This window comes from Plasticicumulans acidivorans, assembly GCF_003182095.1.
Classification (GTDB): Bacteria; Pseudomonadota; Gammaproteobacteria; order Competibacterales; family Competibacteraceae; genus Plasticicumulans; species Plasticicumulans acidivorans.
Map to the genome: position 1 here is coordinate 401,879 of NZ_QGTJ01000003.1, position 41,503 is coordinate 443,381.

The 41,503-nt window shown below is 62.2% G+C and carries 38 protein-coding genes, 6 pseudogenes and 1 other annotated feature (1 of these 45 only partly in view); of the genes and pseudogenes, 12 read left to right on the plus strand and 32 right to left on the minus strand.

Annotation, left to right across the window (positions count from 1 at the left end):
* From trbL to C7443_RS07265, 6 genes are all read right to left on the minus strand, one after another.
* On the minus strand, positions 1–387 hold the beginning of the coding sequence (trbL, locus tag C7443_RS07245; RefSeq protein ID WP_342774215.1) for a P-type conjugative transfer protein TrbL. The gene continues 1,206 nt to the left of window position 1, outside the view; the window shows 387 of its 1,593 coding nt (coding positions 1–387); it begins with the start codon at positions 385–387; the stop codon falls past the left edge of the window.
* A complete protein-coding gene (locus tag C7443_RS20090) occupies positions 359–517 on the minus strand; it encodes a hypothetical protein (RefSeq protein WP_170123532.1) in 159 nt (52 codons plus the stop codon). The genes trbL and C7443_RS20090 overlap by 29 nt, the downstream gene beginning before the upstream one ends.
* 1 nt (position 518) lies before the next feature.
* Positions 519–1,286 (minus strand): P-type conjugative transfer protein TrbJ, encoded by a 768-nt coding sequence (gene trbJ, locus C7443_RS07250; protein ID WP_110017918.1) that lies wholly within the window; start codon positions 1,284–1,286, stop codon positions 519–521.
* A 34-nt stretch (positions 1,287–1,320) separates the two neighbouring features.
* On the minus strand, positions 1,321–1,689 hold the full coding sequence (gene traJ, locus C7443_RS07255; RefSeq protein WP_110017919.1) for a conjugal transfer transcriptional regulator TraJ: 369 nt from the start codon (positions 1,687–1,689) through the stop codon (positions 1,321–1,323).
* A 319-nt stretch (positions 1,690–2,008) separates the two neighbouring features.
* Positions 2,009–2,407, minus strand: a complete 399-nt coding sequence (locus tag C7443_RS07260) for a TraK family protein (protein ID WP_170123533.1) — start codon at positions 2,405–2,407, stop codon at positions 2,009–2,011.
* Positions 2,404–2,637, minus strand: a complete 234-nt coding sequence (locus tag C7443_RS07265) for a hypothetical protein (RefSeq protein WP_110017920.1) — start codon at positions 2,635–2,637, stop codon at positions 2,404–2,406. The genes C7443_RS07260 and C7443_RS07265 overlap by 4 nt, the downstream gene beginning before the upstream one ends.
* Positions 2,638–2,760: 123 nt before the next feature.
* On the opposite strand from C7443_RS07265, the gene C7443_RS07270 reads away from it, so the two are divergent.
* The 3 genes from C7443_RS07270 (at position 2,761) to C7443_RS07280 (ending at position 7,281) form a co-directional block, all read left to right on the plus strand.
* On the plus strand, positions 2,761–3,411 hold the full coding sequence (locus C7443_RS07270; RefSeq protein ID WP_211346164.1) for a hypothetical protein: 651 nt from the start codon (positions 2,761–2,763) through the stop codon (positions 3,409–3,411).
* 296 nt (positions 3,412–3,707) lie between these two features.
* Complete coding sequence (locus C7443_RS07275; RefSeq protein ID WP_110017922.1) at positions 3,708–5,507, plus strand: ATP-dependent nuclease; 1,800 nt, start codon at positions 3,708–3,710, stop codon at positions 5,505–5,507.
* Positions 5,482–7,281 carry an ATP-dependent helicase gene (locus C7443_RS07280; RefSeq protein WP_110017923.1) on the plus strand — a complete coding sequence of 600 codons (1,800 nt, stop codon included), beginning with the start codon at positions 5,482–5,484 and terminating at the stop codon, positions 7,279–7,281. The genes C7443_RS07275 and C7443_RS07280 overlap by 26 nt, the downstream gene beginning before the upstream one ends.
* Positions 7,282–7,613: 332 nt before the next feature.
* Here C7443_RS07280 and repC read toward each other — a convergent pair whose 3' ends face one another.
* From repC to C7443_RS07295, 3 genes and pseudogenes are all read right to left on the minus strand, one after another.
* A complete protein-coding gene (repC, locus tag C7443_RS07285; protein WP_211346175.1) occupies positions 7,614–8,501 on the minus strand; it encodes a replication protein C, IncQ-type in 888 nt (295 codons plus the stop codon).
* Positions 8,473–9,351: a helicase RepA family protein gene (locus tag C7443_RS07290; protein WP_110017924.1), complete on the minus strand. Its 879-nt coding sequence runs from the start codon at positions 9,349–9,351 to the stop codon at positions 8,473–8,475. The genes repC and C7443_RS07290 overlap by 29 nt, the downstream gene beginning before the upstream one ends.
* A 51-nt stretch (positions 9,352–9,402) precedes the next feature.
* Positions 9,403–9,589, minus strand: a pseudogene (locus C7443_RS07295) (DNA-binding protein).
* Between the two features lie 81 nt (positions 9,590–9,670).
* On the opposite strand from C7443_RS07295, the gene C7443_RS07300 reads away from it, so the two are divergent.
* Positions 9,671–10,717 (plus strand): LuxR family transcriptional regulator, encoded by a 1,047-nt coding sequence (locus C7443_RS07300; RefSeq protein ID WP_170123542.1) that lies wholly within the window; start codon positions 9,671–9,673, stop codon positions 10,715–10,717.
* 103 nt (positions 10,718–10,820) lie between these two features.
* Positions 10,821–11,068: pseudogene (locus tag C7443_RS07305) on the plus strand (helix-turn-helix transcriptional regulator).
* 98 nt (positions 11,069–11,166) lie between these two features.
* Here C7443_RS07305 and C7443_RS07310 read toward each other — a convergent pair.
* From C7443_RS07310 to guaB, 4 genes are all read right to left on the minus strand, one after another.
* A complete protein-coding gene (locus C7443_RS07310; protein WP_110017926.1) occupies positions 11,167–11,646 on the minus strand; it encodes a GIY-YIG nuclease family protein in 480 nt (159 codons plus the stop codon).
* Positions 11,647–11,682: 36 nt separating this feature from the next.
* The gene (locus C7443_RS07315) at positions 11,683–12,894 is read right to left on the minus strand and encodes a tyrosine-type recombinase/integrase (RefSeq protein WP_110017927.1); all 1,212 of its coding nucleotides are present in this window, start codon (positions 12,892–12,894) and stop codon (positions 11,683–11,685) included.
* A gap of 306 nt (positions 12,895–13,200) precedes the next feature.
* A complete protein-coding gene (guaA, locus tag C7443_RS07325; protein WP_110017928.1) occupies positions 13,201–14,781 on the minus strand; it encodes a glutamine-hydrolyzing GMP synthase in 1,581 nt (526 codons plus the stop codon).
* Between the two features lie 83 nt (positions 14,782–14,864).
* Positions 14,865–16,328: an IMP dehydrogenase gene (guaB, locus tag C7443_RS07330; RefSeq protein ID WP_110018043.1), complete on the minus strand. Its 1,464-nt coding sequence runs from the start codon at positions 16,326–16,328 to the stop codon at positions 14,865–14,867.
* A gap of 115 nt (positions 16,329–16,443) precedes the next feature.
* Here guaB and xseA point away from each other — a divergent pair, with 115 nt between their 5' ends.
* The 3 genes from xseA (at position 16,444) to C7443_RS07345 (ending at position 20,218) form a co-directional block, all read left to right on the plus strand.
* Positions 16,444–17,970, plus strand: a complete 1,527-nt coding sequence (gene xseA / locus C7443_RS07335) for an exodeoxyribonuclease VII large subunit (RefSeq protein ID WP_110018044.1) — start codon at positions 16,444–16,446, stop codon at positions 17,968–17,970.
* 94 nt (positions 17,971–18,064) lie between these two features.
* On the plus strand, positions 18,065–18,307 hold the full coding sequence (locus tag C7443_RS07340; protein WP_110017929.1) for a hypothetical protein: 243 nt from the start codon (positions 18,065–18,067) through the stop codon (positions 18,305–18,307).
* A 141-nt stretch (positions 18,308–18,448) separates the two neighbouring features.
* Positions 18,449–20,218, plus strand: a complete 1,770-nt coding sequence (locus C7443_RS07345; protein ID WP_170123534.1) for an ABC transporter ATP-binding protein/permease — start codon at positions 18,449–18,451, stop codon at positions 20,216–20,218.
* Here the strand turns inward: C7443_RS07345 and C7443_RS07350 are convergent.
* The 16 genes and pseudogenes from C7443_RS07350 to C7443_RS07420 all read right to left on the minus strand — a co-directional run.
* The gene (locus C7443_RS07350; protein WP_110017931.1) at positions 20,196–21,530 is read right to left on the minus strand and encodes a GH1 family beta-glucosidase; all 1,335 of its coding nucleotides are present in this window, start codon (positions 21,528–21,530) and stop codon (positions 20,196–20,198) included. The genes C7443_RS07345 and C7443_RS07350 overlap by 23 nt on opposite strands.
* Positions 21,531–21,680: 150 nt before the next feature.
* Positions 21,681–23,477 carry a PHA/PHB synthase family protein gene (locus C7443_RS07355; protein WP_110017932.1) on the minus strand — a complete coding sequence of 599 codons (1,797 nt, stop codon included), beginning with the start codon at positions 23,475–23,477 and terminating at the stop codon, positions 21,681–21,683.
* A gap of 211 nt (positions 23,478–23,688) precedes the next feature.
* Positions 23,689–24,138 carry a phasin family protein gene (locus C7443_RS07360; protein WP_110017933.1) on the minus strand — a complete coding sequence of 150 codons (450 nt, stop codon included), beginning with the start codon at positions 24,136–24,138 and terminating at the stop codon, positions 23,689–23,691.
* A 184-nt stretch (positions 24,139–24,322) separates the two neighbouring features.
* Entirely contained in the window at positions 24,323–26,950 is a 2,628-nt protein-coding gene (gene pepN, locus C7443_RS07365; RefSeq protein WP_110017934.1) for an aminopeptidase N, read from the minus strand.
* 111 nt (positions 26,951–27,061) lie between these two features.
* Positions 27,062–28,006 (minus strand): phosphatidate cytidylyltransferase, encoded by a 945-nt coding sequence (locus C7443_RS07370; protein ID WP_110017935.1) that lies wholly within the window; start codon positions 28,004–28,006, stop codon positions 27,062–27,064.
* The gene (locus tag C7443_RS07375) at positions 28,003–28,626 is read right to left on the minus strand and encodes a lysophospholipid acyltransferase family protein (RefSeq protein WP_110017936.1); all 624 of its coding nucleotides are present in this window, start codon (positions 28,624–28,626) and stop codon (positions 28,003–28,005) included. Before C7443_RS07375 ends, C7443_RS07370 begins: the two co-directional genes overlap by 4 nt.
* Positions 28,623–29,261 carry a CDP-alcohol phosphatidyltransferase family protein gene (locus C7443_RS07380; protein ID WP_110017937.1) on the minus strand — a complete coding sequence of 213 codons (639 nt, stop codon included), beginning with the start codon at positions 29,259–29,261 and terminating at the stop codon, positions 28,623–28,625. The genes C7443_RS07375 and C7443_RS07380 overlap by 4 nt, the downstream gene beginning before the upstream one ends.
* An 18-nt stretch (positions 29,262–29,279) precedes the next feature.
* Positions 29,280–29,690 (minus strand): hypothetical protein, encoded by a 411-nt coding sequence (locus C7443_RS07385; RefSeq protein ID WP_146213256.1) that lies wholly within the window; start codon positions 29,688–29,690, stop codon positions 29,280–29,282.
* Entirely contained in the window at positions 29,666–30,256 is a 591-nt protein-coding gene (locus C7443_RS07390; protein ID WP_110017939.1) for an acyl carrier protein phosphodiesterase, read from the minus strand. The genes C7443_RS07385 and C7443_RS07390 overlap by 25 nt, the downstream gene beginning before the upstream one ends.
* Positions 30,253–32,229 carry a transglutaminase TgpA family protein gene (locus tag C7443_RS07395; protein ID WP_170123535.1) on the minus strand — a complete coding sequence of 659 codons (1,977 nt, stop codon included), beginning with the start codon at positions 32,227–32,229 and terminating at the stop codon, positions 30,253–30,255. The genes C7443_RS07390 and C7443_RS07395 overlap by 4 nt, the downstream gene beginning before the upstream one ends.
* Positions 32,216–33,175, minus strand: coding sequence for a DUF58 domain-containing protein (locus C7443_RS07400; protein ID WP_110017941.1), 960 nt, complete (start codon positions 33,173–33,175; stop codon positions 32,216–32,218). Before C7443_RS07400 ends, C7443_RS07395 begins: the two co-directional genes overlap by 14 nt.
* Before the next feature lie 10 nt (positions 33,176–33,185).
* On the minus strand, positions 33,186–34,151 hold the full coding sequence (locus C7443_RS07405) for an AAA family ATPase (RefSeq protein ID WP_110017942.1): 966 nt from the start codon (positions 34,149–34,151) through the stop codon (positions 33,186–33,188).
* 10 nt (positions 34,152–34,161) lie between these two features.
* Positions 34,162–34,686: a gamma carbonic anhydrase family protein gene (locus C7443_RS07410; protein ID WP_110017943.1), complete on the minus strand. Its 525-nt coding sequence runs from the start codon at positions 34,684–34,686 to the stop codon at positions 34,162–34,164.
* 5 nt (positions 34,687–34,691) lie between these two features.
* A complete protein-coding gene (locus tag C7443_RS07415; RefSeq protein ID WP_170123536.1) occupies positions 34,692–35,459 on the minus strand; it encodes an alpha/beta fold hydrolase in 768 nt (255 codons plus the stop codon).
* A gap of 275 nt (positions 35,460–35,734) precedes the next feature.
* A pseudogene (locus tag C7443_RS20375) lies at positions 35,735–35,908 on the minus strand (IS3 family transposase); the annotation flags it as partial.
* Positions 35,741–35,857: a sequence feature (AL1L pseudoknot), on the minus strand. (Overlaps the previous pseudogene by 117 nt.)
* A gap of 108 nt (positions 35,909–36,016) precedes the next feature.
* Positions 36,017–36,523: pseudogene (locus C7443_RS07420) on the minus strand (LysE family translocator); the annotation flags it as partial.
* Positions 36,524–36,594: 71 nt separating this feature from the next.
* On the opposite strand from C7443_RS07420, the gene C7443_RS07425 reads away from it, so the two are divergent.
* Positions 36,595–37,689: an IS3 family transposase gene (locus tag C7443_RS07425; protein ID WP_246004585.1), complete on the plus strand. Its 1,095-nt coding sequence runs from the start codon at positions 36,595–36,597 to the stop codon at positions 37,687–37,689.
* Between the two features lie 464 nt (positions 37,690–38,153).
* Here the strand turns inward: C7443_RS07425 and C7443_RS19845 are convergent, their stop codons facing one another.
* The 3 genes from C7443_RS19845 to C7443_RS19855 form a co-directional block, all read right to left on the minus strand.
* Positions 38,154–38,573, minus strand: a complete 420-nt coding sequence (locus tag C7443_RS19845; RefSeq protein WP_146213258.1) for a hypothetical protein — start codon at positions 38,571–38,573, stop codon at positions 38,154–38,156.
* A 108-nt stretch (positions 38,574–38,681) separates the two neighbouring features.
* Positions 38,682–39,107, minus strand: coding sequence for a hypothetical protein (locus C7443_RS19850; protein ID WP_146213259.1), 426 nt, complete (start codon positions 39,105–39,107; stop codon positions 38,682–38,684).
* A gap of 29 nt (positions 39,108–39,136) precedes the next feature.
* Entirely contained in the window at positions 39,137–39,535 is a 399-nt protein-coding gene (locus C7443_RS19855; protein ID WP_146213260.1) for a hypothetical protein, read from the minus strand.
* 132 nt (positions 39,536–39,667) lie between these two features.
* Here C7443_RS19855 and C7443_RS07430 point away from each other — a divergent pair.
* The 3 genes and pseudogenes from C7443_RS07430 to C7443_RS07440 all read left to right on the plus strand — a co-directional run.
* Positions 39,668–40,077 (plus strand): annotated as a pseudogene (locus C7443_RS07430) (recombinase family protein); the annotation flags it as partial.
* Positions 40,078–40,079: 2 nt separating this feature from the next.
* A pseudogene (locus C7443_RS07435) lies at positions 40,080–40,295 on the plus strand (DUF4158 domain-containing protein); the annotation flags it as partial.
* Positions 40,296–40,369: 74 nt separating this feature from the next.
* The gene (locus C7443_RS07440; protein WP_246004586.1) at positions 40,370–41,464 is read left to right on the plus strand and encodes an IS3 family transposase; all 1,095 of its coding nucleotides are present in this window, start codon (positions 40,370–40,372) and stop codon (positions 41,462–41,464) included.
* The last annotated feature ends 39 nt before the right edge of the window (positions 41,465–41,503 follow it).

Here is a 41,503-nt window from a genome sequence, read left to right on the forward strand (position 1 = left end):
CAACGAGTTGATGATGTCCATTGCGAAGTGCGGGCCATTCTCAAGCAGCCACCAGAAGAAGCCAGTGAAGATCGTGAAGCGCACCAGCTCGGCAAAGAACTCGCCGATGTCGGCCTTGCGCAAGGCCATCATGCCGAATGTCCAGACCATCGAAATGAGAACCAAGGTCCAGAACAGCCAGGATGCATAGCCGGTGATTGTCGTGCCCCACGTCGCGCTCTCCGTCAGGAAGCGATCCGCAACCGTATCGAGCACGCCGCTTCTATTGCCGCCGACGCTGTTTGAGACATCAGCAACACCGACAGCATGACCAACAAACGCAGCAAAGAGGATCTCATGGTCAGTACCCCTTGCTCTTCTAGCGATCGGTCGGCCCGCCCATGTCATAGAGCTTGTTCGCCTGCTGCTGCTGTTCCGGCGTTCTCTTGTTTTGCGCCTCGTCCTCGGATTTCCCGCAGCCGGCGACCAGGGCGGACATCAGAGCGACCAGGGCAGCGACACGAATCATGTTTTTCATGTCAGTACCCCTTGGCTTTGCTACGGTTGGTGGGAGCGCCCATGTCGAACATCGCTTGTCCAGCCGCCTGCTGCCGAGCCTGACGGTCAGCGTCGGCCTGCATCTTGGAGGCGACCGCGTTTTGCTGCGCGATCAACAGGGCACGAATCTGCAGGAGCTGGTTCGCCTGGTTGCTGGCGAGCTGGTTGGCATAGCCGAGAGCCTGCATTTGGCCGCTCGCGCCTTGTGCCGACGACTGCAAGCGTTGCAGCGTCGCCGCGTCCGCTTGCAGGTTGTCTTGCTGCTGATTCAGCCCCTTGAACAGCGCGTCATTGGCCTTCTTCTGCGACTCCGAGGCCAGCGCCTGGTTTTGCTTCATGGCCGCCCACTCGGCGGCCGTGCAGCCGGTGGCCGAGAAGCACGGCGACGACTTGTAGTAGGCGACGTCCTGGAACTTGCCCAGGTAGGCGTCGATGCTGCCGAGCTGGTTCCTGTAGTAGTTCAGGGTGTTCGTCGCATTCATCAGGCCGTTGATGGTCGACTGCGCCTGATCCCAGATGTAGGCCGCCGGCGCGGCCGTGTTTTGCAGCATGTTTTCGTACTGCTGCAATTGGGTCTGGTACTGCTCGATCTGCTTGGCGGTTTGGGCAACCTCTTCGATTGCCGTCATGATGTTTTGCGTCAGGTTCCCCGCGTCGATAACGGGAATACCCGCGTGCGCCGGCATGGAAGCGCCGCCGGCAAGGGTAAGCATCAGGGCGACGATCGCGGCTACGTTGGTCCTTTTCATGTCGATCTCCTTTCGGTTTTAGCGGCTAAAAAATTCAGTCCTCGGCCTTGGGGCGAACGATTGCCCGCATAACTCCGGCCATCTGGTCTTGGGTTGTTTCGATGCGCTCCAGCAGCGCCCGAACGGTCGCCTCGCCAAACCTGGCGGTGCGCACGTCATCGGTGAGCCACAGCTTCAGGAGGCCGCCCAGGCGGCCAAGATCGCCATTGATCCGCGCCAGCTCGCGGACTTGCTCGAAGTCCACGATGCCCCGCACGCGGTAGCCCTGGCCCACCTCGCGCAGGAAACGGGCGACGCTCATGCCGGCATCCCTGGCATTGGCCTCGATGCGCTCGCGTTCGTCAGGGCGGCAATACACTTTGAGTGGCGAGCAGTCCTTGCGCGTGGGTAGCGTTTCGCTCATGGCGTACCCCACTCGCGGCAGCAGCCACCGGCCCCGCAGGGCAGGATTCCCGTTGAGCGCCTACGGCGCGAATAAGGGACAGTGAAGAAGGAACGCCCGCTTGCGGGTGGGCCTACTTCACACATCCTGCCCGCACTTCAGAGGCCACTTTCACGCGGATGAAACAGCAATTCTTTCGCAGCGCGCGCGCTATCGAAATGCAACAGAGCGCCAACACGGCAGTAACGGCAGGAAACGGCAGAAAGCGGTGCAGTTGAGGCGTTCCGGTAGCGCATCAGCAGCGCAACAGACACGCGGTTGCAGCGAGTGAGCGCGGCAATCACAGCAGTTCCTCTTTATTGGGCGTCGGATCGAAGTTGAATCGCCCCACCGACGGGACCCCACTCTTCTTCGGTTCAGGAATCTCCTTCGATTTGGACTCGTCGATTCCCCTGGCCTGTACCTCCGACTTCACTGGGCCGGGCAACTTGGGACGCTCTGACGGCGCATTCGTGATGTGCCGCCGAACATGCCGAAGGAAGGTCTCGTAGCGGAACGACACCCGGCCGGTTTCGTGCATGTGCTCCCAAATGGTCTTGAGGGCATAGCCGGCAGCAATGGCCTCCTTCACGTCCTCGCGCACAGCCAGGAAAGCCGCCAAGGTTTCCTTGCGCCTTGGTTTGGTGGTCTGGCTCGCTCCCGTTGCCCACTTTGCCAGCTCTTCGAGGAACGTACTCATTCGCCCGGCCTCTTCTCGCCAACCAAGAGATCAGCAACAGCTTCAGCGGGAAAATGAACACGGCGGCCGACGTAGACCTTGCGGTTGTTCAGCTCAATGGCCCACGCCTCGGAGCGCATCGACAAAGCTGCTCGAACGCCACCAGGTTTGCGCTTCAGGGCCTCGGCCAACTCATCAAGGGTTAGCGTCGGGCCGTATTTTTGCAGCAAGAAGCGGAGTGTCGAACTCACTTCAGTTTCACCTCAACTGGATATAAATAGTGCTTACTGAGGTGAATTTTTCGCTGTGCTAATGCGGAATGACAGGTAAATCAGAGAAGAATTTTTTACCCGGACAACATGCCCTAGCAAGCGATGAAGACAACAGCGGAACGTCAACGAGAAATCACACGCAGCAAGGCGCTGGTGCACATGCTGCGCGACCGTATCGGGGAAACCTCGGTTTATGGGTTTGCCGGTCGCTACGATGGATTGATGCAGGGGACCTCGAACACTCAGGAGTCAAAGAAATGGCGGCCTGTTTTCAGTGGCAAGCAGCCGTTGTCCACCCGCGCTTTGGCGTCGCTGTCGGAGCTGTTCCCCGACGCGCCCCAGCTCCACCAGGATGGACCGGCCAACCTATGGCGGGCAATGTGGGGCACCTTGGAAGAATCGCGCGTGGTCGTTGCCGACGATTTGAACGCTTGGCAATCCTTTGATGTTGCCCTTGCCGAGTTCGAGGCCGATTTGCTCTTGGCCGAGAGCTACGGTGCCCCCCTCACCCTGCAACACTTGGCGAAGGCAGTAGCCCTGCATCGGCTGCATCATGATCTGCTCGGATTGGGTGGCGCAGGAACGTGTCGCTGCGTCCGGCGCTGCGTCGATGACGAAAATGTGCAGGCGGCATTGCGCCGGATTGCGGTCCTCGATGACGTGCGGGCCAACCTCGCGGCCATCGCCAGCAATCCCCTTGCCGGCGTTCCCGCCGATCAGCGTTGGGATGTGCTGGAAACGAAACTCGGCTAGATCAGTTGAACGCCAAGGAAGAAGAACGCCAAGGAAGAAATAATTTCAGCCGCTAAAACGGCGCCCTATTGACTGATGAGGGACGGAACGGCGAAATCCATATGCCCAATAATCGTCAGTTGACAGCGGAATCCCATGAACTTGATCGGCTCGAATCGACCCGTTGCGGTCCTTCGAAGGGTCCCATTGGACTCCTCGGCAGCGGACGCCCAACGGTTGAGGTCAGCCGCAGCCGGAGGAGGTGCTTCGAAGCGGCAATAATGTTAGTAAATACAAGTTGAGCAGGAGAGGGGAAAATGCGAATTAGTCGAATCGCGGTCGAGAACTACGCTAACTTCGAGAACGTCGACTTCGCCACGGACGACAGCCTGGTGATTGTCGGCGAGAACAAGGCAGGCAAGAGCAACCTGCTCAGGGCTTTGCGCCTAGTGCTCGACCCTATGCTCCCTGACCGTGACCGGCAACTGGGCCTCGAGCACTTTTGGGACGGCTTAGGCGATGCGAAGCTAGGTGCTACCGTCAAAGTGGTCGTTGAGTTCACAGACTTCGAGGACAACAATAACCTGCTCACCGTCCTGGGCGGCAGCCTGGTAGACACCGAGCCCCCAGTTGTTGCTCGGCTGACCTACTTGTATCGCCCCAAAGCGGCGCTCGAGGGCACGGCGCCGCAAACCTTGGCGGACTACGAATTTCTAGTGTTCGGCGGCACCAACGAAGACAACATTTTTACGGCTACCCGCAGGCGCGAGCTGCCGATGGATTACCTGTTTGCGTTGCGTGATGCTGAAAGCGACCTGCTGAACTGGAGGCGTTCACCTCTTCGGCCCATCATCGAGGAGTTGACTTCTAGTCTGGATGAGAAGACCCGCGAGGAACTCCAGCAGCTTGTCAGCGATGCCCAAAGCACCCTCGCGCAGCGTCCTGAGGTCTCTGCTGCCGCAGACAAGGTGTACGACCGGCTTGTGGAAATGGTCGGCGCGGAACACGCCGTGTCCTTGACGCTAGGCGCGACCCCGACCAATGTGGACGTACTGCTGCGGAGCTTGCGGCTTCTAATCGACGGGGGCGCCCGCGGCATTGGCGACGCAAGTCTGGGAACGGCGAACCTGCTCTTCTTGACCCTCAAAGGGCTGGAGCTCGAACGAGCAGTCGAGGCAGGCGAGCGTAGTCACTCGTTTCTAGCAATCGAGGAGCCTGAGGCGCACCTGCATCCGCACGTTCAGCGGCTGGTGTACAGGCACTACCTGGGTGAAAAGGACGATGCACAAGAAAACATCACCACTATCTTGACGACTCATTCGCCGCACATCGCGAGCGTCGCGCCCCTGCGCTCCATCATCCTGCTGCGTGAGGACGCTGAAGGTGGGGCGACTTCGATTACGTCCGCTGCCGAGGTGGACCTGCTGCCTGACGATGAGGACGACCTACAGCGGTATATCGACGTCACCCGTGGCGAGCTCTTTTTCGCGCGCGGCATCATATTCGTCGAAGGCGACGCCGAGCGATTCCTCATCCCCGAGTTTGCAGCCTCGCTCGGCATCGACCTTGACGCACTTGGGGTCACGGTATGCTCCGTGGCAAGCGCAAACTTCCTGCCCTACGTGAAGCTGGTGGGACCGGACGCCTTGGGCATCCCCTTTGTCATCTTGACAGACCTGGATCCCCAGGACGACGGAGGAGCACCACTTGCCTTTTTCAGAGTCCGCGACATCTTGGCCCTGTGGATGGATCAAGAAGACATCGACCAGTACGAGAAGTTCGACGACATCTGGAAAGATGGCGAGTTGAATGGCATTTTCGTCAACGACAAGACATTAGAGGTCGAGCTGTTCCAGGCCGGAATGGGCCCTGCGATGGAGCCCATCCTGCAGAAGCACGCGAAAACGTGGGGCGCCCAGCGCAAAGTCATGATGAAAGGCTGGATTGACAACCCGACGACGCTGGATGAGGACAAGCTCTTGGGCTGGGTCGGTGAGGTTAGCAAAGGACGTTTCGCGCAGGCGCTGGCCGGGTCGGCCACCGCTGCGGTCTGCCCTGGGTACATCAAGAACGCACTGACTTTCGTGAAGAATGGCTTCTCCCCAATCGAGCCCTAAGTACCTGGAAGCTGCGCAGCAGCTGCGGGGCAACCCCGGACAGTGGGCAGCTTACGAGTCCACCGGGAACTGCTGCATGCTGGCCGGTCCGGGCAGCGGCAAGACCAAGACGCTCGTCACAAAGCTGGCGCGTGTCATGGCGGAAGACGTGCGGTCGCCTAGAGGCGTCGCCTGCATCACTTTCAGCAACGAAGCGGCGCGTGAGCTCATTCGGCGCCTTCGGCAACTTGGACTTGAGCAGTCGCCGCGGCTGTTCGTCGGCACCGTTCACTCGTTCTGCCTGCTGCATCTGCTGTTGCCCTTTGCACAGTTGGCCGGCCTAAAGCTGCCGTACCCACTGAAGGTCGCCACGGAATCCGAGGCTGCGAGCATCTACCGGGCTGTGGCGGACAAGCTCCGGGGCATCGGCCAACCGGTGAGCAAATTTGAGGTCGACCGCCATCGCCGCGTGAACCTGGACCGCGACAGTAAGGCATGGTCGAAAAACGAGGAGATGACTGGCCTGGCCGAGGCGTATGAGCAGGAGTTGCGCAAGCGGGGGCTTATCGACTTCGAGGACATCGTGCACTACGGCCAGCGGCTCGTGAACGAACACGACTGGGTCTTGAAAGTCATTCGAGCGAAGTTTCCAGTGCTGGCCGTGGACGAGTATCAAGACCTGGGCGTTGCGCTGGACCGCATCGTGCGCCGGCTTACCTTCGAAGGAGGCGTGCGTCTCATTGCGGTAGGCGATGTGGACCAGTCCGTATATGGTTTCACGGGAGCAAACAGCGAGCTGCTGGAAGAGCTTTCTAAGGCGAATGACATCGAGACTATTCCACTGAAAATCAACTACAGAAGCGGCACGGGCATCATCGAGGTCGCTCAGCGGGCCTTGGGAAAAGACAGGGGCTACGAGTCTTCGGAACCCGAAAGGCAAGCCTCTGTCCATGCGCACAAGTGCGACAAGGGCTTGCAGCACCAGGCTGAGTACGCCATACAGACACTAGTCCCCGCAGCACTGGCTGCCAAGAAGGGACGGCAGCTCGGTGACATCGCAGTGCTCTACCGGAACCGCAATGTGGGCGACGCGGCGGCAATCGAAGCCGTCAAGGCCAAGTACCCGTTCGTGCGCATCGACAACGCCGCACCTTACCGCAAGGTGCCACTCACGAGCTGGGTGGAAGATTGCGCCATCTGGTGTGCAGGAGGCTGGAAGGTTTCGTCACCACCGCTGCACGATTTGCAAGGCAGATGGATTTCGTTGCATGGCGGGTTGTCGGACAAGGCGGCGCGTGACGCTGCGGCGCGGCTCACACGTTTTCTGTGGGACCACCGAGGCGATGGCGCAGCGCTGGATTTTGTCACGGCTCTGCGCGCCGAACTGCTCGACGAGTTGATTAGCGACAGAACAGAGCTTGCCGACCAGAGCGCGCACGTGGACGGCATGCACAAGGCACTCGAGAAGGGCGGTGTACTTATCGGCACGACAAAGGCTCAGCTCGGTCGGCGTGACGGCGCGCCCGAACAGCTCAATCTGCTTACGCTCCACTCCGCGAAGGGCACGGAGTACGACGTCGCCATCATTCTGGGTCTGGACCAGGGCGAGTTCCCCTCGCCGAATTGGGCTGACAACACTCCGGAGAGGATGGAGGAAGCGCGTCGCTTGTTCTACGTCGGCATCACGAGAGCGCGCGACAAGGTTCACCTGATGTACAGCGGTTTCAGGCAGGGCCGCTTCGGCAGAACATGGCGCGAAGGGCCGTCGCAGTTCTTGGATGGTCTGCTGCCGTAGCTCTACACCGCAGGAAGCATCGCAAAGCGATGCTGGTGCATCGGATGGTCCTATCGAAAGCGGCCCTTCACTGAGGTCCGCTCCTAGCCGCTTGCTTTCAGTCCTAAAAGTCTTATGGCGTTGATGTTGTGGCATGTTGCGGCCGGAGGCAACAACCCTTCTGGCGTACAACCCAACGGCCGAAGGCCGAGGCAAGGGCTTGGCGTCGCCCTACGGGGCGGCGGCAAGTGCCGCGCCTAGTGGATGATCTTGGAAGATCATGGATGGAATTTGAGAACCCACCGCAAGCCCGCGCCGTTGCTGTGTTTTCCGGTTGGAGGTGGGGAACGTTGCTACGGGTGAAGGGGAACGTTGCTACGGAGCTTGGGAAACGTTACTACGGGCTTCGGCCTGCCAATTTCCCACTTCCCTGCCGCATACTCGCAGACCTTCCAGCCCACGGCGGCAAGCTCGGCCAGAGCCTTGCGGGCCTTCTGGCGGCGCTTCTTCATGGCCTCGGCGTTCGCCTCGTCCGGCCAGACGTAACCGGAAAGAGTATCCAGTTCCACGCGCCCGGCTTTGCCCGGATCGATCCAGCCGCATAGCCGTTGGTGAATAAGGCGGGCCGGGTCGGTCTGTAGCGCCCGAACCTCTGCCATCTCGATGCGGGTATAGGGGCGCCGCCCAAGAATCGCCTCTGCAATCTGGGGATTCAGCGCGACGAAGAGCCGTCCGTCCTCCTCGTCGAAGGCGTAGCTCATCAGGTGAAAAGACCTTTGCCTACTCCCCTTGGTGACTACCACCGTCACGTTTGCCATGCGCAGCAAACTCGCCTTGATCGCCCTGATATTGTCACCGCCATCGGTCAAGCCGATTTCGGCTAGCAGGCTTGTCATGCTCTCTCGCACGACAAGTGCGTCCAGCCCAACCGCCTCGAATTTCGGCTCAAGGAATAGACGCAGTTGTTTCGGCAAGTCGGCTGTTGGCTCTGGCGTCAGGATGATGCCCTTTGGCCCTCCAAGAGCCACAAGACCTTGCAGCAGCCGCATGTCATCAGCGCCAAGCGGCTCGAAGCCGACGAACCGCGCTTGTTCATTCTCGGCGTAGTGATACGTCACATCGAGCTTGAGCTTCTTCCGTTCACCGCGCTTGAGACTGCGGAACAAGCCGGGGACCAAGCAGTGCATTGGGTCGTGCCTGGCATGGGTGAGGTCAAAAGCCATCGCCGCGCCTCCGGCCATCACGTCCGTTTTCTTCGGCCCGGCTGACCTCATGCAGGTCCACCGGCACCAGAACACCGCCCGCGTGCCGCAAGTACCAGCAATCAAGTTGCGTAGCGTCGTAGTTCTGCTTGCTGACGCCGAAACGCACGAAGTAGCTGCGACGTTCGTTGCCGATGGGCTGCCGGTCATGGGTGCGGTCGCTAAGGCGCTTTGCCTCGTCCTCGGTCATGCGGGCGACGTAGCCACACCACCTGGCGTTGTCGATCAGTGCGGACGCGCCACGCGCGGCCTGCTGCTGGTCGGTCTGACCTTCGCGGGCGCTTCCCTTGCTGACATGGTGCAGGTAGAGCACGGATGCGCCCGTGGTGGCTGCAACGTGCTCCAGCACGGCCACGAGCTGAGCCATGTTTCCGTTGCTGTTCTCATCGAGGGCGTGAATGCGGCTTAGGGTGTCCAGCACGATCAGCCGCGCCCCGGCGCTGTACTCAACGACGCGGCGCAAGTGCGCATCGTCCATGATGTTCAGGCGCTTGCCCATGATCGACTCAAGCGCGAGGTTCTCCGCAATCGCTTGGCGGGCTGTGTGCCCAAGATGCTGGCCTATGGCGTGAATGCGCCGCACAAGCGCAGGCGCTGGATCTTCCCCGGCTAGATAGACCACGCGCCCGGCGTGTGCGGGGGCAAGACCCACGAGGTCGCCGCCAGCGACACTGCACGCGATGCTCATAGCCGCTTCCAACGCCCAGAAGCTCTTACCCGTGGCTCCTGGAGCGACGAGCGCGCCGACAGTCCCTGCAAGGAAGCCGGGCCATATGAAATCCAGGACCGGCGGCTCTTGCTCGAACGCCGCCAGTACATCAATCGCCATTCCTCAGTTCCCCGTTTCGTACAGGGATTCGTCGCTCAAAACGTCGGCGATCTACGAGGTTCGGAAGTAGACCCGCCGGCCGATCTTCAAACGGGCCTTGTTGATCCGCCGCGTCCATTGGTTCGTCGCATGCAAGCTGCATCCTCAATCCATCAGGCGAACGATCCAGGACAGTGGCGAGCTGAGCCATGCTCAGCAGCGGGCCGAAGCGTTGCAACAGCGTGTCTTCTATCGTCATTGCGTAAACCTCCGTTATCAACTGAATTGCAACGAAGGTTACGCAGCGCCATGCTTGATGGGAGCCTATTTGTTGTCGATAATGGTTGACATGGAAAGTGAAGAAGACGCGCAAAAACGCCTTGGCCCTTACTACATTGCCATCTGGCAAGGATGTGCTCCTGGCGTTTCTCAGGCCATCAGAGACTTTCGCGAACGCTGGAAGCCATACTCCATATCCTCGAGACGCTACCCCATCTGGCGACTGATCCACGAAGTGGTCGACCCCGCCGTGAGCGCGTACTTGGCAACTCTACCGGCACGTTATTCTGGTTACGTCCCCGGCGCGGGAACAGGAATCGGCTTCAGCGCAATCATTCGGCTGGTCGGGTTTGATGCGATGGTTCGTGTGCAACGGCAGTTGTTACGCCAGTTCATCAAAACCGAAGACAAGCAAACAGCCAGAGATCAACGCTTTGTTGCCGCGTTCGAATCATTAATCGACTTGGTTAGTGACTGCGGCCGAAAGCGTCCAAAAACCTCGACCGCCGTCAGGGGCGTCAGTCTCAATGCAGAACGCAAACACGGCTTTTGCGATTTCTGCGGAAATCTTTCGGAGTTTTCAGCCTTCATGGCCAACATCGCCGAAGAGAAGGTCAATGATGTGGAGCTTGAAAACCGCAAGAAGCTTGAACTCAGTCATCAGTATTGCAACAGGCATCGCCCCAAACTCCCGAATGGCGAGTGGAACCCTGTATACAGACAAGCGAAGCGGTCGCTCAGCCAGTTTGAAGTCGAGGTGGCGAGGCTCAGTCGCCAATGCGCCAGGCCATCCTCACCACAGGCAGCGGCGTCGGGAGATCCGCTGGTAGATAGCTATTACTACCGCTATTTGCTGCACAAGGGAGTGCAGCCGGCAGACAAAGCCGCCCTGCGCAATCTGGCCAGGTTGATGGTGGACAAAAAGCTGTCGGACACCAAGAAAAAAATGCTGGTTCTTCTACATTCCGGGTTCAACCAATCAGTGATCGCAAGCAAGTTGCAAGGCCATGGGCAAAAACCGCTGACTCGCCAAGCGGTATCTAAAGCACTGGCATCGATTTCCGAAGTATTCGACCTGAGGAAACCCAATAGGCATTTCGTTTTTTGATGCCCATCTTGTCAACCATAATCGCCAACATTTGAACCAAATCAAACGACTTCACCAGGCACCATCAGGCACATGTTCGCAAGTGACTGAAAGAGGCCAGGAGATGCAGGCAACGACAAGCAAGACGCTCATCAGCTGCTGGCAATGATTCCGTTGTCTGAACGCACGATTTTCAACATGGAGCAGCGCGGGGAGTTCCCGCGCCGGATCGCACTCACCAGCCGAAACGTCGCCTGGGATTTGGCCGAAGTCGAGGAATGGATCGAGGCGCGCAAGTCGTCAGGTGCTCAGGCCATGCGTCCTGGCTTCAGCCCGCCCATCAATGCCAGCGGCTCTACGGGACATTTTTAGCGGCTAAAAAGCTCGATACATCCAATATCGATGATATTGCGGGCGACGCGCGCGGTGCCATCTCTCCTGCAAAGCACCTTTGACATAACGGCGACGTGTTAGGCGCCTCTCAACAGGATGCCCGCAATGTCCGCACCACATGCGCTTCTAGCGTCCTCCAATGGGTCGCGCCCCCTCCTAATGGGCAATTGAACTCTCAGAAATTCGAAATCATGTCGATGCATCATGATTTCAAACTCTGACCCTACGAAGTCCGGCATCTCCAGAAGGTCTTCATAGGTAAAGCCGGCAGCGTTGATCCTCGAAAGCACCGCGTCAAGCGTTTCAAAGAAGCTCGTGGTTCCCTCATACCATTCGGCACGAAGGCGCGCTGGCTCCAGAAGCTTGTGTAGTAGCTTCTCTAGCCCTTTCACCTCTTCGCGGTACTCAGAACGCACAACGAAGGCGTGCGCGATCGGATGTGGGCAACCGGTCTGAATATTGGACAGACGGCGTTGAATGCTTGAGGTCAGCCCGATCTTTACGTAGGTCTTGGTCTCACCTTTGCAGGCGATTAAATAGACATAGTCCCTGTCCATATTGGTGCAGCCTCCCCGGCGTTCCAGCGGCTCACTTCAACTTGTCGAGTCCGTGGACCGTCTCAGTGTCCATTCGTCGATCATGTCCGCCCAGTCCTGCAACATCGCCGTGCGCTGCTCACGGTACTCGGCCTTGTTGTAGACGGCCCTGACGCCTCGCTGCTCGTGCGCCAGGCACTTCTCGATCCAATCCGTGTTGTAGCCAGCCTCATGCAGCAACGTACTGGCCGTGCGCCTCAAGTCATGTGGCCCGAACTTGGTGAGCGACTTCCCTTCCTTCTGCGCCAGTCGATATGTCAGCGTCAGCACCTGGTTGAGCGTGGCGCTGCTCATGGGCAAGTCCGAGTCATACCGTGACGGCAGCACGTAGTCCGATCCGCCGGCGAAGGTTTTGAGGGCAATGAAGATGTCCAGCGCCTGCCGGGACAGGAACACCAGGTGCGGATTGCGCCGCTTCATCCGCTCCTTCGGGATCGTCCAAAGTGCGTCGCTGAAATTGATCTCGCTCCAGGTCGCGTTGGTCAGCTCGCTCTTGCGCACCATCGTCAACAGCAGCAGCTTGGCCGCGGCCCGGACGGATGGTGCTGTGCCGATACGCTCCATGTACTGGTACATCAGGCCGATCTCGTCGGGCGTTAGCGCACGGTCGCGCGGCTCGAACCTGGCGATGGTCGTCGGGCGCACCAGCACGGCCGGGTTCTCGACCTTCTGGCCGCGCTCTATGGCCCAGCGATAGACCTGCAACACCACCTCGCGCGCATGCACTGCAGTGGCCGGCGCGCCTCGCTCCACTATGGCATCGGTCAGTGCGCGCAAGTCCTCGTGGGTGATCTCCACCAGCTTCTGATTGCCGAATTTCGGTTTCAGCTCGCGCTCGTAGATGGAGCGGCGCATGTCACGGGTGGAATCGGCCATCTGGTAGCCCCGCAGCCACTTTTCCGCCCAGGCCCCGAACGTCTCCGCGTCCTTGACGCGGGCCTTATCCCGCGCCTTTTCCTTGGCCGGTGACTTCCCGGCCGCGACCATCTTCTTGGCCTCGCCCAACCGCTCGCGGGCTTCCGCCAGGGTGATGCCGCCGACGCCGTAGCGGCCGAAGGTGATGGTCTCCTGCCTACCGTGGATCGAGTAGTTGTAGCGGAACGAGATCGCTCCGGCGGCCGTGACGGCTACATAGAGACCGTCACGGTCATTCACCTTGTAGAGCTTGTCCTTCGGCTTGAGGTTGCGCAGCTTGGTATCGGTCAGCATGGTTCTCGCCCTGATTCAGCTCAAATACCATGATCCGAAAAGCGGCCAATCCTGGCGTAAAACAACAACAAAATCATTGTGTTACGCAAATTCAATACCATGAACATCCGTAAGGTTGTTGCATGGTATCGGCGACTTTTCATGGCATAGAAGCATTCGATGCCATCCATCATGCTATGAAAAAACGGTGCTTGGCGATGCCAAATGTTGCCAGGCGGTGCAGAACGAAATCAAAAAAATCCCGTATTGACGCGGGCTTAGGTGTGTTTTCGTGCCACTAGGTGCCAGCCAGTGCCAGACGCCGAATCACTCCCACTCGATCGTCGCCGGTGGTTTGCCTGAGACGTCGTACACGACCCGCGAAATGCCGTCGATTTCGTTGATGATTCGCCGCGAGACGAGGTCGAGGAAGTCGTAGGGCAGGTGTGCCCAGCGGGCGGTCATGAAGTCGATGGTTTCGACGGCGCGCAGGGCGATGACCCAGTCGTATTTGCGGCCGTCGCCCATGACGCCGACCGATTTGACCGGCAGGAAGACGGCGAAGGCCTGTGAGGTCTGGTCGTAGAGGCCGGCGCGGCGCAGTTCGCTGATGAAGATGTCGTCGGCGCGACGCAGCAGGTCGGCGAAGTCCTTGCGCACTTCACCGAGGATGCGCACGCCCAACCCCGGACCGGGGAACGGGTGGCGGTAGACCATCTCCGAGGGCAGGCCGAGTTCGACGCCAAGCCGGCGCACTTCGTCCTTGAACAGTTCGCGCAGCGGTTCGAGCAGTTTCAGGCGCATGTGCGCCGGCAGGCCGCCGACGTTGTGGTGCGATTTGATGACGTGGGCCTTGCCGGTCTTCGAGCCGGCGGACTCGATGACGTCGGGGTAGATGGTGCCCTGCGCCAGCCATTTGGCGGCGGTCAGCTTGTTGGATTCTTCCTCGAAGATCTCGACGAACAGGCGACCGATGATCTTGCGCTTGGCCTCGGGATCGGTGACGCCGGTGAGTTCGCGCAGGAAGCGCTCTTCGGCGTCGACACGAATCACGCGCACGCCCATGTGCTGGGTGAAGGTCGACATCACCTGATCGCCTTCGTGCAGGCGCAGCAGGCCGGTGTCGACGAAGACGCAGGTCAGCTGTGTGCCGATCGCGCGATGCAGCAGCGCGGCGACGACGGAGGAATCGACACCGCCGGACAGGCCGAGGATGACTTCGTCATCACCGACCTGGTCACGGATGTTGGAGATGCTGTCCTCGATGATGTTGCCGGTGTTCCACAGCGCTTCGCAGCCGCAGATCTCCAGCACGAAGCGCGAAAGAATGCGCGCGCCCTGGCGGGTGTGCGTGACTTCGGGGTGGAACTGCAGCGCGTAGAAGCCGCGATCCTCGTCGGCCATGCCGGCAAACGGTGCCGATTCGGTGCTGGCGATGCACTTGAAGCCGGCCGGCAGCGTGCTGACGCGATCGCCGTGGCTCATCCATACGTCGAGGATGCCGTAGCCTTCGGCCGTGGTGTGGTCCTCGATGTCCTTGAGCAGCGGGGAATGGCCGCGGGCGCGCACCTGTGCATAGCCGAACTCGCGATGATCCGAACATTCGACCTGGCCGCCGAGCTGCTGCGCCATCGTCTGCATGCCGTAGCAGATGCCGAGCACCGGCACGCCGAGCGTGAACACCGCCTGCGGTGCACGCGGGCCGTCGTCGACGGTCACCGACTCGGGGCCACCGGAGAGGATGATGCCGCTCGGCAGGAAGTCGCGCACGTCGGCATCGTCGACGTCCCACGGGTGGATCTCGCAGTAGACGCCGATCTCGCGCACGCGGCGGGCGATCAGCTGCGTGTACTGCGAACCGAAGTCGAGAATCAGGATGCGGCTGGAATGGATGTCGCGGGTGGTCATGGCACAGCCTCGAAGGCACGGAGTGCGGAAATGCAAAGGGCGGACACCTCGGCCCGCCCTTGCGCTGCTTCGACGGGCGTCGTTCAGTTGACGCGGTAGTTCGGCGCTTCTTTGGTGATGGTCACGTCATGGACGTGGGATTCGTGCATGCCGGCGCCGGTGATGCGCACGAACTGCGGACGGGTGCGCATTTCGTCGAGCGTCGCGCAGCCGACGTAACCCATGCTCGAACGCAGGCCGCCCATCAGCTGATGGATGATCGCCGAGATGGTGCCCTTGTACGGCACGCGACCTTCGATGCCTTCCGGCACCAGCTTCTCGACGGCGCTGGCGTCCTGGAAGTAGCGGTCGGCCGAGCCCTGCGCACCGGACATCGCGCCAAGCGACCCCATGCCGCGATAGGACTTGTAGGAGCGGCCCTGGAACAGCTCAACCTCGCCGGGGGCCTCTTCGGTGCCGGCGAGCAGGCTGCCGACCATCACCGAGTAGGCGCCGGCGGCGATGGCCTTGGCCAGATCGCCCGAGTAACGGATGCCACCGTCGGCGATCAGCGGGATGCCGGAGTTCTTCAGTGCTGCGGCGACGTTGGCAACGGCGCTGATCTGCGGCACGCCGACACCGGCGACGATACGCGTGGTGCAGATCGAGCCCGGGCCGATGCCGACCTTGACCGCATCGGCGCCGGCTTCGGCCAGCGCCAGGGCAGCCTCGGAGGTGGCAATGTTGCCGCCGATCACCTGCACCTGCGGGAAGTTCTGCTTGACCCAGCGCACGCGTTCGAGCACGCCGCGGGAGTGACCGTGCGCGGTATCGACGACGACGACATCGACGCCCGCGGCGACCAGCGCGGCGACCCGCTCATCGGTACCGGCACCGGTACCGACGGCAGCTCCGACGCGCAGGCGACCGTGCTCGTCCTTGCAGGCCCGCGGGAAGTCGGAGGACTTCTGGATGTCCTTGACGGTGATCATGCCGCGCAGCTGGAAGTGATCGTTGACCACCAGCACCTTCTCGATGCGGTGCTTGTGCAGCAGCGCCTGCACTTCCTCGCGCGAAGCGCCTTCGCGCACCGTCACCAGGCGCTCCTTCGGCGTCATGCTGCGACTGACCGGTGCGTCGTAGTTGGTTTCGAAACGCAGGTCGCGGCTGGTGATGATGCCGACCAGTCCTTCGCCATCGACCACCGGCACGCCGGAGATGCCATGCCCGCGCGTCAGCTCCAGCACTTCGCGGATCGTCGCATCCGGACGCACGGTGATCGGGTCGGAGATGACACCGGACTCGAACTTCTTGACCCGACGCACCTGCGCCGCCTGCTGCTCGGCGGTCATGTTCTTGTGAATGATGCCGATGCCGCCTTCCTGCGCCATCGCGATCGCCAGTCGCGACTCGGTTACGGTATCCATTGCCGCCGAGACCAGCGGCATGTTCAGCGTGATGTCACGGGTGAGACGGGTGGCGAGATTGACGTCCTTGGGCAGCACTTCGGAGTGCGCGGGGAGAAGGAGGACGTCGTCGAAGGTGAGCGCTTCTTGCACGATACGCAGCATGGCGTGAAATACCTGGCCGGGCGAAAAGAAGCACTTAAGTATATCGATTTGACCCTGCCGGTGGAAACGCAATAGCGTGCATGCCGCCTTCCACGCCCACCGTGAACCGCCGATGCCCGCCCCCGTCACGCCCGCGCCCAGCCGTGAGATCTACAGCGTATCGCGCCTCAGCCAGGCCGTGCGCACGCTGCTGGAGGGGCATTTTCCGCCGCTGTGGGTGGAGGGTGAGATCTCCAATCTGTCGCGCCCGACCTCCGGTCACTGCTACTTCACGCTGAAAGACGGTGGCGCCCAGGTGCGCTGCGCGATGTTTCGCAACCGAGTGCTGCTGCTGCGCGAGGCTCCGGCCAACGGCATGCAGGTGCTGCTGCGCGCCCGTGTCTCGTTCTATGAAGCGCGCGGCGACTTTCAGCTGATCGTCGAGAGCATCGAGGCCGCCGGTGAAGGCCGTCTGCGCCGCGAGTACGAAGCGCTGCGCGCCCGCCTGGCGACCGAGGGCCTGTTCGACGAAGCGCGCAAGCGCCCGCTGCCGGCCCTGCCGGCCCGCATCGGCGTCATCACCTCGCCGAGCGGTGCCGCCATCCGCGACGTGCTGAGCACCCTCGCCCGCCGCGCCCCGGGCATTCCGGTACGCCTTTACCCGAGCGCCGTTCAGGGCGAAGGCGCCAGCGCCCAGCTGGTCGCAGCACTGCGCCGCGCGGGCGAACGCGGCGATTGCTCGGTGCTGCTGCTGGTGCGCGGTGGTGGCTCGCTCGAAGACCTGTGGGCCTTCAACGATGAGACGCTCGCCCGGGCGATCCGTGCCTGTCCGCTGCCGGTGATCAGCGGCGTCGGCCACGAAACCGATTTCACCATCGCCGACTTCGCTGCCGACCTGCGCGCTCCGACGCCGACCGCCGCCGCCGAACTGGCCAGTCCCGATATGCGCCAGTGGGCAACGCTGCTGGAGCGCATCGATCGCCGGCTGCGCGGTACCGCCCTGCGCCAGCTCTCGGGCCTGCGCCAGCGCCTGCTGCTGCTGCGTACCCGCCTCGATCGGCAGACGCCGCTGCGCCGCCTGCAGAGCCATGCACAGCGACTCGATGAACTCGACCAGCGCCTGCGTCGCGCCCTGCGCAACCGACTCGCTGGCGAGCGCATGCGGCTCGCCCAGCTGGAGCAGCGCATCGCGGCGCAGTCGCCGCGGCGGCGGCTGGCGCTGCAGAGTGAACGCTGGCGCCCGCTGCCGGCCCGCCTGCAGGCGGCGCTGCTACGCCGCATCGTCATGCTGCGCACGCTCGCACAGCAGACGCGCCAGCGACTGAACGCACAGGCACCGCAGCGCCGCAGCGCCGCAGCCGATGCACGCCGTGCGCAGCTGGAACGCCGCCTGTGCGCAGCCCTGCAGCACATGCTCGAAGCCCGTCGGCAACGGCTCGCCGCCGCTGCCCGCCAGCTCGATGCGGTCAGCCCGCTGGCTACGCTGGGACGCGGTTATGCGATCGTCACCGATGCGCACGGGCAGGTGCTGCGTGACGCTGCGCATATCGCTGTCGGCGACATGCTGCAGGCGCGACTGGCACACGGGCAGCTGCTGTGCCGGGTACTGCAACACATGGAGCCGTCCCAGGCGGCATGCCCCGCAGCCGACGAGACATAAGCCCGGCCCCGTGAGCCCTGCGGCTCACGGAAGTGGGTACACTGCGCCCCTGATGGAGTGCCGCTAGCCGGCGTTTTTCTCAGGAGAGTTGCCAATGAGTGGGCGCGTCATGCTGCTGCGAAGCGAAGTCGACAGCAGCCATTGCCACGTCGTATCCATCCCCGACCCTGTCGATGAAAAAGAAGCCGTCGGCCGCGTCAAGGCGCTGCTCGCTCAGGTGCAGGCGGAGAATCCGGATTTCTCCTGGGAACAAGATGTTGCTCCCCTGCTCGCGGCCAACGGTTTCGCGCCGCTGCCGCAGGTGCTGGGCCCCGTCTGGGACAGTCCAGCCGCCTAGTCCGGCAACCGCAACGATTCGCCACCGATCGGCAGCACGCCGCGTTCTATGCTGCACACAACAGCCGACGGGCGGGCAGCCGAACAGAGCCGGAACGACATCATGGGAGCTTCAGCGGAACCGCCCGCTGGCGGAGTACGCATGCGTAGCTGGAAGGCGTTCCTGCAGGCTTTCATCACCCTGGCAGGCGCCTATTACAGCCATGAAGAAACCCGCTGGCATGCGCGTGCACTGACCCTGGTCCTGGTGTTACTGACGGTCGCTCAGGCCGCCGTCCCGATCAGTGTCAACGGGTGGTCCGAATACCTGTTCGATGCGCTTGAACGGCGTGACCTGTTCACCTTCCTGCATGCACTCGGCTACCTGCTGCTGATCGTCGGCGGCAGCGTTGTCGTGATGACCGCACACCTGTACATCAAGCGGCGGCTGCAGATCGGCTGGCGAGCCTGGCTGACGTCGCGCCTGCTCAACGAATGGCTGGACGCCAGCTGCATGCCCCATGTGCAGAGATCACCGACCGATGAAGACAATCCGGACGGCCGCATCGCCGAGGACGCCCGCATCAGCTGTGAGTACGCCGTCGACCTTGCGCATTCGGCGCTTTATTGCCTGCTGCTGCTGGTGAGCTTCACGCAGATCCTGTGGGGCCTGTCGGGAGCCCTGAGCATCCACCTCGGAAGTCTGAACCTGCCGCTGCCCGGCCATCTGGTGTGGTTCGCGCTGATTTACGGCGCGACCGGTACCGCCATCAGCCTGGTGCTGGGCCGTTCGCTGGTGCGCACGGCCAACCACCGCCAGCGTCGCGAGGCGGATTTCCGCTTCGGCCTGGTGCACACCCGGCAGAACACGCTGTCGATCGCGTTGCGCCAGTGCGAGCCGGACGAGCGCCGGCGCCTGTGGGCGCTGTTCTCGGTGGTGCTGCAGGCCTGGGAAAAACAAAGCGACGCGCTGCGTTCGCTGTTTTTCTTCAGCTCGGGCTGGTCGACGCTGTCGCAGACCGTTCCCTTCCTGGTCGCTGCACCGCGCTACATCGCCGGCACCATCACGCTCGGCACGCTGATGCAGACCGCGCAGGCCTTCCAGCAGATGATCGGCGCGCTCGCCTGGCCGATCGACAACATGCCGAAGCTCGCGGAATGGCGCGCCTCGGTCGAACGCGTGCTCGGTCTGCATCAGTCCCTGCAACACAGCGAGCGCCCGTCGCCGGCGGCGCCGGGCAAAGGCATCGAGCTCGCCCTCGGCGAGACGCCCGCGCTGTCGCTCAACGGCCTGACGATCGAACAGCCGAACGGTCAAGTCTTGCTCGAAGACGTGCACACGCAGATCCAGCCCGGCGACCGGGTGCTGATCTCCGGCGATCCCGCCACCGCCGTCAAGCTGTTCCGCGTCGTCGGTGGTCTGTGGCCGTGGGGGCGCGGGCGGGTCGAATTGCCCGAAGGTTCATCGATCTTTTTCATGCCACGCCGCCCGTACCTGCCGACCGCGACGCTGCGCGACGTCATCGCCTGCCCGCCACAAGCCGAAGCAGTCGACGACGCGACCATCCGACAGGCCCTGCAGACGGTCGGGCTCAGCCGCCTCACGCCGCTGCTCGGCCGCCGCGGCGAGTGGGAGCAGGACCTCGATGCCGGCGACAAGCAGCGCATCGGTTTTGCGCGCCTGCTGCTGCAGCGGCCACACTGGATTTTCATCAACAATGCGATCGACGCCCTCGACCCGGCCGGCAAGGCGCAGATGCTGGCACTGCTGCGTGAGCAGTTCCCTCAGGCCACCATCGTCACCATCGGTGAAAACGGCCTGCTCAGCGACTTCCACGGCCGCCGGCTGACGATCACGCGCGCCGGCGACCGGGCTCACGTCATCGAACAACCCATCGCCGCGGCGCCAATCAGCCCCGAGCGTCACGAATGAATGCGCGATACCAGCCGAACGAGGTCTTCGGCGTGCGCTGCTGCGTCGTGTAGTCGACGTGCACCAGACCAAAGCGCGGCCCGTAGCCTGAGCCCCATTCGAAGTTGTCGAGCAGCGACCAGACGAAGTAGCCGCGCACGTCGGCACCGGCCTGCAGCGCCTCACGCAGCGCGCCGGTGTAATCACGCAGATAGGCGACCCGCGCCGGATCGTCGACGGCGCCATCGGCCCCCACGCTGTCACTGCCGCCGGCACCGTTCTCGGTGACGTAGATCGGCAGACGGTAGCGCCGGCTCAGATCGATCAGCTCGTCGCGGAACGCGGCCGGCCAGGTCGGCCAGCCGAGCGCCGAGCGCGGCGCATCCGCCGGGGCCTCGCCCCAGGCGAAGTTCCAGGTGCACTGCGGATCCGCCTTGGCAAAGATCGGTCCGTAATGATTGAGGCCGAACCAGTCCAGGCGCCGGCAGATCGTCGCCATGTCGCCGCCGCGCACGTAGGGTTCGATCGCCGCGGCGATCTGCGGCGGGTAATGGCCGAGCAGCTGTGGATCGGGGAAGGCACGGTTCCAGTGCTCGTCGAGCAGGGCGGCGGCGGCGCGATCGGCGTCGCAGTCCTGCTCCGGCCACACCACCTGGCGGTTATGGATCGCGCCGATCGAGGCCTGTGGCAGCAGGTCGCGCAATACGCCAACGCCCAGGCCGTGGGCGAGATTGACGTGGTGAATCGCCCGCAGGTGTGCATCGCGGTCGGTGACCCCCGGCGCGCTCCAGTCGATGGCGTAGCCGAACAGGGTGAACACCGAAAACTCGTTGAACGTCGCCCAGCGCTGCACGCGATCACCGAAGCGGCGGGCGATCAGCGCGGCATAGTCGGCGTACCAGCCGGCGCAGTCGCGGTTGGTCCAGCCGCCGAGGTCATCGAGCGCCTGCGGCAGGTCCCAGTGGTACAGGCACAGCCATGGTTCGATGCCGGCAGCGAGTACCGCATCGATCAGGCGATCATAGAAATCGAGTCCTTTTTCATTGACCTGTCCGCGCCCGCGCGGCAGCACCCGCGGCCAGGCCACGGAAAAGCGGTAGGCGCCGATGCCGAGTTCACGCATCAGCGCGACGTCCTGCGGATAGCGGTGGTAGTGATCGCAGGCCACGTCACCGCTGTCGCCATTGGCGATCTTGCCCGCCATGCGACAGCGGGTATCCCAGATGCTCGGCGCCCGCCCGTCTTCGGCGACGGCACCTTCGATCTGATAACTCGACGTCGACACGCCCCAGACGAACTCACGGGGCCAGGAAAAAGCGGCTTCAGTCGGCATGATGCGCTCCACGGCAGTGGCTATGCCGTGAATCTATGGCGGACCGCCCGAGCGTCAAGGACGCGGATCAAATCGCGCCGGCAGATAGCCGCCGGCTCATGAAAAAAGGCGATCCCGCGGGATCGCCTTTTCGTCTGTCAGCGCAGCTGCTTACTTGACCAGACGCGCCGTCACGTACGAGCCCGGAGCGTTCTCGATCACCTTGAGCTTGCCATCACCCGGCTGACGCGGCGACACCTGCTCGCCGGTATTCGGCTTGACCCACTCCAGCCAGTTCGTCCACCAGGAACCGTCGCTCTTGCTCGCGCCCTTCAGCCAGGACTCCGGATCGGCCGACAGGTCGGCATTTTCCCAGTAGCAGTACTTGCCACCGGCCGGCGGATTGACGATGCCGGCAATGTGGCCGGAACCACCGAGCACGAACTTCACCGGGCCGCCGAACAGCTTCGGTCCCTTGAAGGTCGACTTCCACGGTGCGATGTGGTCTTCGATCGCCGAGATGAAGTACACCGGCACCGTGACCTTACCCAGATCCAGCGGCACGCCCTTGATCGTGATACCGCCGTTCTTGCACAGCAGGTTCTGCTGATACATGCAGCGCAGATAGAAGCTGTGCATCTTCGCCGGCATGCGCGTGGAATCGGAGTTCCAGTACAGCAGGTCGAAGGGGAACGGCTCCTTGCCGAGCAGGTAGTTGTTGATGAAGAACGACCAGATCAGATCATTGGCTCGCAGCATGCTGAAGGTCGTCGCCATCTGGCTGCCGTCGAGGAAGCCCTGCTTTTCCATGCGCTTTTCGAGCATGGAGATCTGCTCTTCATCGATAAAGACTTCCAGCTCGCCCGGCTCGCTGAAGTCGATCATCGTGGTGAAGAAGGTGCCGCTGACGATGCGCTTGTCCTTCTTCGCCGCCATGTAGGCCAGCGTCGCGGCCAGCAGCGTACCGCCCAGGCAGTAGCCGGCGGCGTTGACTTCCTTCTCACCGGTCGCCTTCTCGATCGCATCGAGCGCTGCCAGCGGACCTTCGAGCATGTAGTCCTCGAAGTTCTTCTCGGCGAGCGAAGCGTCCGGGTTGACCCAGGAGATCAGGAACACGGTGAAGCCCTGATCCACCCACCACTTGATCAGCGAGTTCTTCTCGCGCAGATCGAGGATGTAGTACTTGTTGATCCACGGCGGCAGCATCAGCAGCGGGCGCTTGTACACGTTCTCGGTGGTCGGCGTGTACTGGATCAGCTGCATCAGATCGTTCTGATACACCACCTTGCCCGGCGTGACGGCGATGTTTTCGCCGAGCTTGAACGCCGACAGGTCGGTCATGCGGATGTTCAGGCTGCCCTTGCCACGTTCGAGGTCTTCGAGCAGGTTCGTCAGACCCTTGAGCAGGTTCTCGCCACCGCTTTCGATCGTCGCCCGCAGCACTTCCGGATTGGTGATCGGGAAGTTGGTCGGGCTCAGCGCGTCGACGAACTGCTTGGTGTAGAACTCAAGCTTGCGCTTGGTGTGCTCGTCGATCCCTTCAACGTGCGTGACGGTGTCCTGCACCCACTGCGCGGTCAGCAGGTAGGACTGCTTGATGAAGTCGAACAGCGCGTTCTGCTGCCAGTCATCGTGCTTGAAACGCTTGTCCGAACGCGCCGGAGTCACCGCCGGTTCCGGCTTCTGGCCGAACAGCACCGCCGTGCCCTGCTGCCACAGCGTCATGTAGGTGTTCCACAGGCCGATCTGGGCGTTCACCAGCTGCGCGGGATTCGCCAGCAGGCGCTGGGTCATCTCCAGGAACGCCTTACCCATGACCGGATTTTCGACCGCGGACAGGGCTTCGGCGGACTGGCGCTCCAGGAACTCGGTCACCAGGTGCTGACTCTTCTCCGCAATCTGGGTGACCGCTTTGGTCACTTCGACCGGATCGGGAATCTTCAGCTCGGGGGCAAGGACTTCGGCCATCGGAAATTCCTTCGTGTTTGAGGAGTGAACGGATCGTACCGACCGGGCCGGCCTTTCCGCAGACATCTGGCAGACCGTGAAAAGCGGCGAAAGGATCCACTGCCGTCGCTTTCCAGAACCCGAAATGAGGAAGCCGCCCGCAGGTGCCGGGCGGCTCTCGATGTGAACCGCGCCGGAGATCGTGGCGCGGTGCAAGCCCGGCGCGGCTGGCTTACTTCTTCGCGACCAGAGACTTCAGCTCTTCCAGGCTCTCGTTGACGCGCTGGTTGATGACGGCGAAGGCTTCAGTGTTGGACTTGCTGACCATCTCGGCGAGCTCGCGGGCGTTAGCCAGAGCCTTCTCGAAGGCGTCCTTGGCCAGCTGAGCCTGCTTGGCGGTCAGCTCCTGCGGGTTGCTGCTGAGGGTGCTGAGATCCTTGGCCAGGGCGCTGACTTCGGCCATGGCCTGCGAAACGATCTCGGCCTGACGCTTGGCAACCGCCTGCATGCCTTCCAGGGCGACCTTGTTCGCCGTGGTCAGCGCTTCGACGTTCTTGCGCTGGCTGGCCATGATCGCTTCGACATCGACGCCAGGGATCTTGACATCGCCGAGCATCTTCGAGACGTCGAACTTGCTGAAATCGAACTTGGCAAAATCGGCAAACGGGTTGGACTGGGTCATGACTACTCTCCTCGGAAAAACAGGTCGGAATAAACGGCTCAGGCCGTTCGAACTCAGGATGGTGCGCTGCACCATTGGTTGACGATGCTATGCATGCTGCATTTTGCTGTCAACGATTTTTTTGCATTGCAGCATTTCGCAAAACATACGGCCTGACATACCCATCTCGGCCTCACGGCCTCACCTAGCCAGCGAGCGCCTTCGAAGCAATTTCGAAGACGTCCGGTGACAACCCGCGCAGGTCGAGGATGCGCTCCAGCGCCCCGCGCATCAGCGCCTGACGGCCGGCGTCGTACTGCCGCCAGCGCGTCAGCGCACCCAGCAGACGTGCAGCGATCTGCGGATTCAGCGGATCGAGCTCAACAATGCGCTCGACCAGGAAGGCATAGCCGCTGCCATCCGCCGCGTGGAACCGTACCGCGTTGTTGTTGCAGAACGCACCGACCAGCGCACGCACCTTGTTCGGATTGCGCAAATTGAACGCCGGATGCTGAAGCAGCGTGCAGACGTGCTTCAGCGTATCGGCGCGCTTCGAGGTCGCCTGCAGCGTGAACCACTTGTCGACCACCAGCGCCTCGCGCTGCCAGCGCGTGTAGAACGATTCGAGCGCCGCGAGCCTGGCCGGATGTTCGCCATGAGCGATCAGCGTAATCGCCGCCAGCTGCTCGGTCATGTTGTCGGCCGACTCCAGCTGCCGCGACAGCATGGTATGGACCAGCGCGCTTTCCAGACTGGCGAGATAGTCGAGGCAGCGGTTACGCAGCGCACGCCGGCCGATCGCCTCGCCGTCGAGGCTGTAGGCGCCGTGCACCGCCAACCGTTCGACCAGGGCGTTGAACGCCGCGCGGTGATGCAGCGCCAGCCCCTTGCGCAGAAACTCGCGGGCGGCGAACAGGCCATCGACGTCGATGACCGCCATCTGCTCCGCCAGATAGGCCTCGGACGGCAGCGTCAGCATCTGCTCAAGCAGTGCCGGATCGGTGCTGTCGTCCGCCAGCAGGCGGGCGAACAGCTCGGCCAGCGTCGATGGCAGCGACCAGGCGTGTCCCTCGGCACGCACCGCAAGCAGCTGGAGCACTGCGCGCACCCCCAGCTGCTGCGCCGCCTCCCAGCGGTTGAAGGTGTCGCTGTCATGCGCCGCGAGGAACAGCAGTTCCTCATCGCTGTAATCACAGACCAGCTTCACCGGCGCCGAAAACCCGCGCAGCAGTGACGGCACCGGCGCGGCCGGCACGTCTTCGAACACGAAGCTCTGCTCGGCCTGCGTCAGTTCGAGCACGCGCGCACCCGTCGCCGCGGTTTCGTCGCTCAGGCGCAGCGGCAGCTCGCTGCCATCACGATCGAGCAGGCCAACGGCCACCGGGATCAGGAACGGTTCCTTATCCGCTGCCTCCGGCGTCGGCGGGCAGGACTGGGCGAGGTGCAGCGTGTAGCGACGCTGGGCTGCGTCATATTCGCCGCGCGCCTTCAGCGTCGGCGTCCCGGCCTGACGGTACCAGCGCATGAACTGCGACAGATCGCGGCCATTGGCATCGGCCATCGCCGCACAGAAATCCTCACAGGTCACCGCCTGGCCGTCATGGCGCTGGAAGTACAGATCCATGCCCTTGCGGAAGCCTTCGCGCCCGAGCAGCGTCTGGTACATGCGCACCACCTCGGCGCCCTTCTCGTACACCGTGACCGTATAGAAATTGTTGATCTCGATGTAGGACTCGGGACGGACCGGGTGCGCCAGCGGGCCGGCATCCTGCGGGAACTGCAGCGCGCGCAGATTGCGCACGTCGTCGATGCGCGCCACTGCCGCCGAGTTCATGTCGGCGGAAAATTCCTGATCGCGGAAAACGGTGAGCCCTTCCTTCAGCGACAGCTGGAACCAGTCGCGGCAGGTGACGCGGTTGCCGGTCCAGTTGTGGAAGTACTCGTGGGCGATCACCGATTCGATACCAAGGAAATCGGCATCAGTGGCGGTGTCGGGGCGCGCCAGCACGAACTTGGTGTTGAAGACGTTGAGTCCCTTGTTCTCCATCGCCCCCATGTTGAAGTCCGAAACGGCGACGATCATGTAGATGTCGAGGTCGTACTCAAGGCCAAAGCGCTCCTCGTCCCAGCGCATCGCCTTCTTCAGCGAAGCCATCGCGTGCGCGCACTGATCGACCTTGTCGTGCTCGGTGTAGATCTCCAGCGCCACCGTGCGCCCGGAGCGGGTGACGAACTGATCGCGCACGCAACCGAGATCGCCGGCGACCAGCGCGAACAGGTAGGACGGTTTCGGGAACGGGTCCTCCCAGCGCACCCAGTGACGGCCGTCGGCCAGCTCGCCGCGTTCGACCGGGTTGCCGTTGGACAGCAGCATCGGGTAGCGCTCGCGCTCGGCGACCACCGTCGTCGTGAAGCGCGCCATCACGTCCGGGCGATCGAGGTAATAGGTGATCTTGCGAAACCCCTCCGGCTCGCACTGCGTGCAGAAGTTGCCGGACGATTTGTACAGCCCTTCCAGCGCGGTATTGAGTTCGGGGTGGATCAGCGTCTCGACGCCGAGCGTGAACTGCGCCGGCGGATCGAACAGCGTCAGCGTATCGGCCGTCACCTGGTAGCGGTGCGCCGGCAGCGGCTTGTCATCGAGCGTCAGCCCGAGCAGTTCGAGCTGTTCGCCGTGCAGGTGCAGCGCGTCGATCGCAGAGTCCTGCCGGCGCAGCTGCAGGCGGCTGCTGACCCGCGTACCGGTCTCGCCGAGCTCGAAGCGCAGTTCGACCTGGTCGATGAGGAAGGCAGGGGCACGATAGTCCTTGAGCAAAACGGCACTGGCAGTCATGGGCATCCCGAGGCAGCAAAGTGGAGCAAACGGCACAACGGCGATCGTACCGCCATGCGGGCGATCACAGCACGAGCCAGCGCCAGGCGCAAACGCATGACCTGTGCCGGTTCAGGTCCACCAGTAGCGCACGGCATGGAAAAACACCGGCGCCGCGAAGCACAGCGAATCGATACGATCGAGCATGCCGCCGTGGCCTTCGATCATCGCGCCGAAGTCCTTGACGCCTCGATCGCGCTTGATCGCCGACATCACCAGGCCGCCGGCGAAGCCAAGCAGCGTCACCAGCAGCGCCAGCATGAAAGCCTGCCACGGCGTGAACGGCGTCGCCCACCACAGCGCCGTGCCGATCAGCGCCGCCGACAGCACGCCACCGACGAAACCCTCGACAGTCTTGTTCGGGCTGAGCCTGGGCACGATCGCCCGCCGCCCGCACAGCTTGCCGAACACGTACTGCAATACGTCGCTCAGCTGCACCACCAGCACCAGCCAGATCAGCAGCGTGGCGTTCTGGCCGCTGTAGCCGGGAATCTCCAGCATCAGCAGCGCCGGCGCATGACTGACCGCGTAAACGCAGATCATCAGCCCCCACTGGATCTTCGCGCTGCGTTCGAGGAAATGCTCGGTATCGCCGGCGAGCGCGCTGCGCAGCGGCAGGAACAGGAACGCGTAGACCGGGATCAGGATCGCGAACAAACCGTACCAGCGCGTGCCGACCAGCCAGTAATGCAGCGGCAGAAACACGAAGAAGCTCCAGAACAGCGTCTCGTGATCACCGCGTCGCGTCGGCGTCAGCGTGATGAATTCGCGCAGCCCGAGGAACGACACCAGTGCAAACAGCAGCACGGTGCCGAGATCGCCGCAGGCGAGCGCGGCGGCGAACACTGCGCACATCGCCCACCAGGCGCGGATGCGGGCATTGAGATTGTCGACGGTGGCGCGACCGCGCTCGCTCAGCGGTCGCTGCGTCAGGCGGTAACCGATCAGGCTGGCGATGACCAGCACCAGCAGCACGCCGCCGAGCAGCCAGTGCCCATAGAAACCGAATCCGCTCATTGCGCCAAGGCCTCCACCGCCGCCCGCGCCCGTGTCAGGAAATCCGCCCGCAATTCGCCGTCTTCGAGGCGCAGCGGTGCACCGAAGCGTGCCGCGCACAACAGCGGTACCGGCAGCACCGTCCCTTTCGGCAGCACCCGGTTGAGGTTCTCCAGATACACCGGCACCAGCTCGACTTCGGGGCGCTGACGGGCCAGGTGATACAGCCCCGACTTGAACGGCTGGATGGCACTGCCGTCGCCGCGCGTGCCTTCCGGAAACAGGATCAGCGCTTCACCGGCATCGAGCATCGCCAGCAGCGGTTCGAGCACGGTCTGACGATCACGCGTCTCGCCGTTGCGTTCGATCAGCAAAGCACCGAACACCTCGCCTGCCAGCCAGTGGCGCAGTGGCGAAGCATCCCAGTAGTCGCGGGCGGCCACCGGATGGGTGTGCTGACGCAGTGGCCCCGGCAGCGCCGCCCAGATCACCAGACCGTCGAGGTGGCTGGCATGATTGGCGAAATACACCCGCGGCCCCGCCTGTGGCGCAACGTCGCGCCACAACGCCCGCACCCCGGTAAGCACACGGCAGACACCGACCAGCAGCGCCGCGGCACACTCCACACGCCAGCCACTCATCGGGCATTCAGCCCACGGGCGATGTCGGCGAGCCGGCGCACGCAGGTCCAGGCACCGCCGGACACGACGACGACCAGCGCCAGCAGCAGCACGCTCTGCCCCCAGGCCGGTGGCAGCGCCGCGGCCAGCAGCGCAGTGACGGTGAGCAGCGCCATGCGGTGTGGTTTCGCCATCGGCCCGGTGAACTGCTGCGGCAGGCCGCAGGCACCGCCGAGCACGCGCACATAGGCGGTCAGCACCGCCATCAGCGCCGCCGCCCAGCCGAGGCTCACCCCCCAGGGATGAAAACTCAGGCCATAGCCGACACCGAGCAGGATCAGCACGTCGGCGACGCGATCCGGCGCATCGTTGTAGAGATCGCCCGTCGGCGTCTTCAACCCGCCTTCGACCGCGACCATGCCATCGAGCAGATTGCACGCCAGCCGCCCCTGCACCAGCGCGGCCGCCGCGATCAGCAGCAGCGGTGTGGCTCCGGGAACGGCCCGGAAGGCCACGGCAAAGCACAACCCGGCCAGCCCGGCCAGGCCGACGCTCGCCAGCGAAATACCGTTCGGCGTCGCGCCCCGCGCCTGCAGCCAGCGGGCCGCCGCCCGCGCCAGGGCGGTATCACGCGAACGCAGTGGTCGTCTTTCCATCGGCAGCTCCTGTCGGTATCAGCGGCGTTCCAGCGTGGCGGCAAACGGGCACGCCATGCCGTGATAGGCAGAGCAGCCCTCGCCCTGCTCGCTGACCGTCGCCTTGCGCCCGGCGACCACGATGCTGACGCGGCACTCGGCGTCGATGTCGTCTTCGCTCAGCTGCATTTCGAGACGATTGCCCTGCCGCTCGGCGGCGGCGGAAAACTCGGCGATACAGCTCGTCGCGTCGGCCTGCGGCACACTGACCTCCATGTCGACGGCGACGGCGTCGGCACTGTCCGAACCGCTGATGGTGAGCTGACGCTCGCCGCCCTGCGCCGATACGTACTCGCCATCGAGCGACTCGGCCGCCAGCGCGCTCACCGTCACCAGCAGTGCCGCAGCCATCAGCAGGCCGCGCATCAGAGGCTGTGCGTGTTTCGCCATTCGTTTACGAACTCCTGAAGTTGCGGGAAAAACTCGACGAACGCGGCATTCAGCGACGCATCGAGCGTGCGCAGCTCGACCGCCGCCTGCGGCAGCGGCGACGGCCGTCTGAGCCGGCTGGCGATGCCCGTCAGCGCCCGCGCTACGCCGCTGAATTCCCGATATGCCAGCAGCAGCTGAGTCGAGATCAGGTAATCGATACTGCCGCGCATGCGCGGCGGCAGCTGAGCATAGTCGGCGAGCAGCGCGGCGTGCACCTCGGCGACGAACTCGCTGAGCGGCTGTGCGCACCAGCGTGTCCAGTCACGCGCCAGACAGTGATCAAAGTAAACGTCGAGGACGATGCCGCCGTAGCGACGCAGCGGTGCGGAAAGTTCGCCGCGCACCGCCAGTACACGCGGATGCGTGTCGGTGTAGCGATCGATCGCACGATGCAGCTGCACCTCGCGACGCCAGACGGGATCGGCGAGCGCATCGACCGCGCCTTTATGAAAGTCACCGAGCATCTGGCCGACGCGGGCACGCGCCTGCGGCGCGGCGAGCAGGAAGTGCGCGAGGTAGTTCATGCCCGCGGCCGGAAATTGCGCACCCGCAGTCGCAGCTCACGCAGCTGCTCGGCCGACGCCGCCGGACCGAAACGCAGGCTGGCGTAGAGATCAAGGATATAGCCGGTCTCGTCCGCCAGATCCGGGCGCTGGCGGGCAATCCTGGCCGCGAAAGCCTGCGGTCCTTCATGCGCGGCGCGGCTCAGCCCGATCCACTCCAGACGCGCACAGAAACGAAGGTACAGCGCAGCCAGGGCATCGTGTCGCGGCCGCCGGCACCACCAGGACCAGGCCGCCAGCAGAGCAGCGACGATCAGCAGCCCCCCCAGCATCAGCGCCAGCAGGCCCAGCACGTCGGCACCGTGCCAACCCAGCCACTGCAGCAGCTCGCGCTGGCGCTCGGGACCATAGGCCAGTACCCATTCGTTCCAGGTGACATCGAGCGCATCGAGCTGCAGCAGCGCCTGACGCAGCCAGCCGTCTCCGCGGCGCGCCAGCAGCGGCAGTACCGATGGATCACCGATGGCGGCAAAGGTGCCACGCTCGACGCGCTCCGGGGCAATCGCCGCCGTGGGATCGACACGCGTCCAGCCCTGCCCTTCAAGCCAAACTTCGGCCCAGGCGTGAGCGTCGGACTGGCGCACGATGTAGTACTCACCGCTTGGTGCCCGCTCGGCACCGAGATAACCCGCCACCACCCGCGCCGGCACGGCGGCGGCGCGCATCAGCACGACGAAAGCGCCAGCGTAGTGCTCGCAGTAACCGGCACGCGTCTCGAACAGGAACTCATCGACCACGTCACCCGTCAGCAACGGCGGCTGCAGGGTGTAGCGATACGGCCCCTCGCGAAACAGACGCAAGGCGGCTTCAACCCGCTGACGCGGGTCTTTCAGTGTCTGCTGCCAGCGCCGGCCGAGTTCGACGGCCTGCGGCGCGGCATCACTCGGCAGAGCCAGTGCGCGCAGGCGCTCCACTGACGACAGCGGACCACTGCGATAGTCGAGATCCGAATACTGTGTGTAGCGCAGCAGCTCAGTCACCGGCGTCAGCCGGCGCAGGACATCATTGGTATCGACAAAAGTGGCCGCCGGCAGACTGGCGGGACGATCCAGTGCAAACAGCCAGCGGCGGCCACTCGGCTCCAGCGTAATGACGTATTCGATGGGTTCGCCAACCGCTTCGTGGGCAAAACGCGCACTGCGGCGCAGAGGATCGTAGGCGCGCCAGACGCGGCCATCGAAACGCTCCAGCACCAGCCCGCGCCAGTACCGCTGCGCCGGTGGCGGTACGGCGGCACTGAAACGCACGCGAAACGCCACAGCATCCGACAGATTCAGTCGGGCAATCGAGCCCGGGCTCATTTCATCATCGATGCCCGTACGCGCGGCGGCGTCCTGCGGCAGGTTCCACAACGGCCCCTGTACGCGCGGAAAACACAGGAACAGCACCAGAGCCACAGGGATGGCCCGCACCAGCATGGAGCCGACCAGTCGATAGTTCTGGCCCGATGACATGTTGGTATCGGCACGCGAGGCACTGACCTGGGCGGCCAGCGTTACCGTCACTGCGAGCGCGGCGTAGACAGCCGTCAGCAGGCCCTGGTCGTAGAGCAGACGAGCCATGACCAGCAGGTAGGCGAGCAGCGTCAGCACCTGCGCATCACGGCGCGTGCGCCATTCGAGCAGCTTCAGCGCGCTCATCGCGAACAGCAGCGCCACACCAGCTTCTCGCCCGAACAGCGTGCGGTAATGCCAACCGACGCCGATGCACAACAGCAGCGTCATCAGCCCCAGCATGCCACGCGACGGCGACGGCAAACGTCCGAACGCCGCCGCCACACGCCAGCCGCCGGCAACGACAAACACCAGTACCAGCCACCACGGCACCACCAGCATCTGCGGAGCGGCCGCCAGCAGCAGCGCCAGCCCGACATCACGCATCAAGCGCGGCGCGCCTGGATCCTGTTCCAGCGCCACCGGCTCAGGAACCGACATCGGCGGCCTCTCCATATAGAGCAAGGTGTTCGAGCGCGGCACGGCGGTGCATATCACCGTGATCCGGCGCCAGTTCGCAGCCCGGCAGGCGCAGGCCGTAACGCAGGCCGGCGGCCTCCGCAGCCAGCACCCAGGCACTCAGCTGCGACAGACGGGCTTCGATGTCCGTCAGCTCGGCCAAGGCGTTCCAGTCGAGCAGCACCTCCTCGCCGCCGGCCGGCGAGACGAACTCCTTGACCAGCAGGGTTTCGCTGCGCGCCGAGGCGCGCCAGGCGACGTGGGTTGCCGCATCGCCACGTCGCCACTCGCGCAGCCCGGCGAACTCCTCGTCACCGGCCAGCTCGGCACCGAGCTCGTGACGCAGGCCGTAACCGCCACTCGGCAGGGGTCGGTCGCCCAGCGGCGCCGGCCAGATCACGCCACAGGCTGGAAACTCCAGCCAGGTCCAGGCGCAGAACAGACCGAGCGGATACACCGTGGACAGCCGCAGCGTATCCAGACGCAGGCGGCCGCGGCGCGGCGCCTTCACCAGCAGATCCACGCTCTCGCTGCCCGCCGGCAGATCCGCCAGCCGGGCCGTGATGCCGTCACCGTCGACGGTGATGCCGTAACGCGCCCGGCTGCCGGGAACGTCGATGCGCAGCGACACGTTGGCCTGCGTGCCGGCAAAGGCTGATTCGGCGCTGGGAGGATGCACGGTCAAGCCACTCAGCTGGTCATGCACGCGCTTCATTGCATCGACGGCGACGCCACCGAGCACGAAGGTGAGCACGAAACCGAGATTGACGTTGTAGTTGATCGACCAGCCCAGCAGCACCATCAGCAAGGCGGCAAAGGCGTAGCCGGCACGCGTCGGCAACACGTACAGCCGGCGGCGATCGATGCGACACGGCCCGCTCAGCGGTTTGTGCCGACGCCGATGATGGGCCCGCAGCCAGTTCGACATCCGCGCCTCGTCAGGCCGGCAACGGCACGGAGGTCAGCAGGCGCTGGATCAGATCTTCGATGCGCAGGCCGACGTGCTGACGGTCGGGCCGCAGGCGATGGCCGGCAAGCAGCGGCAGCAGAGTCTGCACGTCCTCCGGCAGCGCATGGTCCCGCCCGGCGAGCAAGGCCCAGGCGCGAGCCACCCGCAGCAGCGCCAGACCGGCACGCGGCGACAGACCGACCTCGAACAGGCCGCCGAGGCGCGAGGCGCTGAGCAGCGACTGAATGTAGTCGAGCAGCGCAGCACTGGCGTGCACGCGTTCGACACGCGCCTGCAGCGCCAGCAGCACCGGCGCATCGAGCACGCTCGACAGGCGCTCAAGCAGGCAGCGCCGGTCTTCTCCGGCCAGCAGTGCACGCTCGGCGCGCGGGTCCGGATAACCAAGGCGAATGCGCAGCATGAAGCGATCGAGCTGTGACTCGGGCAGCGGAAAGGTCCCGAGCTGCATCAGCGGGTTCTGTGTGGCGATGACGAAAAAGGGTTCCAGCAGCCGCCGTGTCTGGCCGTCGCTGGTCACCTGCCCCTCTTCCATGACTTCGAGCAGCGCGCTCTGTGTCTTCGGCGAGGCGCGGTTGATTTCGTCGGCGAGCAGCATCTGCGCGAACACCGGCCCCGGATGAAAGACGAACGCGCCCTGCTCGCGGTCGAAGATCGAGGCACCGAGGATGTCCGCCGGCAGCATGTCGCTGGTGAACTGCACGCGGCGAAAATCCAGACCGAGCGTGCGCGCCAGCGCATGCGCCAGCGTGGTCTTGCCCATGCCGGGCTGGTCTTCGATCAGCAGGTGACCGCGGGCAAGAATGCAGGCCAGCGCGTAGCGCACGGCGGCGTCTTTGCCGAGGACGACACTGGAGACCTGCATGACCGCGGCGTCGAGCCGCTCACGCAGGGCTGCCGGGGAAAGTGACGGGGAGGACGGGGTCTGAGCTTCCATGCCGATCGAGTCACTCCTGCAGGCGCAGTTCGCGCCGGAATCGCTTCCAGTTATCAACGTAATGAGCAGCCGAGGCCAGCAGACGCGCCCGCTCCTCGGGTTCCAGCGTGCGCACGACCCGCCCCGGTGAGCCCATCACCAGCGAGTACGGCGGAATCTGCTTGCGCTCCGGGATCAGCGTGTTGGCACCGATCAGGCAGCCTTCACCGATCACCGCGCCGTTGAGCACGACGCTCTTGATGCCGACCAGCGTGCCGTCCCCGATGGTGCAACCGTGCAGCATCGCCATGTGGCCGACGGTACAGTCAGCACCGATCAGCAGCGGATAGCCCGGATCGGCGTGCAGCACGGCACCGTCCTGCACATTCGAGCGCTCACCGATCAGCAGCCGCTCACTGTCACCGCGGGCGACGACGTTGAACCACACGCTGGCCTCGCGGCGCAGCTCGACGCGCCCAATGACGGTGGCATTGTCGGCAATGAACCAGTCGTCACCTTCACATTGCACGGCGAATTCACCGAGACGGTAGCGCATGCCGGTCAGCCTCCGAGCGAGTCGATGAAATCGGCCAGCGCCGCGAACACCGCACGCGGCTGCTCCAGCGCCACCATGTGGCCACCGCCTTCGACCAGCACCAGCCGGGCTCCGGCAATGCCGCTGGCCAGCGACTGCGCGTATTTCGGCGGTGTCAGCACGTCTTCGGTGCCACACAGCACCAGCGTCGGGCAGCCGATCTCGCCCAGTCGGGTACCGACATCGAACTGATTGCAGGCGAGGAAATCGTCGCGGATCACCCGCCAGTCGGTCGCCAGATAGCGTGCCTGCTCGGCGGCCATCAGCGCTTCATCGGTCGCCGGCCCGAACAGCGCCTCGACGATGAACTCCACCGCCGCCGGAAAATCGTGTTCGAGCTGCTCGATCAGCGCTGGCAGCACCTTCAGGCGCGAGCCGGTACCCAGCAGCACCAGTCCCTTGAGCCAGGCCGGGTGGCGCAGCGCGAGTGTCTGCACGACCGCCCCGCCCATCGAATGCCCGACCAGCAACACGTTCGACAAACCAAGGGCGGTCACCCGCGCATTCAACGCATCGGCATAACGCTCGATCGATACACCGTCGTCCAGTGCCGCTTCGCCACCATGCCCCGGCAAATCCAGAAAGTGCACGCCGCGCACCGGCAGTTCGGCCAGCTCGCGCGGGAAATGGCTGTGATCCGCCCCCGCGCCGTGCACCAGTACGACGTCGAGTGCCATCGCCGCGGCGGTCCCCGAAACCGCGCCCTGTTCCGCTTGCTGTTGGTCTGCTGCCATCTGCGTGTGCATCCTCCGATCCGTCCGCCGCTGATGCTAACAGATCGAATCCTGCCATCGCCGGGCGCGGGAACACCCGACCGACCGGCCATGCACTGCGAAAGCATCCATATTCAACACGCAAACACACCAGAACCAAAAGATCGACCGGGACTTTTGAACCACCACGCACACCCACCGCCGTCGACGCCGGACCGTTTATCGGCACCGCAGAACCTGCAGCTCGGCGTGTCAGACGCGCTCGATGTGTGTATCCCCACTCACGGCATCGCGCCGCCCGCCGGGGCAATCTGCAGCACGCGGCAGAGCGGCTCCCCCCATAGGTCGAGCGGTGCACATCAATCAAGTGCATTCATGACCTGAAGCGGCGATCGGGCGCCGCCGGGGGACAGTGCACTGACCAATTTCAGAATTTCGCTGGCTTTGCGCAACTCGCAGACCTCGCGCTCACGCATTGCGGATGTGCTGTGCTTCGGCCGTCGTCTACCTATTGCGCTAACTGCTATTGCGTTCCGCCTGATACATCCGGCGAGAGCCGAGAAATTCAGCCCATATTTTCATTCTGCGCCGACGGTAACAATGCCGAATGCGGCCCAAAAAAGCCGCACCGAAAACACGATAAGCAACAACCCCATCATCCGATCGAACCAATGCCCGATGAGCAGAAAGCGCTGACGCATCCCCTCGCTGGCAAAAATCAGGCTAACTAAAACGAACCACCCCGCATTGACAAAGCACATCCAGCCTCCATAAAGCATCTGAATGTGCAAGGGTGTCGATGCGCTGACAATCGTTGTAAATACGGCCAAGAAAAACAAGGTTGCTTTTGGATTCGTGGCATTGGTCAGAAAACCCAATACGAACGACTGCCAGAAGCTCTTGACCCCATCTCCTGTATCCGGCGATATCGCATTCAGTTGCCGACCAGCCTGCCATATAAACATTATGCCGAGATAAAGCAAATAACCCGCGCCGGCCAGCTCGGCCACAAGCAGCAGCCATGGCGTGGCATGCATTAATGCCCCCATGCCCAGCAAAGTATAAATAACATGTACCGAGATGCCTGGGTAATCATCCCGCAAATTAGCTGCCGTCAGAAGTGGAATTTTCTCGTAGTCTTCGCCGAGGATGTTCCATGAAGAAGTCCCGTTTTACCGATAGCCAGATCATCGCCGTTCTCAAGCAGGCCGAAGTCGGCACGCCGGTGCCGGAGTTGTGTCGCGAGCACGGCATCAGTTCGGCCACGTTCTACAAGCTACAAGTGGCGCAGCAAGTTCGGCGGCATGGATGCATCGCTGATGTCCCAGCTCAAGGAGCTGCAGGACGAGAATCGGCGGCTGAAGAAGATGTATGCCGATGCCCAGCTCAGCGCCGAGCTACTGAAGGAAGCGATGGCAAAACAATGGTAAGGCCATCTCAACGCCGGGAGATGGCCCGATGGGCGGTACAGGGCGGACGCACGAGTATCCGACACGCCTGCCAGACCTTTGATCTGAGCGAGACCTGTTTCCGCTACCAGGTCAAGGCCAGCGAAGAGAACGCGAGGATCGCCGACTGGCTGGTCCGTTTGACTACGGCCTACCGCGACTGGGGCTTTGGCCTGTGCTTCCTGCACCTGCGTAACGTCAAGGGCTTCGGCTGGAACCACAAGCGGGTCTACCGCATCTATCGGGAGCTGGAGTTGAACCTGCGGATCAAGCCGAGGAGGCGACTGGTGCGGGAGCGCCCAGAGCCGCTGGCGGTGCCCGAGACGATCAATCAGGTCTGGTCGATGGACTTCATGCACGACCCGCTCAGCGATGGCCGCAGCTTCCGCTTGTTCAACGTGCTGGACGACTTCAACCGCGAGGGACTAGGGATCGAAGTGGACCTGTCGTTGCCCTCGGCCCGGGTGATCCGGTCGCTGGAGCAGATCATCGAGTGGCGCGGCAAGCCACGCGTGATTCGCTGCGACAACGGCCCGGAGTACATCAGTGGCGCGCTTCTAGCCTGGGCACGGCAGCGCGGCATTCGGATCGAGCACATCCAACCGGGCAAGCCGCAACAGAACGCCTACGTCGAACGCTACAACCGCACCGTCCGCTACGCCTGGCTGGCCACAACCTTGTTCGACACCATCGAGCAGGTACAGGACAAAGCCACCCGCTGGCTATGGACGTACAACCACGAGCGCCCCAACATGGCGCTTGGCGGCATCACCCCGATGCAAAAACTGGCACTCGCCGCTTAGCCCCACTTTTGACGTCCGTTAAAAGCGGGGGGATTACCTGGAACATCCTCGGCAAAGACTACGAGAAAATTCCACTTCTGACGGCAGCTAATTTGCGGGAGGATTACCATGGTTTTTCCGCTATACGGCTTGAGTCCCTCAATAATCAAAACAAGATCATGATGCGGTAAAAAAGAGGGCGCTCGCGCCCCCTCTTTTTTACCGCATCATGATTAGTTTTTTTGCAAAACGAAAAAATCCATTTTACTCAGAATGTTGCAAACACATTCATCTCGATCCAGGCCTTCGAGGGTTAGCGGATACATCATCCTGAACGTGGACTTCGCCTTCGCCATTGGTGCCTGCGGACAGCACAGCAGGACGCCGCATCGATATCTCACGGCGCTCAGACGCGTGTTGCTCGGCTTCGAGGACGATCATGATGGCCCCGTAGCCACTTTCTTGAAAGCCATGGAGTCTCTTGGCTAATTGCATGGGAACTTGCGGTTTAAACCAAACATGACAAATGCTGACATTTCCTTCTTTTTCCAGTCACTCCCAAACACCTGAACATATGGTTGTGAGTTATTTATTTCGTCATCGACGACTTTTTTTAACTCTTTATAACTAAGATTAAAATCTTTTGGAAGACAAATAAATCTTTCATTTCCGACATATATGTCTTTGGTTGTTATTGTGAGAAAAGATATCAGCTCGTATAAAGCCTGAAAGTAGGCGGTCACCGCCAAAGCCGCATTCTCATTGGATGACCTTGACAAGTTTTCGTAACCTTCAATGCTGAAGGCATTACATCGAACAGATGCAGTCATGATCATTATTGAAAATAACGCAACTTTTATAGTGACACCAATTCCTTTTTTAGTTTCATATAATGCTATTTTCATGACCAAGTGCTCTCGCTATCAGGTTAAATCAGTTTGTTCCGCAACACTAAATTAGTGGCACTCTAAAATAAAATTGGCTATATCTTGTTATTGTCATGCCTCGTACAGTCAGTTTTTTATCAGGTTCCATAATCCTGGTAAAAGTATTATCGCTATTACTTCCATGGCAATCAATACTAAACTTAAAATATAAACAAAAAATCCCTTTCCCATGCCGATTTTCAGTTCTGTTGCCGGGTTATTCAATGATCCGAATACAATACTACCAATAGATAATGACGCAATAATATTGATTGATTCTATTCCTGCAGCTCCTACTCCTCCAGTTAAAATAAAAAAACCTATTGAAATAATTATTACTGTCAATTTAGCGGCCATTAACGTTACGGTTTTTTTACATGCCACATTCCAAGCCAGCCAAAATTTTAATATTAATCGTATGCTAATGCGCAGATTAACCGACATTAAAATAAACGCAATTGCCATGGCTGCGATTATAATAAGAATGATGTAAACGATATTGAGCTCATTCATGCTGTGGCACCAGATTTGTTTTTTGTGTATTAATTGCGAATCAATCGTGCATGGATCAACTGCGACACGCCAAAGATAAATTTTATCCCTCCATATAATATTGCCCCCCAGAACAACGTAAATCGACCACCACCATTATGGCTCATAGCAGAATAGCCAAGTAATGTAATGAAGCTTCCGACAAAAAACCAAAGAAAACCGAAAGCCGTATTTTTGTAGCCTATTGAATTAATGGATTTGGACATTTCCGCCCGTAACGTTGATATCAGTACAAGTGCATCATCTTTATTTATTCCTTGCTTTTCCAGCATTGTTACGATTCTATTGTTTGAATGTAAATGTCGTATCCACTGAATTGTGTCTTTTATAATCAAGTCAAAGTCGCTTGCGTGTGCCTGTTCGTCATCGTGGGCGATATTAACTTTCATTAATATTTCTCCGCTATTCGCTTTTTGGGTTCATCGATATTTCTATAACGGCCCAAAGGTTATCCTGCCTCAGGCGCTGCTAAGCTATAATCCATGGATATAGTAGCCATAAATTAATGGAATTATACTCATATCGGGTTCGTGCGCGAAGGCGACACGGTGGTGGTGGTGCACAGCATGGATCGCCTAGCGCGCAACCTAGACGATCTGCGCCGCCTGGTGCAGGGCCTCACCCAACGCGGCGTACGCATTGAGTTCGTCAAGGAGCACCTGACCTTCACTCGCCGATGGCGAATCTGATGCTCTCGGTGATGGGGGCCTTTGCGGAGTTCGAGCGCGCCCTGATCCGCGAACGGCAGCGCGAGGGTATCGCGCTCGCCAGACAGCGCGGAGCCCACCGGGGTCGCAAGAAGGCACTCGCACCAGAGCGGGTAGCCGCGTTGCAGCGCCGCACCCCTGCCGGCGAGAAGAAAGCGCAGCTTGCCCGCGAGTTCGGCATCAGCCGGGAACCCCTATACCAGTATCTGAGAACGGACGACTGACCATGCCGCGCCGCAATTTGCTGACGCCCGCAGAGCGCACCGGCCTACTGGCCTTCCCGGCCGCCGACGATGAACTCATACAGCATTACACTTTCTCCGAACCCGACCTGTTGGTGATCCGTCAGCGGCGCGGTAGCCACAACCGGCTCGGCTTCGCGGTGCAGTTATGCTACCTGCGTTATCCCGGCTTTGCCCTGCCGACGGATGCCGAGCCGCCCACATCGGTAATCATCCCGCAAATTAGCTGCCGTCAGAAGTGGAATTTTCTCGTAGTCTTCGCCGAGGATGTTCCATGAAGAAGTCCCGTTTTACCGATAGCCAGATCATCGCCGTTCTCAAGCAGGCCGAAGTCGGCACGCCGGTGCCGGAGTTGTGTCGCGAGCACGGCATCAGTTCGGCCACGTTCTACAAGCTACAAGTGGCGCAGCAAGTTCGGCGGCATGGATGCGTCGCTGATGTCCCAGCTCAAGGAGCTGCAGGACGAGAATCGGCGGCTGAAGAAGATGTATGCCGATGCCCAGCTCAGCGCCGAGCTACTGAAGGAAGCGATGGCAAAACAATGGTAAGGCCATCTCAACGCCGGGAGATGGCCCGATGGGCGGTACAGGGCGGACGCACGAGTATCCGACACGCCTGCCAGACCTTTGATCTGAGCGAGACCTGTTTCCGCTACCAGGTCAAGGCCAGCGAAGAGAACGCGAGGATCGCCGACTGGCTGGTCCGTTTGACTACGGCCTACCGCGACTGGGGCTTTGGCCTGTGCTTCCTGCACCTGCGTAACGTCAAGGGCTTCGGCTGGAACCACAAGCGGGTCTACCGCATCTATCGGGAGCTGGAGTTGAACCTGCGGATCAAGCCGAGGAGGCGACTGGTGCGGGAGCGCCCAGAGCCGCTGGCGGTGCCCGAGACGATCAATCAGGTCTGGTCGATGGACTTCATGCACGACCCGCTCAGCGATGGCCGCAGCTTCCGCTTGTTCAACGTGCTGGACGACTTCAACCGCGAGGGACTAGGGATCGAAGTGGACCTGTCGTTGCCCTCGGCCCGGGTGATCCGGTCGCTGGAGCAGATCATCGAGTGGCGCGGCAAGCCACGCGTGATTCGCTGCGACAACGGCCCGGAGTACATCAGTGGCGCGCTTCTAGCCTGGGCACGGCAGCGCGGCATTCGGATCGAGCACATCCAACCGGGCAAGCCGCAACAGAACGCCTACGTCGAACGCTACAACCGCACCGTCCGCTACGCCTGGCTGGCCACAACCTTGTTCGACACCATCGAGCAGGTACAGGACAAAGCCACCCGCTGGCTATGGACGTACAACCACGAGCGCCCCAACATGGCGCTTGGCGGCATCACCCCGATGCAAAAACTGGCACTCGCCGCTTAGCCCCACTTTTGACGTCCGTTAAAAGCGGGGGGATTACCC

Coding starts and splice junctions, on each gene's coding strand:
- C7443_RS07400 (WP_110017941.1), bottom strand. CDS start 33,175: ATGTCGAACTGGCTGCGGGCCCATCATCGGCGTCGGCACAAACCGCTG.
- C7443_RS07375 (WP_110017936.1), bottom strand. CDS start 28,626: ATGAGTGGCTGGCGTGTGGAGTGTGCCGCGGCGCTGCTGGTCGGTGTC.
- trbJ (WP_110017918.1), bottom strand. CDS start 1,286: ATGAAAAGGACCAACGTAGCCGCGATCGTCGCCCTGATGCTTACCCTT.
- C7443_RS07350 (WP_110017931.1), bottom strand. CDS start 21,530: ATGCCGACTGAAGCCGCTTTTTCCTGGCCCCGTGAGTTCGTCTGGGGC.
- C7443_RS07410 (WP_110017943.1), bottom strand. CDS start 34,686: ATGCGCTACCGTCTCGGTGAATTCGCCGTGCAATGTGAAGGTGACGAC.
- C7443_RS07340 (WP_110017929.1), top strand. CDS start 18,065: ATGAGTGGGCGCGTCATGCTGCTGCGAAGCGAAGTCGACAGCAGCCAT.
- C7443_RS07360 (WP_110017933.1), bottom strand. CDS start 24,138: ATGACCCAGTCCAACCCGTTTGCCGATTTTGCCAAGTTCGATTTCAGC.
- C7443_RS07315 (WP_110017927.1), bottom strand. CDS start 12,894: ATGCTGACCGATACCAAGCTGCGCAACCTCAAGCCGAAGGACAAGCTC.
- pepN (WP_110017934.1), bottom strand. CDS start 26,950: ATGACTGCCAGTGCCGTTTTGCTCAAGGACTATCGTGCCCCTGCCTTC.
- guaA (WP_110017928.1), bottom strand. CDS start 14,781: ATGACCACCCGCGACATCCATTCCAGCCGCATCCTGATTCTCGACTTC.
- C7443_RS20090 (WP_170123532.1), bottom strand. CDS start 517: ATGAAAAACATGATTCGTGTCGCTGCCCTGGTCGCTCTGATGTCCGCC.
- C7443_RS07290 (WP_110017924.1), bottom strand. CDS start 9,351: ATGGCGATTGATGTACTGGCGGCGTTCGAGCAAGAGCCGCCGGTCCTG.
- traJ (WP_110017919.1), bottom strand. CDS start 1,689: ATGAGCGAAACGCTACCCACGCGCAAGGACTGCTCGCCACTCAAAGTG.
- C7443_RS07310 (WP_110017926.1), bottom strand. CDS start 11,646: ATGGACAGGGACTATGTCTATTTAATCGCCTGCAAAGGTGAGACCAAG.
- C7443_RS19855 (WP_146213260.1), bottom strand. CDS start 39,535: ATGAAAGTTAATATCGCCCACGATGACGAACAGGCACACGCAAGCGAC.
- C7443_RS07425 (WP_246004585.1), top strand. CDS start 36,595: ATGAAGAAGTCCCGTTTTACCGATAGCCAGATCATCGCCGTTCTCAAG.
- C7443_RS07370 (WP_110017935.1), bottom strand. CDS start 28,006: ATGAGCGGATTCGGTTTCTATGGGCACTGGCTGCTCGGCGGCGTGCTG.
- C7443_RS07345 (WP_170123534.1), top strand. CDS start 18,449: ATGCGTAGCTGGAAGGCGTTCCTGCAGGCTTTCATCACCCTGGCAGGC.
- C7443_RS07405 (WP_110017942.1), bottom strand. CDS start 34,151: ATGGAAGCTCAGACCCCGTCCTCCCCGTCACTTTCCCCGGCAGCCCTG.
- C7443_RS07300 (WP_170123542.1), top strand. CDS start 9,671: ATGGTTGACATGGAAAGTGAAGAAGACGCGCAAAAACGCCTTGGCCCT.
- C7443_RS07385 (WP_146213256.1), bottom strand. CDS start 29,690: ATGGCGAAACACGCACAGCCTCTGATGCGCGGCCTGCTGATGGCTGCG.
- C7443_RS19845 (WP_146213258.1), bottom strand. CDS start 38,573: ATGAAAATAGCATTATATGAAACTAAAAAAGGAATTGGTGTCACTATA.
- C7443_RS07260 (WP_170123533.1), bottom strand. CDS start 2,407: ATGAGTACGTTCCTCGAAGAGCTGGCAAAGTGGGCAACGGGAGCGAGC.
- repC (WP_211346175.1), bottom strand. CDS start 8,501: ATGGCCGGAGGCGCGGCGATGGCTTTTGACCTCACCCATGCCAGGCAC.
- C7443_RS19850 (WP_146213259.1), bottom strand. CDS start 39,107: ATGAATGAGCTCAATATCGTTTACATCATTCTTATTATAATCGCAGCC.
- C7443_RS07280 (WP_110017923.1), top strand. CDS start 5,482: ATGGCTTCTCCCCAATCGAGCCCTAAGTACCTGGAAGCTGCGCAGCAG.
- C7443_RS07355 (WP_110017932.1), bottom strand. CDS start 23,477: ATGGCCGAAGTCCTTGCCCCCGAGCTGAAGATTCCCGATCCGGTCGAA.
- C7443_RS07270 (WP_211346164.1), top strand. CDS start 2,761: ATGAAGACAACAGCGGAACGTCAACGAGAAATCACACGCAGCAAGGCG.
- C7443_RS07415 (WP_170123536.1), bottom strand. CDS start 35,459: ATGGCAGCAGACCAACAGCAAGCGGAACAGGGCGCGGTTTCGGGGACC.
- C7443_RS07390 (WP_110017939.1), bottom strand. CDS start 30,256: ATGAACTACCTCGCGCACTTCCTGCTCGCCGCGCCGCAGGCGCGTGCC.
- xseA (WP_110018044.1), top strand. CDS start 16,444: ATGCCCGCCCCCGTCACGCCCGCGCCCAGCCGTGAGATCTACAGCGTA.
- C7443_RS07395 (WP_170123535.1), bottom strand. CDS start 32,229: ATGTCGGTTCCTGAGCCGGTGGCGCTGGAACAGGATCCAGGCGCGCCG.
- C7443_RS07440 (WP_246004586.1), top strand. CDS start 40,370: ATGAAGAAGTCCCGTTTTACCGATAGCCAGATCATCGCCGTTCTCAAG.
- C7443_RS07380 (WP_110017937.1), bottom strand. CDS start 29,261: ATGGAAAGACGACCACTGCGTTCGCGTGATACCGCCCTGGCGCGGGCG.
- C7443_RS07275 (WP_110017922.1), top strand. CDS start 3,708: ATGCGAATTAGTCGAATCGCGGTCGAGAACTACGCTAACTTCGAGAAC.